Consider the following 57,671-nt stretch of genomic DNA (forward strand, 5'->3'; position numbering starts at 1 on the left):
GTGTCGACGTCCTCGAAGTTCTGGAAAAGAACGGTCGCAGGCGTGACGTGAGGGTCGTTGGGCACAGCAGCGTCAACGACTCGGAAGTCATCGGCGCTGACGACAGCATTCCCGGCGAGCGCCTTCAAGGTAACGGTGGCTGGTCTGCCGTCAGAGTGGAAAGCAACTCGCAGCCGCTGGTGGTAGGTGCCGAAATACTCGTCGGAAGCGGTGGCGTTGATGGCTGTCGTGGACGTGATGACGGATTCCGCGTGGCCCCCGCATCCCTTCTGATGGTCGATGGGAGTGACCCCGGTGCCGTCGACGGCAAGTCCCACTGGACGGGTCTTAGTCGGATCTATCTGGACCCACGCCCACAGGGAGTGGTCACCAGCAGGCAGATTGAGGACTTGGGAGATCTGCGACTGTGCCTTGCCGAACTCGAGGTGGAAGTTGCCACGGTCGTTGTGCTTGACCGAGACGTTTCCTCGGGCATTCCAACCAGCGGTGTCACCGGAGTAGAAGCCCGGATTGACGAAGTGACTTCCCTCTCCCCAGTTCGGGGTTTTTGCAACAGGCACCTTGGACGTCGGGTAGAGGACGTAGGCAGTCTTGGCCTTGGTCGCGGGAATCCTGATGGACCCGTTGGTGACGGGGATCTCGGCAACCTTGACACGGCCGGTGTCGGTAAGCATAAACAGAGTCACCGATTTCTGTGCCGCCCAGGAATTCGTGAGTTTCCAGGTTGCTGAGCCATTGCCCGGATTCCAGTAGTACAGGCGATCGCTGCCACCGTTGGACCAGGGGAGCAGGTAGGACCCGCCTTCCTTGAAGACCGTGGCACCGTCAAAGGTGATGGTCCTTGCGGTGGGAATCTCATGACCCGAGATGGACTTCTTCGACGAGGTTGCCACGGTTCCGTTAGCGAAAGCGATACGGCCGTCTTGCCAAGACATGATGTCCGAACGCTGTAAGAACTTGGTAGGCAGGTTGCGTTGCCACACATTCGCGATGAACGCGTTGTAGTCGTTGTGGCTCGTCCAACCCTCATACTCGACGACATTGGAGTTGCCGAGGATCGGATCAGGATTCCACGTGTCGCGGCGGGAATTGTCGATGAACCGAATGATCCGGGAACTGTATCCCTTGTTGCCGGTTCCGTAGTTCTCGTCATTGGCCCAGTGCGACCACTGGTTATAGCGCGGATAGGTTGACGACCATTCGGAACCGATCCTCCAGCCTTCGGCGTTTAGAGCGTTGGCGATCCGGTCGTTCTGCCAACCAGCAGGGTAGTTGGTGTCGAAGTACAACCAGTCGAGGTTGGACTTGGCTCCCAACTCCTTCCTCAGCTGGTTGAGTCGAGCGAAGAGCTGACCAGACCCAAGGTCCTTGGCGTAGTCCATCCGGTAGGACTGCTCCATCCAGTCCCACGCCTTCTGATGCGGCTTAACGAGGATGTTGTCGCCGAAGTGATTCGCCTCAGGATAGGACTCCACCAGGTTGACGTGAATGCCGAAATCGGTGTTCCACTGCCTGCCCGACTCGGTGAGCTTCTCGAGATCCTTCATCCCGCCGGCACGGTGGGAGACGTTGCCGCCGTAGTCGGGGTGTGCGTAGTCGTGGCCCTCGGCCTGGTAGCCCTTGAGCAGGACCTGCTGGCCGAGCCCGTCGGTCGCCAAAGAGATGCGCTTGACATCGTCCAAGGTACGAAGGAATGGATGAGTCGCCTGGGAGACGATGTTAAACGGAATATGGGTGATGACCTTGTTCGCCACATCCCCCGAGCCGGTCGGCTTCATGGTGACGTCCCGGGTGGCGACGGCTGCGTCCTGCCAGTCAACCTTGCCGTCGGCATTGGCGTCAGCGACGATCTTCACCCGGACGTACGGGGTGTCGGGGTCTGGGCCGATGCCGTCCTTGACAGCGCCACCACCGGGCAGCTGACATACGGCCTTGTTGCCGAACGAGTCGGTGGGGCAGGGGGTAGCGGACCCCTTGCCACGATGGACCCAGGTTGCCGGTTCGATGGCTCCGACCTTAGTTCCCCCAACCTGGGAGATGGAGTGGACGAAACGGGCAACCGTGGCGGCGGAGCCGACTAGGCCGTCCTGGGTCGCGTTGTCCTCGAATCCGGCTGCCAGCGTGGAATCGTTCGCCATGGCGACCCAGGAGGTGTCCTGCGAGACGTCAGCGGTGGCGAGGGGTTGGAAGAGATCGCCGGTCTTGTTGCGATCGACGACGATGTTTGCGCTGCTCAGCTGAGCTTTCGGATCAGTTGAGGTGACCGAGGCAAGGGTGAGGCCGGGCACCGACACGGTGTTGACACGGTGGTCAGGGGTGTCGACGATGTGTGGGATCGACCATGTCATGACACCATCGGAGACCTTGATGTCTGCAGTGAGCTCGACGCCGGGCAGGTCGCGGAAGGTGAGCTTCCAGGACGCGGAGGAGCCAGTCGTCGTGGGCGCGGACACAGTGGCGACGTGGTCGGCGCCGTTGATCCTGACCTTCGTCAACGGGGAGCCGATACGTCCTGCCATGTGTGCGTGGCCGACGGTGTAGTCGATCACTTGCGGGAAGTCACGACGGGCCCTGACCGTCACAGTGCCGTCGGACAGGCTGATGGCGTCTTTCGGGACCTCTGGGGTCGGCGGTTCCGATGGTGTGGGATCCGGAGAAGGGTCCGATCCGTCGACGGTGAAGGCATTGAATTCCGCCATCGAGGAGACTTCCTCGTCCGATCCGTCGCCTCCCCAAGAGGAGTTCACCTTCACTTTGACGCAGGTGGCCTTGGTTGCGGCGAAGGTGATCTTGCGTATCGACGTGTCGGAGGCTCCGTAAGAACCCGTTGCAACCGGCTTCGCTGAGGAGAATGCGGCGTTGTTGCAGGTCTTGGTGTTGGCCGTGTATAGCTCGTAGTCGTGCATGCGACCCGAGCCGTTCGAGCTGGATCTGGGTGTGATTTCCACCTTGCCCAGGTTCACGGCCTCATCACCTAGTTTGAATACGATCCAGTGAGGTAGCGGGTCCTTTCCGTTCTGCCATGTGGTGTGCCAGATCGTGTCGGGATTGCCGTCCAGAGTGTTGGAGATCGGATCGGTGGCGGTGGCTGAATCAGCGGCAACCGCGGTGATTGCTGCCTGGTTAATCTGGCGGTACCGGGTCTCGGCATGTGCAGGGGCCGTCGGCGCGATCAGTGCCAGCATCGTGCCAGCTGACACGGCGAGCGCACCGATGGACCTGCCCCGTGGTGTTCGCGACATCGTTGTCCTTCCTCGGGACTCCTCTTGACTGGAGTCCGTTGTGTACAGGTTGAGGAGAGGCTATTGAGTGTTGCCGGGGCGCTGCAAGAGGATGCGCAGACCTTGTGAACGCTTGATGTAATCGTGTACAGGATGACTCACCACGAGAAAGGGGCCGACCGTCGCTGCGGTCGACCCCTTTTCCCTGGTTCCGGGATGTTTACCGGCTCTGGAACGGATCAGGAGGTTGTGATCCCCTTACTTCTTGCGTTTGGCTGGAGGCTCGCCCAACTCGGCCTCCAAGACCAACTTGTCTCCCCCGGTGAGGAACGTCAAGGACTCGGTTTTGGAGACCTTGGTCAAGTCGGACTCCACGGCCTTGAGGTTCGCGATGACTGAAGCTGGGGCACTGATACGGGCCGAAAGGATCGGGGTGCGCATCGGAACCTTGTGAGTCGACTTCACCCCACGCAACTCGACCAAGGCAGCCGAGATGTCGCTCATGAGGTCGACGTCGCCGGTGGCGGGAACTTCGTCGGCGGTCGGCCAGGAGGAGGTGTGCACTGAGCCGTCCTTCCACCAACTCCAGACCTCCTCGGTGACGAAGGGCAGGAACGGGGCAAATAGCCGGAGCATGACGTCAAGGGCTAGACGCAGCGCAGTCCGGGCGCTCAGCGCACCTGCGTTGTCGGCCCCCTCGGAGTCGTAGGCGCGTTCTTTGATGAGCTCGAGGTAATCGTCGCAGAAGGTCCAGAAGAATTGCTCACAGACCTCCAGGGCAGCGGTGTAGTTGAATTTGTCGAATGCCTCGGTCGCCTCAGCGATGAGCTCGCGCAGTCCGGCTAGCATCGACAGATCGGCCGGGTTGGTGATGTCGCAGACCTGACCGCCTTCGCCAAATCCGAGAACGAACTTTGAGGCGTTGAGGATCTTCATGGCCAGACGGCGTCCGACCTTCATCTGAGCCTTATCGAAAGGGGAATCCATGCCTGGACGGGCCATAGCGGCACGCCAGCGCACCGCGTCGGCACCGAACTGATCAATGATTTCGGTCGGGACGACGGTATTGCCCTTCGACTTTGACATCTTTTTGCGGTCAGGGTCGGTGACGAACCCGGAGATCGCGGCGCGCTTCCACGGCAGCATACCGTTCTCTAGATGCGCCCGCACCACACGGGAGAACACCCAGGTGCGAATGATGTCGTGGGCCTCGGGGGCGAAGTCCATGGGGAAGGTCTTAGCGAACAGATCGGCGTCGCGCTCCCAACCGGTGACAATCTGGGGAGTCAGCGAGGACGTGGCCCAGGTGTCCATGACGTCGGGGTCACCAATGAATCCTCCGGCGACACCGCGTTGAGATTCTTGGTATCCGGATGGTGGCTGGGAAGCCGGATCTACCGGGAGGGCAGATTCGTCAGGCAATAGCGGGTGATCGTAGTCGGGCTCGCCGTCGGTGCCCAGGGGATACCACACCGGGAAGGGGACGCCGAAGAACCGCTGACGGCTAATGAGCCAGTCGCCATTGAGTCCCTCGACCCAGTTCTCATAACGGTGACGCATGTGCTCAGGAACCCACTCAAGTTCCCGGCCGCGCTCCAGCAAGGCGTTGCGCAGATCGTCATCACGCCCACCGTTGCGGATGTACCACTGCCGGGTGCCGATGATCTCCAGCGGCTTGTCGCCCTTCTCGTAGAAGTTGGCTTTGCGCTGGGTGGGCTTGGGCTCACCGTCCATCTCGCCGGACTCCACGAGGGCCTCAACGACGAGCTTACGGGCGGTGAAGGTGGTCTTGCCCGCGATTGCCTCGTACCTTTCGGCGGATCCGGCGTCGATGATCCACTGCGGGGTCTCCGAGAGGATCCGTCCGTCGCGACCGATGATGGTGCGGGTGGGCAGTTGCAATTCCCGCCACCATGCAACGTCGGTGAGGTCACCGAAGGTACAGCACATGGCGATGCCGGCACCCTTGTCCATCTCGGCAGCCGAGTGGGCCAACACCGGCACCTCGACTCCGTACAGCGGAGTGGTGACGGTGGTGCCGAAGAGGTGCTGATAGCGCTCGTCGTCGGGGTGAGCGATGAGGGCGCAGCAAGCGGCCAGCAACTCGGGCCGGGTGGTTTCGATGAAGACGTCTTCACCATTGGGACGGTGGAAGCCGAGGCGGTGGTAAGCACCGGGGTAGTCGCGAGCCTCGAGCTCAGCCTGGGCGACGGCGGTGGAGAAGGTGACGTCCCACAGAGTGGGGGCGTCAGACAAGTACGCCTCGCCACGAGCGTAGTTGCGGAGGAAGGCCAGCTGGGCGATCCGCTGCGACTCTGGCGAGATCGTCGTGTAGAGCTGGTTCCAGTCCACAGACAGGCCGACAGCCCGCCACAAGTCCTGGAAAGTTTTTTCATCGACGGCGGTCAACTCGACGCACAGCTCGACGAAGTTGCGACGGCTAATTGGTACCTGACGCTTGGGGTCGGGTTTGCTCGGTGGGGTGAAGTCGGGGTCGTACGGCAGCGAGGGATCACAGCGTACGCCGTAGTAGTTCTGCACGCGACGCTCAGTCGGAAGACCGTTGTCGTCCCAACCCATCGGGTAAAAAACCTTCTTGCCACGCATCCGCTGATAGCGGGCAACAGTGTCGGTGTGGGTGTAGGAGAAGACGTGACCGGGATGCAGGTGGCCTGAGACAGTGGGAGGCGGGGTATCGATGGCAAACACCTGCTCGCGCGAGTCAACTGTGGTGGCGTCGAAGGCGTAGAGCTGCTCGTCTTCCCAAATTTTGCCCCATTTTACCTCCAGACCTTCGAGGGCCGGTTTATCGGGTACGACACCGCGCGTCGGAGGCGTGGCAGATGAGGTGGTAAAGGTCTGTGAGGTCATATTCCAAATTCTAGTGTTCGACTCGGACAGGTCGCTAGACGAGTGGTATTCGCCAGTCGCCCAGGGTAATAGTGACGAGGAGCCTCGGGCCTGCCTCGGCCCCTTGTCACGATGGATTGTGGAAAATCAATGCCCCTATGTCAGTGGGCCTTCTTAATGGCTTGGAGCAGTTCATCGGCGGAAGGAACGGATTGCATGAAATCCGCCCAACCGTCCCACGACTTTCCGTTGATGAGGAAGGCGGGAGTACCGGTATTACCGGACTTTTGCAATTCCTGCAGCCCCTTGTCGTTGCCGTTCTTGACAAACTGTTCAGTCTGCTTGTTGTCGTAGATGCGCTGGAACTTGGTGAGGTTACTTCCGGTAATGCCGGCTTCGGCGGCGAATTCTTTGCGCAGTTGCTCATCGGTGTAACCCGCGCCCTCGTCCTTAGACTGGTGGCGGTAGACGACGTCGTGGTAGGCCTCGTACTTACCTACGACGTCGGCGGCAGCAGCGGCCATCGCGGCGCGAGTGGAAGAGTCGTTATGCAGATTGCTATCCAAGAAAGTGAGGGTGTGGTATTCCAGCTTGATCTTTCCCTCGGCCGATAGCTCATTGAGAGGCTTGCCGAGCGCATCTTCCGCACCCTTACATGCGGGGCACTGGTAGTCCTGGAACACCGTGACTGTAGGGGCTCCGGCCTTCACCTTGTCAGGATTGAGGGTGTAGACGCCGTCCTTGGTAGCCGAAGGCGGAGTGATCTGGCCAGTGGTCGGCACATCGTCGGACTTGTGGTTCAGCCCGAAGACGACTGCGACGACTACCATCGCGATGATGACAACGCCTGCGGTGACGCCGATGATCCGGCGGCGCTTCTTGGCCGATTCCTGAGCTTCCTGTTGGGCGCGCAGGGCGGCCCGTTTAGAGGTGGTCGCAGTTGCCTTTTTATCAGCCATTGGTTGAAATCCCCTCGTGCCATCGATGATGTGTCGCACATGATGGTAGCCGGTCGGGTAACCGAACTTGCTGCTCACTCATGTCTCAACTAGTAATCCAGTGATCTACGGACAGTGCCGAGCGGGGTCGGATAACTAGCCATACTCCGCACAAGGTGAGGCCGAGATCACGCAGAATGTCCAGGAGATAGGTGCGCTGGGTGAGGTCCCAATTTCGGTCGACAGGCCCGCCGTTGCCGAAGCACCCGCAGTCCAACGAGATGTGGCGCGCCCACACCGAGGAAATCCCGACGATGAAGACGGCCATAGCCAGGGTGCCGAGAAGACCAGACCAGCGCGTCGCGATACCAAAGATGAGCATGAGCCCGACGATGATCTCGAGGATCGGCATCGTCCAGCCGATGACGGGGGCGAGGTCCCACGGCACGATCTGGTAGGTACGCACCGACCAGATCGTGGAGTCTATATCGGTGGCCTTGATGATGCCCGCAACGAGGAGAGTGGCACCGAGGATGATCCGGGCCGCCAGGCCCACCCAGTCGCGCACTGTGGAAGAGCGCGACGATGGTTGAGAGTCCATATCTGACATCCTAGTCGGGTTCACCACAGTAATTGATATGTCACCTACGACGTGGATGACCCGTCTTGATGACTGTGCCGATCAGTTGCCCGGTCGTCCGGCGTTATTAAGCTGACACGATGGCCTTGAGCAGCTCGTCGGGGGTCGCGCTGCCGTCTAGCTGAGTCAGGCCCTGCCACGGTGTGCCGTGAACAGTGTAAGTCGGGGTGGACCAATTCTCCTTAAAGCTTCACAATGTGTCGTCTTTAATGTTAGCTGTCAGCGACAACTCGCCCGGTCGTGTGGTCTGTGAGCCGCTGGACCACGCAGCGGGGCTACGACCGTGGTGACGCCGTAGTTACCGCGGCATCACAGCGAGCAATTGTACCTCGGTAGACCGATCGAGGCGTCATGGTCGACCATCCAACTCGTCTCGATAGTGCCGTTGGCCCAGGTAGCCGGCAAGGACTCGTCTCCAGCAAAAACCTTCTCGACAGCCTCAGCTTTTTCGGGCCCACTGACAAGGAACCAGACTCGTTTCGACCTGTTGATGACAGGCATCGTAACTGAGAGACGATCCGGCGGAGGCTTGGGAGCATCCGTGACGCCAACAGCCAGCGCGGCTGTTGTGGGATTGAAGGAGGGGTGGCCTGGAAACAGGGAAGCAACGTGGCCGTCGGTACCCATCCCCAGCAAACAAATGTCGAAGACGACACCGCCGAGCTCCTGGGCGTAGGAATAGGCGGCCTCGTCGGGATCGGCCTTGCCGTCGGCGGCGGGCATAACGTGGGTCTTTGAAGGGTCCAGACGGATAGCTGACGACAATAGAGACAGGGCTTGCAGGGAATTACGGTCAGGATGACCGGTGGGGACGAATCGGTCATCACCCCACCAGACGTGTAACTGGTCTGGACGAATCTTGGCGCATTCGGGAACGTCTTCCATAGCGGCATAGACGATATTGGCGATCCTCCCGCCGGTGAGACACAGGTCGATACGTTCCTGCGCGGCCTGGATCCTGACGATCGTCTGTACTAGCCGGTGGGCAACCCCCTCGGCCAGCCCCTGGGCGGATTGGTACCGCATGAGGCGTCGGCTTGTCATGACTCATCCCTACCATTCGTCAATGAGATTCGGCCCGCCCCATCGTGAATTTCAGCCATGACAGCGGTGAACACCTTGTCGGGGCCGAGTCGACGAAGCTCCTCACCGATGAGCATCTGTACCTCACGACGGTCCAGGGCTACTCCACGCGCTGGTTCTCCCGGGATCCGGTAGGCGGCGTATCTGCCGCTGCGACGGCGTATCTCGATGTCACCACCTGAGGTCGACATGACGATCGCGGAGATGCCGGGCACGTCGGTTGTCACCCGCTCGACCGGGACGCCGAGACGCAATCCTAGCCAGGCTGCCAGCAGCATCGCCGGCGCATTACCGGCGGCTGACTCTACCCGAGCGAACTTGACGGTCGCTGGATGTTGATCCAAAGCTGCTGCAGCTAGGGCTCTCCAGCTGGTGGTGCGAGCCCAACACAGGTCGGAGTCACCCTCGGTTAGGTGAGCCGCACGGCGTATGAGGGCTTTGCACGGATCTTTGTCAGCTGCCGAGTCGGTGATGCGGCGGTCCGCAAGGGCTCCGATGGGGTCCGAGGCGAGGTTGTCAGGGCCGGAGAAGGGCCACCACGCAATGACGGGGGAGTCCGACAGTAGCAGCGGAAGGATAACTGAGGCAGGACGCTTCGCCATGGCTCCGGAAAACCGCAGCACGATGACATCCCCGGGGGTGCCTTCACCGGCATGCACCTCGGCGTCAAGCTTGTCTTTACGAGAACGCGTCGTCACGACCATGAGGAGGCGTGACGGGTGCTGACGGGCGGCATCCCTGGCCGCCTCGAAGGCGGCATCGAAGTGGGAAGAGTCACAGATGCAAATGAGGGTGTGAACCAACCCAGACCCAGAACCAACGGTACGACGGGCCTCCACGATGGCCCCACCAATCTTCGAGGCGGTGGTGTCGTTGAGCGTGACGATCATGTCTCCTCCTCAAGGCCTGCGCCAGACGAACTCGTCGCGGGCGATCATCTCGTCAGCCTCCGACGGTCCCCAACTACCGGCCGGATATTCGCACGGGGGAGTGTTGGACTCGGCCCAGAAATCCAGCACCGGGTCAAGGATCTTCCAAGCCAATTCGACCTCCTCATGTTGGGGGAACAGTGGCGGATCGCCCAAGAGAACATCAAGAATGAGTCTCTCGTAGGCTTCCGGGCTGGCCTCGGTGAAGGAAGATCCATACGCGAAGTCCATCGTGACATCGCGAAGTTCCATCTGGGTGCCGGGCACTTTGGCGCCGAATTTCAGAGTAACTCCCTCATCAGGCTGAATACGCAGTACGACGGCGTTGGTGCCGAGAGCTGCGGTATCTGAGAAGGGTAGATGCGGGGCGCGTTGCAGATTCAAGGCGACCTCAGTGACTCGTCGAGGCATTCGTTTGGCAGTGCGTAGATAGAACGGAACTCCAGCCCAGCGTCGATTGTCGATGGTCAGCCGCACAGCGGCATAGGTTTCGGTGCGGGAGCGAGGATCGACTCCGTCTTCCTCAAGGTAGCCGCGCACCCTTTCGCCTCCTTGGCGACCAGCCACGTATTGGCCGCGGCAGGTTTGGGCGAACATGTTGTCAGGCGGTTGAATTGCAGCTAAGATCTTAATCTTTTCCGCGCACAATTGCTTGGCGTCGAAACTCGTCGGCTCCTCCATGGCGGTCAGTGCCATGAGTTGCAGTAAGTGGTTCTGGATGACATCGCGGGAGGCTCCGATACCGTCGTAATAACCAGCCCGGCCAGCGATGCCAATGTCCTCTGCCATGGTGATCTGGACGTGCGAAACGTAATGGTTATTCCAAATCGGCTCGAAGATCTGGTTGGCGAACCGAAACGCCATGATGTTCTGGACGGTCTCTTTGCCCAAGTAGTGGTCAATGCGGAATACCGATTCTGGGCTGAAGGCGCTGCTGATGATCTCGTCGAGATCGCGGGCACTTTCCAGATCGTGTCCGAAGGGTTTCTCAATGACGACTCTGCTCCAGTGAGAGGAGTCGTGGCCGGTCATGCCATGACGTTTGAGCTGGCTTATGACCGCTTCAAAAGATCTCGGCGGGATCGACAGGTAGAAGGCGTGATTACCACCAGTGCCTCGTTCCTCATCAAGTTCGCGGATCGTGTTAGCCAATCTCTCGAAGGCGTCGTTATCGTCGAATTCGCCGCGGACAAACCGAATGCCTTCGAGTAGTTGCTCCCACACCTCCTCGCGGAAGGGGGTACGGGCATGCTCGGCCACGGCGTCGTGTACGACCTTGGCGAAGTCCTCGTCCTCCCAATCTCGACGGGCGAAACCCACCAGGCCAAAACCTGGTGGGAGTAGGCCACGGTTCGCCAGATCGTAGACAGCTGGCATGAGTTTCTTGCGTGAAAGGTCACCGGTAACCCCGAACATGACTAGAACGCACGGCCCGGCGACGCGTGGCAGTCTGCGGTCTGAGGGGTCCCGCAATGGGTTGACGCGGTCGCCACGCAGTCCGCTGATCGCTCTGGTGGTGCTTCCTGATGCGTCTCGACCTGCCACCTCACCCGTCCTTCCTGGTGATGTTGTGCGGAACCGTTATTCCACCTGCTCAACGGTAGCTGGTCGAACCACTGGTGATTGTGTTCAGCGACGGGCTGACACCGAGAACCCCATTCGGAAGGTTGGTGATGAGGACATCGGCGGCCAGAAAGCCTAAAATCGTCAAGACGGCTATTCGTGGCACTTCTCACTTCACGGATGTGCCGTGCCCAACAGTGGCCGCAATGCCTTTCTCGATTTCGAAGGACACCGTGAGCAACCAGACGACGCACGTGGCGACGGCGCCAGCCTCTCAGCGTCCCGATCCTGTCGAGACTAAGGTGGAGCAGGAGCAAGGTCGTCCCCGGCTGTCGAGTCGTGACGTAGTGCATGCCTATGTCGCTCTGACAAAGCCACGCATCATCGAGTTGCTCTTGGTAACAACCCTACCGGTGATGTTCCTGGCCTCCCATGGTGTGCCGAAGCTCGGTTTAGTGATCGCGACGATGGTTGGTGGACTTTTCGCTGCTGCCAGTGCCAACGTGTTCAACTGTGTCATTGACGTCGATATTGACCAAAAAATGCGTCGGACTCGGCGCCGTCCTCTCCCGCGTCATCAAGTGCCGCGTCGCAGTGCCCTTATTTATGGAATCATACTGTGGATAATTGCCACCATCATCCTGGGATTCGGCGCGAACTGGTTATCAGCTGCGCTGGCGTTGATTGCCAACCTGTTTTACGTTTTCGTGTATTCTATGCTGCTCAAGCGTCGTACCTGGCAAAACACTATTTGGGGCGGTATTGCCGGATGCTTCCCGCCCCTTATCGGTTGGACCGCTGTCACCGGGAGCGTGGGATGGGAGCCGTTGGTGCTCTTTTTCATCGTTTTCTGGTGGACCCCACCGCATACGTGGGCGCTGTCCTTCCGGTATCGCGAAGACTATGAAGCCGCTGGCGTGCCCATGCTCCCGGTGGTCAGGGATGCCCCCGAAGTGGCCATCCAGATCCTCATCTACACCGTGATGACGGTGGCGATCTCCTTGGTGCTGTGGCCGGTGGCCCATATGGGGTGGATCTACGTCGTCGTCGCAGTGGTGTCAGGCGCGGTATTCATCGTCGAGGCGGCCCAGTTGCTGCGCCGTGCCAATGCTGGCCTGCGTGATGCCTTACTCAAACCGATGGGTCTATTCCATTGGTCGAATACTTATCTGTCATTGCTCTTTTTGGCTATCGCGGTTGATCCGCTCATTCATCTGTGATGACCGTAATGCGGGTGTTATTGGCGGGTTTCCCCGCAGCCCCGTATCGTATCCATTTAGCCTTACCGCAACGGCTAGTAAGGCACGTCAACACCACATGCAAAGGAGCATGGCATGACTTTGACCACGAAACTGAGCGCGTTGGCCATTGCCGGAATCATGGCCGTCATCGGGGCTCCCATGGTGACGCAGTCAGCTATGGCATCAGGCAGGGCTCCGGCCCCAGATGCGGCCACCACCCAGCCGAAGCTCGTCACGGGTGATATCACCAGCACCGATCAGTCGGGCACTCATCTCTTCTTCGGTAAGAATATCGTCCGGAACGCCAAGGGAGCCATTATGAAAGTCGACCGGACATGGCCCGCAGCAGTGCCGGCACCTCTGCCGGATGTTCGTGCTGATTCGAGCACACGGATGCTCCTTGGCCCCGTCGTGGATTTGGCTGTCAATGAGCATCCGGCAGGTGTTTTTTACCGAATCCCAGCCCTTGCGACCGCTTCGAACGGCGATTTGCTGGCCTCCTACGATCTGCGTCCGGGGAGCGCCGCCGATGCGCCTAACCCCAATTCCATCGTGCAGCGCCGCTCTCGCGACAACGGTAGGACGCGGGGTCCGCAAACCGTCATCCATGCCGGGACCCTGGGTCGCAGGAAGGTGGGATACTCCGATCCTTCCTATCTCGTCGATCCAGCCACGGGCCACATCCTCAATTTTCACGTGAAGTCCTACGACAGAGGATTCGCCACATCGGAGGTGGGCACGGACCCGGATGATCGTCATGTTCTGCACGCCGAGGTCTCTACATCGACCGACAATGGACACACTTGGACCTATCGAGACATCACGCGCGAGATCACCCCGGATCCCACCACTCGGACACGATTCGTGGCATCAGGGCAGGGCATAGCGTTGCTCCACGGCCCCCACGCTGGACGTCTCATTGCCCAGATGACGGTGCGCAACAGTGTCGGCCAACAGGCCCAGTCGATCTATTCCGATGATCACGGCATCACCTGGCATGCTGGCAACCCGGTGGGCCGAATGATGGACGAGAACAAGGTGGTGGAACTGTCCGACGGTACCCTCATGCTCAATTCCAGGGACGCAGCCCGTTCCGGTCGGCGCAAAGTGGCCTATTCCCATGACGGTGGCTTGACCTGGGGGCCGGTGAAGCTGGTCGACGACCTCATCGACCCCACCAACAACGCCCAGATCATTCGGGCTTACCCCAATGCCCGGGCCGGGTCGGCGAAAGCCAGGATCCTGTTATTCACGAATGCCCGCAATGCCACGGAACGGGTAAACGGTACCCTCTCGGTCTCCTGCGATGACGGACGGACATGGGTCAGTCATCAGACCTACATGCCCGGGGAAGTCGGATACACCACGGCAGCGGTGCAGTCCGACGGGGCGTTGGGCGTTCTGTGGGAGCGCGACGGTATTCGGTACTCCACCATTCCGATGGGGTGGTTGAATTCCGTGTGCCCGGTGGCTCCTTCCGGGAGGCCGACTTCTGGAGAGCCAACTTCTGGCACATCTCTCCCGCTTACTGCGACCCCCTCCGGTTCTCTTCACGGAGGTGCCTCGTCGCGTCCCACTAGTTTGCCGCACACAGGAGACTGAGCGCTGACCGGGGCCGGAGGGCGGCGGGTATCTGGCGGGTCATCTGCACCGGCTACGACCTACCTAGCCGGTCAGGGGGCCGTCAGTCTTGCAGTTCACGCTGAAGACTGCCGGTTGAGTACCGGCGAGGGCGTAGGACGCACACTGCACCACAGGGCCCCGACTGCCGCTGCTGCTAAGGACACGCCAACCATGTGCCAGATAACTAGCCACGGGTTGAGGTGGGCGAAGTACTGCGAATATCCGACGATCGCCTGATAGATCTCCACCGCCACCAAAATAATGCTCCAGCGACGCATCATGGCTAGATGACGGGCTGTGGCGATGGCCAGGCAGGCGATCGTCAGTGCCACCGTGATCCACACCGAGATGCCGTGCAGCCGCGCGACGGTTTCGATGTTGAACCCGGTGCGCGCTGAGCCCGAGTCACCGGCATTGGGCCCTGACCCCGTCACTACCGTTCCTAGCCACATGACAACGCACATCATTGCCACCGTGGCTCGCACTAGGCCCATCGTGAGTCCGTCAACGGCCTCACAGGAATGGGGACCGACCAGCCAGATCATCTTGACGTTGACAAGGATGATCGCCACCGACATCAGCAGGTGCAGGGCCACCACAAAGGGATTAAGGCCCACCCGCACTGAAACTCCACCGATGACAGCTTGTAGAGCGATTGACACCAGGTTGATCCAGCAAAGAGCCATGAGTTGAGCTGTGATCTTGACCCGGTAACAGCGCACGAGAGCCCCGATAGCGACTGCCACAAGTACAAAGGTGAGGAGCCGGGTGCCGAACTCGACGAAGGAATGAATTCCCATCGCCTCATGTGGGGTGAACGATCCGGCGGTGCAGTGGGGCCAGGTATTGCAGCCCAGGCCCGATCCGGTCAGACGTACCACTGCACCCGTGACGACGATGCCCATATTGGTAACGAGAGCTGCGATACACCAGCCGTACAGAAGACGATCCCGGGCAGTCATGAGATCCACGTGAACACCTTTCGGGCCAACAGTCCGAGCAGAATCCCCCAGCCCGCCAGGCTTGCTAGTGGCCACCACAGAGTTTGTCCAACTCCCCAGGCACGCAGTGACTCTCCGAGGGCAGCAGTAGGCAGGGCAGCGATGACGGGGCGAATGGCCTTCGGATAATCCGCCAGCGGCCACACTACGGCTCCTGCAACCAGACCGACGATGTATACCAAGTTGGCCAGTCCGAGAGTGACTTCAGCTTTGAGAGAGCCGGCCATTGCCAGTGCTGCGAGCCCGAATGTCATCATGGCGAGCACAACGCTCACCAGGGTTGGGAGCCAGGCCAGGCCGGAACCGTGGGGGTGCCAGCTCAGCGCTAAAGAGATGATGACAAGCAGTATCACCTGAGCGAGACTGATAACGGAGTAAGCCATCGCCTTGCCAGCCAGCAGTCCCGACCGACCTAACGGAGTTGCGGACAATCGTTCGAGCACCCCGTAACGGCGTTCAAAACCGGTCATGATCGCTTGGGAAGTGAAACATGTCGACCAGATGGCGAGCGCCAGCACTGAGGGTGCTAAGACGTCCATCGTCAGTCCGACCCGGCTGCCCAGGAAGCGCCCGGCGACGATGATCCCGATGGGAATGACGAGAGCTAGTAGCAGCTGCTCACCGTTGCGCATCACCAGACGCACCTCGGTGAGAGCGTGGTTACGCACGCGTGCAGCAGCCGGTGCGGCCTGAGGTGCGGGGTGGAGATCGAGTGTCGTCATGTCAATTCCTCCCTGCTGCGCGGTCACTAGTGTGAGTGAGGAACACATCTTCCAAACTCGACTCAGCGGTGAGCTCTGGCACAGTTCCATGAGTTGCGACCCTGCCGCGATCGACGATCCAGACGTGATCAGCCAGCCGTTGAGCCTCATCCATGTTGTGGGTAGTGAGCACGACGGAGACACCGTCATGACGCATTTGCTCAACGATATCCCACGTATGATGACGGGCGTGAGGATCCATCCCCGAGGTCGGTTCATCGAGGAATACCAGCTTGGGGCGGCCAACCAGGGCGGCGGCAAGGTTGACGGCCTGCTGTTGGCCGCCGGAGAGGCGTCGATAGGTGGTGTGCGCAAAAGGGGTAATCGCTAGCGCTTCGATGAGGAGGTCCGGGTCGATGGGATTGGCGTGCAGACCCGCCATGTAGTGCAATAGCTCGCCAGCTCGGATGCCGCTCCAGGCACCGGAGCTCTGAGGCATGAGTCCGGTGGCAGCGGCGGCCTCGGGGCTGCCTGGGGCATGGCCAAGTACGTCGATGCGCCCAGAGTCGGGCGAGATGAGAGATGTGCAGCAGCGCATCATCGTCGTCTTACCCGCACCATTGGGGCCTAGCACAGCGGTGATAGCGCCGGTGACAGCGGTCAAACTCAGAGCATCAAGGGCAATAACATGACCGAAGGTGACCCTCACGTCCTCGAGAAGCAGGACTTCTGTTGGAGCGTGAGGGTCCAGAGTCAAAGGGGTTTCCGGCACGACGGCCAGTGTAGAACCCTTCTGCCAATCACGACCCGCTGCCAGCCTCCTTAGCGACGACGCTGAACTCTTCAGGATCCTTCGTCGAGTCAATTCGCATGCCGTAGAAGGAACGGTAGACGAAGACGCAAGCGACGAGGATGAACACCGCGGCAAGGATGTAGGTCAGCAAACCGACACCAATCGACACTGCCAACTCCACAGCTAGCAGGCCGAAGAGAGTCGTAAACTTAATGACCGGGTTAAGGGCCACCGATGAGGTGTCCTTGAATGGGTCGCCAACGGTATCACCAACCACCGAAGCGTCATGCAGCTCAGTGCCTTTGGCATCCAGGTCCACCTCAACGATCTTCTTTGCGTTGTCCCAAGCGCCACCAGCGTTGGCCATGAAGATGGCTTGGTAAAGGCCGAAGATGGCAATCGAGATCAGGTACCCGATGAAGAAGTACGGATCGACGAAAGCGAACCCGAGGGCTGCGAAGAACACACCCAGGAAGATGTTAAGCATGCCCTTCTGGGCATACTCGGTGCAGATCTGGACGACCTTCTTGGAGTCTTTACTGGAGGCCTTGGTGGCGTTCTGATCGAGCTGCATATTGTTCTTGATGAACTCGACGGCCCGGTAAGCGCCGGTCGTGACAGCCTGCATCGAGGCTCCGGAGAACCAGTAGATGACGGCGCCGCCGGTGATGAGGCCGAGCAGGAATGGGGCGTGGGCCAGGCCTAACTTGTTGACCTCAGCAGCGTTCGATAGGCCCTCAGTGAGCATCATGATGATCGAGAAGATCATCGTGGTCGCGCCGACGACGGCAGTACCGATGAGCACCGGTTTGGCAGTGGCTTTGAAGGTGTTACCAGCGCCGTCCTGAGCTTCCAAGATGCGCTTGGCGATGTCCCACCTGGGGGCGAATCCATAGTGCTTCTCGAACTCGTCGGAGACGTTCGGGATATCTTCGATAGTCGACAGCTCGTAGACGCTCTGGGCGTTATCGGTCACCGGACCGTAAGAGTCGACAGCGATCGTCACCGCACCCATGCCGAGGAAGCCAAAGGCGACGAGACCGAAAGCGAAGACTGCCCATTTGACTTCGCTCATAGTTCCCATATCGCCCAGGCCCGAACCGGTGCCCGAGACGAGGAAGGATGCGCCCATGAGGGCGACGATGATGATGCCCAACCAGAATCCGGAGAAGTTACCGGCGACCAGGCCAGATAAGATGTCCAAGGAAGCGCCTCCCTCTCGGGCACTCGTCACGACCTCACGCACGTGACGAGAATTCGTTGAGGTGAAGGCCTTGACGAGCTCCGGAATGAGGGCACCGGCCAAGGTGCCACAGGAGATGATGATGGACAGCTTCCACCACATCGTTCCGTCTCCCATTGAACCGAGCATCCACCGGGTGGTCAGGACAGTTAGCAGGATCGACATCACCGAGGTAATCCACACCAGGGAACTCAGCGGCTTCTCGAAGTCCATCTCCGAGACCGTGCCGTAGCGGGCTTTCGCGACGGCGTTGTTGATGAGGTAAGACACGAAGGACGCGATGAGCATGACCACGCGGACGACGAAGATCCACACCAGCAATTGGACCTGCTCCGTCTGATCCGGAACGGCTCCCAGCACGAAGGTGATGAGGGCTACGCCAGTGACGCCGTAGGTCTCAAATCCATCAGCGGACGGGCCGACTGAGTCGCCGGCATTGTCACCGGTGCAGTCAGCGATGACACCCGGGTTACGGGCGTCATCTTCCTTGATGTGGAAGGCGATCTTCATAAGGTCGGCGCCGACGTCAGCGATCTTGGTGAAGATACCGCCAGCGATACGTAGACAGGCAGCGCCGAGGGACTCGCCGATGGCGAATCCGATGAAGCACGGGCCAGCGAGATCGCCGGGTAACACCAGCATGATGAAGAGCATGAGGGTCAACTCGACGCTGATGAGGACCATGCCGATGCTCATGCCAGAACGCATGGGAATGTCGAAGGTCGCCCATGGGGAACCGCGCAGTGACGCATGGGCGGTACGGGAGTTCGCGAAAGTGTTGACGCGAATGCCATACCAGGCGACTCCGAAAGATCCTGCCATCCCGACAAGGCTAAACAGCAAGATGATGAGCACCTTGGCGCCCATGTGTTCGAGGAGCAGGAAGTACACGACGATAATCGCAGCGATGAAAGCCCACAGCAGCATGAGGAACTTGGCCTGTTGCTTAAGGTAGGTCTTACAGGTTTCGTAGATGAGTTCGGAAACCTCATGCATCGCCTCGTGGACGGGTAACTTTTCCAGCTTGGAATACGTCACCAGACCGAATCCCAAACCGAACAGGCAGATCACCAGTCCGATCCACAGCAGGGCAGTCCCGGAGACGTTTCCGACGTGCTCATTGAGAGGAGGCAGCTTCAGATTGGCCTCACCGCCACCTCCTCCCTTGGTCTGCCTGCCGGAACTGCATCCAGCTAGGGCGAGGGTGGTAAGAAGTATGGGCAGTGCGCAGCCACGTAGGCGCTTCATGGGGAAACCCCCTTGTCAACCGTGTTCACGATGCTGTCTCTCTCCTGAGAGCTCTCGTGCACCTGCATCCGTGCAGGCCTTACTTCTAACCGTATGACGTGATGGTCCCCTTGTCAGCAGTCAGAGTCGCGATGTGCAGAATGTCACCGGGCGAAGCGGGTATCGCTCATAGGCACAGCGCGGCTCGGTATCTGCGGCTCACAGGAGGGATTTACGGTCGGCACTCGGGCCGGTGCCGTCGTACCCCGGATGACGAGCTCGGGTTGCACCAGACGCTCACCGAGGAAGGCGGTGTCGCCGCGAATTGACCCCATGAGGGATTGGATCGCCATCGTGGAAATAAGCTTGACGTCCTGACGAAGACTCGTTAATGGGGGATCGGTGTACCTCATGAGGGCCGAGTCATCGCACCCAATCACTGATACATCATCGGGAACCGATAATCCCTGCGCCCTTGCGGCGCGAATCGCTCCCAAGGCCATCAGGTCAGAGCCGCAGATGATGGCGTTGGCCCCTTGGCCGAGCAAATCAACGGCAGCACGAGCCCCGCCGTCAACAGAGAAGACCGTATTGCTGACGGTGACCCTGCCCCGTCCTTCGAGATGACGATCCACGGCAGCCCGCAAACCCTGTTCCTTACGTTGCACCGGAACGTATCGTCGCGGACCGACGGCTAGACCTAGGTGCTTGTGACCTAACCCAACCAAGTGCGCAACGGCCTGATCCATGGCAGATACATCGTCGTCACTGATCTGGGGAACCGCAATGCTGGGGGAGTAGCCGTTGACAAGAACCAACGGCAGTCCGACGTCAACCAGTTCGTGGTAGGTAGACATGTCTGCCGTGGTGTCGGCGTGAGACCCCGATATGACGATGATCCCGGCGACCTGACGCGACCGCAGGACCCGGATGTAGTCGTCCTCACGCATGCCACCGGGGGGCTTGGGTACACACCGCAGTGGCGTATCCCTCCCTAGAGAGCAAGGTCTCAATGGCTTGGGCGTGATTCGCGAAGACCGGATTAGTGAGTTCAGGAACGATGAGCCCCACCAGGCCGGTAGCGACGGGTTTGAGATGGGTGGGGCGTTGATACCCCAGTACGTCGAGGGCGGTGAGGACACACTGCCGGGTGGGGCTAGATACCCCAGGCTTGTCGTTGAGGACTCGCGAGACGGTCGCCTGGCTTACGCCCGCTTGATAGGCAATGTCAGCCAAAGTTGGTCCGCTCATATTTCCTCCCGGCAACGTGTCAGCATCATTTGACGGCTCCGCCGGTCAGACCGGAGACGATGTACTTCTGTAGCCATAGGAATAACACCATCGGGGGCAGGGCGGCGAGGACAGCGCCGGCCGCGAAGACACCCCAGTTAGAGCTGGTTTCGGTGGACACGTACTGGTACAAGCCGATGGCCAGGGTGGAGGTATGCGGGTCAGCGCCGAGGATCACTGAGGCCACGACATACTCAGTGAAGGAGCCGATAAAGCTCAGTAGTCCGACGACCGCCAGAATGGGGGCTACTAACGGCAGGATGAGGGTAAAGAAAATACGGGCGTGGCCGGCACCGTCTACTCGTGCTGCCTCGTCAAGGGATTGTGGCACGGTGTTGAAGAATCCGTACATGAGGTAGGTATTCGCTCCCAGAGCGCCGCCCAAATAGACCATGATGAGAGCCAATCTTGACCCGATGCCCAACACCGGGTAGACGTCACCGAGCCAGGTAAGCAGTAGGAAGATGGCGACAACCGTCAGCAGCTGCGGGAACATTTGCACCAGCATGAGGGTCAACAGCCCGCCACGGCGTCCTTTGAAGCGCATTCGAGAGAAGCTGTAGGCGGCAAGCGCTCCCAGGAAGAGGGTTAGCACTGCGGTGACAGCGGCGATGATGAGGGTGTTGAGGTACCACTGCCCATAAGGACGCACCGGGTCACTCACGAGTTTGGAGTAATTCGAGAAGTCGATCTGGGAGAACAGCTTGTTCGAACCAGTCAGGGTGCCACCCGGTGCGAGGGAGACCGAGAGGACATAGACCAGGGGGAAGGCCGCGAAGACTACGGCGATGATGCCAAGGAGGTGACGCCACCACTGTGACTTGAACTGCTTGGAAAACGGGGTGTTGCGGTTGGCATCTTTGATTGCAGAAGCCACTGTTGCGGTGCTCATCAGTTGACCTCCTCAAGGGTTTTGGTCTGGCGGAACCCGAGCCAGGAGATCACGCCAACAATGATGAAGATAATGACAGAGAAAGCGCTCGCCAGGCCATAGTCGCGTTGAGCTCCAGAGAAGGCAACCTTGTACACCATCGAGATAAGGATGTCGGTAGCGCCGACGTCGAGGCTGGTGTCGGTGAACCGGGGGCCACCGAGGGTCAGCATGTAGATGAGGACAAAGTTATTGAAGTTAAAGGCGAAAGAGCTGATGAGCAGCGGGGCCAGTGGCACCATGAGCAGTGGAAGCTTGATCTTGGTAAAGGTTCGCCAGGTGCTTGCGCCGTCGATCCGAGAGGCCTCCAGAATGTCGGACGGGATGGACTGCAGGGCGCCCGTCGAGATGATGAACATGTAGGGGAAGCCCAGCCACACGTTGACGATAAGAACGGCTGCCTTAGCAATCCAAGGATTAGTCAGCCATGGGATCGATACTCCGCCTAACAATACTTGGTTGATAAGGCCGAACTCTTGGTTGAACATGCCTGACCACACCAGGGCCGACAAGAAGCCCGGGAAGGCGTAGGGAAGCAGCATGAGTATCCGGTAAGTCTGCTGCCCCTTCATAGATGCGTCATTGAATAACAGGGCCAGGGCGAGACCGAGGGCGAAGGTGGTGAGTACCGACAGCACCGCGAAGGCGAACGTCCACGCTGTTACTCGCAGGAATGGCCTACGTACGTCATGGTCGGTGAGAGCTTTCTTGAAGTTAGAGAACCCGACGGTAACTTTCCAGTCTGGCTCTAGCGCTTTACCAGAAACTGAAACGAAATTGCCACGCCCATTTTCTCTGTAGACGGTGCCCTTTTTATCGGTCATCGTCCCGGCATTCTTGTCGTAGGTTATCGTCGAGATGAATTCGAAGGCTTGCGAGCCGGTGGTGGTGCGGATGAATCTGGCCGAAGAGTTCTTGGAGACGGGAACCTGCAACTGGGAGATCTCGTCACTGCGTTGGGACACCTCGGAGAAAGCGAGGACGCGGTAACCCGGAAGATTCTTGATCTTGCCTAAAGAGTTGAGTTCAGCTCCCTTGACCGGTTCTAGAGGCTGGTCGGGGGTGCCAGCTTGTACCTTTTTGGTGTCGGGGTCAATGACGATCAGGGCCAGCTTGCCGTCCTTTTCGGCGACGCTCGAGTTGTAGGCCGGAGCGTTGGGGACGCGTTCCTGGTGGTTGCGTTGGATGGCGGCGACGGCGTCGTCACGGCTGCCGTTGTGGCCGTCGCCATAATTCGTGGAACCCACATAGATCGTATAGGCCATCACGCCTACCGAGAAGAAAACCATGAAGATGATGCCCGGTGCCAGATACTTGGCGGGCAACATCCGGTTGGGTGGCACGTATATGACGGTGACGATGATGGCGACGGCAGCGATGACGATGGCCATCAGGGGTGAACTGTGAGCAATGGCGGTCATAACGCCGTAGACGGCGATGGCGTCGAGGATGCCGAGCAAGGCGATCTTGGTGATCCAGGCCCACAGCGACCCGGAGTACTTGCCGCTCGCTGCGGCGACACGTTTTTCTCGGGTCTTGCGGTTGATGGTTAACGATGACGACATGATGTGGGGATTCTCCGATTTCACGGGTCATAGGAAACGCCGTCATTGGCGTTGCGAGGGTGGGGCATACTATGCGGTATGCCCCACCAGATAGCTGCGATCAGCCCTTCTTGATCTTTTCGTCGATGGCCTTGACCATTGCGTCCCAGGTGGCCTTCGGGCTAGAGGCCTTGCCGCTGATAATCTCGGCCTGAGCAACGCCCCAGTCGGCCCACACTGAGCCCATGGCCGGGATGTTTGGCATCGGGACGGCCTTTTGGCCGACGGCACCGAATGCGGCGACGTCTTTATCAGTTTTGGCTTCCTCAAAAGCCTGCTTGTTGGCCGGCGGACGGTGTCCAACTTTGAACAGTTCGGCTTGGACGTCGGGGTTTCCTATGTACTCGACGAGGAACTTTTGAGTGGCAACGGCGTTTTTAGTCTTGGCGCTCATCCAGAACCCCTGGACGCCGACGAACGGTGTGGCGGGCCGATCACCTGCTGAGGGGACCTCGCTGATCTCATACTTGATGCCGGCCTTTGTGAAACTGTCGAGGCTCCAGGGGCCGGTGAGGATAAATGCTGTCTGGCCCTTAGCGAACAGATCCTTCGATATGTCTTGAGACACGTTTAGGTTGAAGTTCTTGGTCTTGCCTTGATCGGCTAGCCAGGAGGCAAACTTCTCGCCGTTGGTACCTCCCATGGCGACCTTGCTGGAATCGAATCCTTTGTCCTTGAGCTCAAAGACTGGGGCCCCGAAGGAGGCCTGGAATGGGTACAGGTGGTACGGATCTGACTGCTTGGGATCCAAACCGACGAGGAAGGGGTACTTGGCCCCGGACTTCTTGCCCATCTCGATCATGTCGTCGAAGGTCTTTGGGGCGTCCTTGACGAATTTGGTGTTGCGAACTAGGGCGATGTTCTCGGTGGCGTAGGGGATGCCGTAGATCTTGCCGTTGACGGTAAACGCCTGGATGGCGACGTCCTGATAGGCGGAGGTTTCACCGAGCTCCAAGGGGGCGACAACGCCATTTTGGACCATGCGCCCGGTGGCGTCGTGGGCGGCGATGGCGGCGTCGGGGCCCTTGCTGGTGGGCACCTGGGTGATGAAGTCGTCGGGAATCTTGGCGAAGTCCTTGACGGCTAGTTTGACGGTGACGCCGGTGTCGGATTTGAACTGCTCGGCAACTTTGCGCAAGACGGGCTCACGGTTGGAGTCGGTCCACACCAAGATTGAGCCGGTGGCTCCAGCTGCGGAGGAGCTCTTACCTGATGACGAGGACGCGGATGTGGAGGGGGAGTCGTTGCTACCACATGCGGACAGGACGCCGATGGCAGCAACATTGAGGCTTCCAAGGAGCATTGAGCGACGGGTCATGTCGGACATGGGGTCACACCTTTCGAGGCAGCTCGACCCTCATCGTCGAGCGAGCGTTCTTGCATCAGGAGGACATTTCGTTGTCACTGCCTTGCAAGCTGACGCGATTCTTGCAAAATCTTTCATGGGTGTCCAGAGTGTTTGATGTGAGTTTTCTCTCAACGTGTGTATGCATGTGAGATGCGGTTGGGGGCTGTCGTTCCTGCTCTGTATGTCGGTGCGATGACAGCAGTAATTGTTGGGTTTTCGAAGAGTAGAGAGCTCACAGCTTCGTCTTAGGGCTGACTTACTTGCACCAGTCCTCTTTTAGGCAACAATGGAGTTGTGAAAAATTCGACCGACACCGAGGTGGCCGTCGCAGGTCGCGACATCGTCGGCGAGCACAAGCAGGAGACTGTGGACAGCCCCACGAGAGATCGTGTGATGTCGTCCATCCTGCACAATGGCCCGTCGACGGCCAGCGAACTGGCCGATCGTCTTGGTCTGACAGCGGCGGCGGTACGTCGCCATCTCAGCGCTCTTGTGAGTCAGGGCCTTGTCGATTCCCGTGAGAAGAAGGTCTTTGGAGCTCGCGGAAGGGGCCGACCTTCCCGCGTCTTCTTCCTGACCGATCACGGGCGTGCCGACTATTACACTGCCTACGACGACCTGGCGATATCGGCCCTTCGACAACTTGCCGATGCAGCGGGCCCCTCTGCTCTTGACGCGGTGGCTAAGGCTCGAGTCGATGACATCGAGTCGCGTTACCGAGCGCTGCGTCAGGCGCGCCCCGACGAAGTCCCGGCTCAGCTGCTGGCTGAGGTACTGTCGGCCGACGGCTATGTGGCCACCATCCAACCAGCTGGTGCGGGGCAACAGATCTGCCAACATAATTGCCCCGTAGCGGAGGTGGCTAAGGTCTTCCCGCAGCTGTGCAATGTCGAGACTCAGCTGTTTTCGGAACTCCTTGGGTCTCACGTTCAGCGGTTGGCGACGATCGCGCACGGTGACGGGGTATGCACCACCCACGTTCCCGTCGATGTTGAGATTACTCGTCGGGCACTAGCCGAGCCGTCCAAGAGTCTATCCATCCGAAAGGACCATTCATGACCCAGGTTGACACTCCCGCAAGCCTCCCGGGCGCCGGCGCCAGTCAAGACGAACACCTGGCTGCCCTGAGTGGCTACAAATATGGCTGGCACGACTCTGACGCTTACGCCGCGGCTTCCCGGCACGGACTGTCCGAGGATGTCGTGCGTGGCATATCGGCTATGAAACATGAGCCACAGTGGATGCTCGATATGCGTCTCAAGGCTCTCAAGCTTTTCCAGCGCAAGCCGATGCCGACCTGGGGTGTCGACATCAGCACGATTGACTTTGACCAGATCAAGTACTTCGTGCGTGCTCAGGAGCGTCAGGCAGCGTCCTGGGAGGACCTTCCCGCCGATATTAAGAACACCTACGACCGTCTGGGTATCCCGGAGGCTGAGAAGGATCGTCTGGTTGCCGGCGTTGCCGCCCAGTACGAGTCTGAGGTGGTGTACCACAAGATTAACGAGGAGCTCGGCAAGCAGGGTGTCGTCTTCCTCGACACTGACACTGCGCTCAAGGAGGAGCCTGAGCTCTTCCGCGAGCATTTTGCCAGCGCTGTCCCGCTCGGTGACAACAAGTTCTCCGCCCTCAACTCTGCGGTGTGGTCGGGTGGCACCTTCATCTACGTGCCGAAGGGTGTCCACTGCACCATCCCGCTGCAGGCCTACTTCCGTATGAATACCGAGAATCTCGGACAGTTCGAGCGGACCCTGATTATCGTCGACGAGGGCGCGTACGTTCACTACGTCGAGGGCTGCACTGCCCCGATCTACAAGTCGGATTCCCTGCACGCCGCGGTCGTCGAGATCATCGTTAAAAAGAACGCTCGTTGCCGTTATACGACCATCCAGAACTGGTCGAACAACGTGTACAACCTCGTCACCCAGCGCGCTTACGTCGAAGAGGGCGGCACGATGGAGTGGATCGACGGCAATATCGGTTCCAAAGCCAATATGAAATATCCGGCCTGCTACCTCATGGGCCCCCACGCCAAGGGTGAGGCGCTGTCGGTCGCTTTTGCTGCTGAAGGTCAGCACCAAGACACCGGCGCCAAAATGGTCCATAAGGCCCCCTACACCTCGTCGACGATCGTCTCCAAGTCGATCTCCCAAGGTGGGGGACGCTCCGCATACCGCGGCCTGGTCTCCGTCGGTAAGGACGCCCATCACTCGTCTTCAGCTGTGCGCTGTGACGCTCTGCTCGTTGACGACATCTCGCGATCGGACACCTACCCCTACAACGACATCCGTACTGACGAGGTGTCGATGGCCCACGAGGCTACTGTCTCCAAGGTGAGCGAGGACCAGCTGTTCTACCTCATGCAGCGTGGTCTGACTGAGGAAGAAGCGATGGCCATGATCGTGCGCGGATTTATCGAGCCTATCGCCAAGGAGTTGCCGATGGAGTACGCCCTGGAGCTCAACCGACTCATCGAACTGCAGATGGAGGGTGCGGTCGGCTGATCCGACCCCGGCCCCAACGAACCCCACTTTTTCGAGAAAGAGAGACACCGCGTTGAGCGCACCAGTTGCCGCGCCCGGCAAGGGCCACAACGTCACTATCGAAAACGACGTCGAATCCCATCTGCACCCCACCCCATCATGGGAGATCGCTGACCACCCCATGCCCACCGGGCGCGAGGAGATTTGGCGGTTCACCCCGATTAAGACCTTCACACCGGTTCTGTCCGAGGTCGCCCTCGAGCCACGTCAGGAGGCCAGCGTCATCGACGTCGACGTCAAGGGGGCTGACGGCATCACCGTCACCGACCTGGCCACGAGTGAGCTGAAGGACATGGCCGAGACCCCGCAGGATCGTCTGTCGGCCTTGGCTGCGGCTGACCCGCACGCCGTCAATCGCCGCGTCGTCATCCCAGCCGAGACCTCCCTCAAGGCTCCGGTCGAGGTCACTGTTGCCGGTCACAACGATGACATCGCCTGCCACCACAACGTGGTCGTCGAGATTGGTAATCATGCCGAAGTTACTGTCATTGTGCGCCACCGTGGCGTGGCTAACCTTGGTGAGAACTGGACGTTCCGTATTGGTGATGGTGCACAGGCTACGGTGCTTTTCGTCCAGGAGTGGGATGATGCTGCTATCCACGGGGCTCAGGTCTCTTTTGAGATTGGCCGCGACGCCACCGTCCGCACCGCCCAGGCCAGCTTCGGCGGCAAAGCCGTGCGCATCTGTCAGACGGCCTCCTACAACGGCCCCGGCGGAAATCTGACTCAGCTCGGCGCCTACTTCGCCGATGCCGGTCAGCACATCGAGCACCGTTTGTTTGTCGATCACAACGCCCCTAGCACCGAGTCTCACGTGGACTTCCGCGGCTGTTTACAGGGCAAGGATGCGCACTCAGTGTGGATCGGTGACGTGCTGATCCGCCCGGTGGCAGAGGACATTGACACCTACGAGTCAAATAAGAATCTCGTCCTCACCGAGGGCTGTCGTGCCGACGCGGTACCAAACTTGGAGATCCAGACCGGCAATATTCGCGGCGCCGGACACTCGGCCTCCACTGGCCGTTTCGACGCCGAGCAGCTGTTCTACCTGCAATCGCGGGGTGTCGAGGAGGCTGAGGCCCGCCGCCTTGTCGTGCACGGTTTTTTCACCGACATCGTCCGTAAGATCGGCGTGCCCGAGATCTCTGAAGAGCTTGTGGCCCGCATTGAGGCCGAACTTGTCGAGAGCCTCGGATCCTCCCCCTCGGTGGAGGAGGGCTGATGTCCGTCGCCACTACCCTTTCGGCCCTGAAAGAGAACTCCCCGCAGGAGTTCGAGGTCGACGGCATCGACGTCGTTCTGGTGCGCACCGACGGCGAGGTCTTTGCCGTTGGAGCTACTTGTACTCACGCCGAGGTGCCAATGGTCGATGGAGAGGTCGTCGATTGCGGCTTGGAGTGTTACATGCACGGCTCCTTCTTCGACCTGCGTACAGGGGAGCCACGTAGCCTCCCCGCCACCGAACCACTTCCCGTTTACCCCGTGACTATCGACGGCGACAACGTTCTCGTCGACGTCGCCAATCCCATCATCAAGGAGTCCTGAACCACCATGGCAACCCTGCAGATCAATGACCTTCACGTCGACGTTGAGACCGAGGCCGGTCCCAAGCAGATCCTCAAGGGAGTCGACCTGACTATCAATTCCGGAGAAGTCCACGCCATCATGGGGCCGAACGGTTCGGGCAAGTCGACCCTGGCATATACCCTGGCCGGGCATCCCAAGTACACGGTCACCGGTGGTTCCGTGACCCTCGACGGTGAGGACCTGCTGGCCATGACCGTTGACGAGCGTGCTCGTACCGGCCTGTTTCTGTCGATGCAGTACCCAGTCGAGGTTCCTGGTGTCTCCGTCGCCAACTTTCTACGCACTGCCCGCACCGCTATTGAAGGCCGGGCCCCGAAGCTGCGCACCTGGGTCAAGGAGGTCAACGAGGCCCTGACCCGTCAGGAGCTTGATCCGGACTTCGCTGAGCGTTCCGTCAATGAGGGATTCTCTGGTGGCGAGAAGAAACGCTCCGAGATGGCTCAGTTGGAATTGCTGCACCCGAGGTTCGCCATCCTTGACGAGACCGACTCCGGTCTGGACATCGACGCTCTCAAAGTCGTCGCCAACACGGTTAACCGTTACATGACTGATCCGGAGCACGGTCTGATGCTCATCACCCACTACACCCGCATCCTGCGTTACGTAAAACCCACTCAGGTTCACGTCTACGTCGACGGTCGGGTTGCCGCTACTGGCGGTCCGGAGCTGGGCGAAGAGCTCGAGGCTGAAGGCTACGAGAAGTACCTGTCCGCTGCCAAGGCCAACGCCTAATTATGAGCTACGACGTCGAGAAGATCAGGAAAGACTTTCCCATCCTGTCCACCAGGGTGGGGGATTACCCGTTGACGTACCTCGACTCGGCTAACACTTCCCAAAAACCCCAGGTTGTCATTGACGCTCTGAGCGAGCACTACGCGCGTCACAACGCCAACGTTGCACGGGCCATGCACCAGCTCGGGTTGGAGTCCACCCAGGCTTATGAGGGTGGGCGGGAACGCCTCGCGCGTTTTATCGGGGCGGCGCGCCCTGAGGAAGTGGTGGCTCTGTCGAACGCGTCTGAAGCCCTTAATTTGTGCGCGTACACCCTGGGTGAGCGTCTCGGACCTGATGACGAGGCCGTCATTTCGGTGATGGAGCACCACTCCAACTTGGTTCCGTGGCAGATCGTTTGTCAGCGCACCGGTGCCACCCTGAGGTGGTTCGACATCACTGATGACGGCCGCCTCGACCTCGAGAAGGCTGAGGCGGAGGGGCTCATTAATGAGCGCACCAAGGTCGTCTCGTTGACGTTGGCCTCGAACGTGCTGGGGACGATCAATCCCATCGGGAAGATTGCCGAGCAGGCCCACTCCGTCGGTGCCGTCATGGTCGTCGACGCGTCTCAGGCCGTGCCTCAGATACCTGTCGATATGACGACCTTGGGCGCTGATTTGGTGGCCTTCACCGGTCACAAGATGTGCGGTCCGACGGGTATCGGCATTCTCTGGGGACGCTATGACCTCCTCGCTGAGCTACCGCCCTTCCTCGGAGGCGGCGAGATGATCGAGGTCGTGCGCATGGAGGGATCGACCTACGCCGAGCCTCCACATCGTTTTGAGGCAGGCACCCCGCCGATCGCACAGCTGGCTGCCCTCGGGGTGGCCGCCGACTACCTAGATGGCATCGGGATGCAGGCCATCGCCGAGCACGAACATGAGCTGGCTGCTCGGATGCTCGAAGAGCTCCAGACCGTCAAGGGAGTGCACATCCTCGGACCAAGCGACGCCACCGCTCGTACCGGAACGGTGTCTTTCACCATCGAGGGGGTGCATCCACATGACGCGATGAGCATCATGGATGGTCATGGCGTTGCGGTGCGAGGCGGTCACCACTGCGCCAGGCCGTTGCATGAGAGATTGGGAATACAGTCCTCCCTCCGTGCGTCGTCATACTTGTACTCCACTACCGACGAGGTGAACCGCCTCGTCGAATCTGTCGAGTACGCTCGGAACTTCTTCGCCGGAGGTGTGGCATGAACGTCGAAGAGATGTACCAGCAGATCATCCTGGACCACTACCGGGAGAAGCATCACAGCGGTCTGCGCGAGAACTATGACGCCGAGGTAACGCAGGTCAACCCGTCTTGTGGGGATGAGTTGCTGCTGCGGGTGCATGTAGATGGGGACGTCATTACTGACGTGTCTTATGATGCTGTGGGCTGTTCGATTTCGCAGGCATCGACGTCTGTTATGACGGATCTTGTTATTGGTAAGACTATTGGTGAGGCTCAGGACCTTTATCGGGGCTTTCAGGACATGATGCGCTCGCGTGGCACCGTCGAGCTTGACGAGGATATCTACGAGGATGCCGTGGCTTTCGAGGGAGTTGCCAAGCTCATGGCCCGGGTGAAGTGCGCGATGCTGGGCTGGTCGGCTTTGGAAGATAGTTTGCTTAAGGTGACTGAGGGTTCTGCGGAGAAGGTTGGTGCTGGTATGAGCGAGATGAAGGAAGAGGGTTGATGAGCGAAGAGAATGCGTTGCCTGCTCAAGAGGTGGCATTGACGGCTATGCCGACTGTTGATGATGTCATTGAGGCGTTGAAGGACGTTATTGATCCCGAGCTTATGGTTAATGTTGTTGATCTTGGTCTCGTGTACGGAGTCAATATCGATGATGAGGGTAGTGTCACTATCGATATGACGTTGACGAGCCCTACCTGTCCGTTGACTGATCGTCTGGAATACGACACCCAGACCGCGTTGGAGGGGATTGTGAAGTCCGTGACGATCAATTGGGTATGGTTGCCGCCGTGGGGTCTGGAGCGCATCACCGACGATGGTCGGGCGCAGCTTCAGGCGATTGGTTTCAATGTGTGAACCGACGAATAGTCCGGGTGGTCAGGAAGATCACCCCGGCTCTGATTGCCTCCAACAGATACAGTTTGGATTGGTTAGATTTTGGCTGTGACCTCGTAGGCGTCCCAGATCGCGTACATGATGTTGGCCGGCTTGCGAGCGTCACCGATGACGTTGAACGGTAGCCCAGTCGCCTCGACGGCACTACGAAGATCCTGCTCGGGTAGGTATCCGATAGCGGTGACCACGGATTCGGCTGGTATTTCTTGCTCGTGACCGTTGACTTCGGTCATCAACCCCTTTGGCGTGGTGTGCAGAGCCTTGGCATCTGCCATCACCGTGATGCCGCGGAATGGCACTAAGCGACGCAGCATATCCTCGTTGGCAACACACAGCGGGGCACTACGGGTGAGGATATCGGGTTCGGCTTCGACGATTGTCACCTCGGCATCGGCCTCCCTCATCGCGAGGGCCAGCTCGCAGCCCGTCAATCTGCCACCGATGATGACAATTTTCCTACCCAAGGCGTCGCGGTTGAGTAGGGCGTCGGTGGCGTCGATGACCTTGGCATCATCACCCAGGTTGAGTCGACGCGGCGTCGATCCGGTCGCCAAAATGATGTGATCGGCCCCGAAAGAGGCGATAAAGTCAGCCGTCGCGGGAGTGTTGAGCCGAATCTCCACGCCCAGTTCCTCCAAGGTGGTGCGGTACCACTTGAGTAGAGCTAGATCGTCCTCCTTGAAGGAGGGTTGACCACCTGCGAGGACGACTCCGCCAATGTGGTCGCTAGCCTCGACGATGACGGCCTCGTGTCCGCGCTCACTGAGAACTCGCGCGGCCTCCATGCCGGCCAGCCCAGCTCCGATGACGAGCACCCGCTTGGCATGGTGCGGTAGCACCGGGTGCAGGTGGGTGTTGGCCTCGCGTCCGGCTTCGGGGTTCACCGAGCAGTTGAGGACGGTGTACGTGCCGATACGACCAAGGCAGCCCTCCTGACAAGAGATGCAGGGACGCACCCGCTCTGGGTGGTCGGTCTGCAATTTGACGACGATATCCGGGTCCGCCAGCGTCGGACGGGCGAGAGACACCATGTCGACGATCCCGTCGGAGACAGCATTAGCGGCAAGATCGGGATCGTCCATCCTGCCTGCGACGATGAGCGGAATGCTCGGCAGGGCTTCCTTGAGTTCGCAGACATAGGGCAGGTACAACCCCCTTGGTCTGGTACATCGGTGGATGATTCCAGAACCAGGCGTCATAGCATCCAACATCAATATCAAGCGCCTCGTAGCCGTAAGAGTGCAGCAGGCGGGCCGCCTCAATGCCGTCGGGCATGTCGCGGCCGACCTCCTCAAAGTCTTCGTCGGGGAGCGCGCCGACGTTCCAATCCTTCGTCATAGACTTGGGCGAGAACCTGATCTGTACTGGGAAGTCGTCCCCGACTGTCTCGTGGATGGCTTCGACGATCTCGCGCGGGAATCTCAGCCGGTTTTCGAGGGAACCGCCATACTCGTCGGTGCGATGGTTGAACTTCTCGGTGGCGAATTGGTCTAAAAGGTAGCCCTCGTGACACGCATGCACTTGGATCCCGTCAAACCCGGCCTCATAGGCCACTTTTGCAGCGATGCGGAACTGGGCGACGATCTGGTGGATTTCGTCGGTGGTGATCTCGCGACAAGTGATGTCTGGATTCCACTTATAGGGAATTTCTGACGATGCTGCTGGACGTTCTCCCCGACGCAGTACGACCGGCATAATGACGCGGCCGACCCCGGCGCCAACTTGCAGGACAATGCGGGAATCATGGGCATGGACGCGCTCCGTCATTTCCCGCGATGTTCGCAGGAAAGACGCCGCAGACAGAGTTGGGTTCGGCAAGGTGCCGCTCGGCAGGTGTTCAATGGGGTTCGTCACCTGGCAGACACCGGTGATGATGAGACCAATACCGCCAGCAGCGCGCCGGACGTAATAGTCAATTCCTCGTTGGTTCCAACCGCGCTGTCATCACACACCAACGTATCCACGTCCCAGAGCCAAGTCCCAACCTGCTTGGGGAACCAATAGAACCGAGGTCAATACCTGCGTCGTCTAAATGTCTTTTTCTAGACGGCCAGCCAGAAAAAGATACCGGCGGTGATGAAAACAGCCGGGATGACGATGGCAAGCACGTGCCACCAGCGCTTCTCCAGCCAGATCTGCGTCAAGACCCCGATGATGAGTCCGAGAATGGCCAGAGCGACCACCGAACACCAGTACATAACGGGTTCACCACGCTGACAGACTCCCGCAGCTTGATCGCACAACGACCACCACGCAAGATAGCCGAAAATGCCTAGTCCGAGGACAGCGACGATGACGCCACAAATGACGAGGATGAGGTACCTGCGCCATGAACGGGCGACGTCCGCCAGATCGGTGTCGTCCTCTGGTGCTGCTCGGCGTGGCGTACTCATGTCAGACATTCTGTCAAGATATGGGGCATGATGTCTTGTCCGACGCGGGGAAATGGTGCCGACGCTAGTGGTGCAAGCCTTCACCAGGGTGATGTAGACCTTCATTACGCGCACACCATCGACATGGATGTGACCACTCTCTACGCGTGTTTATGGTTGCGCAGCGCCGTGTTCAATGGGGAGCAACAGTGCACTGAGCCGGACCTAGACGGCCGCGAACTCGAACCCACGACGATCATAGTGTGGGCGTCGGTCGATGGTCGCCCGGTTGGTACGCTACGCATTCTTGATAACAAAGACCACCTCGTCATCGGACGAGTGGCCGTCGATGCTGCTTATCGAGGTCTGCACATAGGCCGCCGGATGGTGAACCTCGCCCTTGAGATTGCTCATGCCGATGGCCGAGACGTTAGCCTGCACGCTCAGTCGTATGTGGAGAACTGGTACCGCGATTGTGGATTTGTCGTCATCGGCCCGCACTTTGAGGAGGCTGGGATCGATCACGTCCCGATGGTTCTGCGTCGCTAAGGCTGCTTGAACCGGTGGCCATTTGTCCCTGGCCGCTGCAACGGGGGAAGATGGCCCGGTGCTGCAGGTCAAGGATGTGGAGGTGCGAGTCGGAGCTAGGCTCCTGCTCAACCCGGTGAGTTTCCAGGTAGCTACTGGAGACAAGATCGGTCTAGTGGGTCGCAATGGCGCCGGCAAGACCACCCTGACGCGTGTCTTGGCCGGTGAAACCCTTCCCGCAGCAGGTTCAGTACGTCGCACCGGCGAGCTTGGCTACCTGCCACAGGATCCCCGCGACCCAGACATGGAAATGATCGCGAGGGCAAGGATCCTGTCAGCGCGTGGCCTGGACCACATACTGGAACGGATGCGCACCCTGGAGTATCAGATGGCGAACGGTTCCGAGGACGACCGTGCCGTTGCGATGGACAAATACGCGAAGGCTGAAGACCGTCTCGTCGCGGCCGGTGGCTATGGCGCCTCTGCAGAGGCAGCCCGAATCGCGTCGAACTTGGGGCTTGACGACCGCGTCCTTTCCCAGCCGTTGAAAAACCTCTCGGGTGGTCAGCGTCGTCGCGTCGAGCTGGCGCGCATCCTCTTTTCCGGAGCGGACACCCTGCTCCTTGACGAGCCTACTAACCACCTGGATGCTGATTCCATTGTGTGGCTGCGCGGCTTCTTACAGTCCTACTCGGGTGGGGTCCTTATGATCTCCCACGACACTGAGCTGGTGGAGGCCACCGTCAACAAGGTCTTCCACCTCGACGCCAATCGGGCCACTCTCGACATTTACTCGATGGGTTGGAAGCTCTATCTCGAGCAGCGAGCCGCTGACGAGAAGCGCCGTCACAAGGAGAGAATCAACGCCGAGCGTAAAGCTGCTGCTCTTCGGGCCCAGGCCGACAAGCTACACGCGAAGGCGACTAAGGCCGTCGCGGCACAGCAGATGGCTCGGCGCGCGGAGAAGTTGCTCGCGGGGGTCGAGGTGGAGAGGGCCGTCGACAAGGTGGCCGCCATCCGCTTCCCCGATCCGGCCCCGTGCGGCAAGACCCCGCTCACAGCACGGAACCTCACCAAGACCTACGGCTCCTTGGAGGTGTTTACCGGGGTAGACCTCAATATTGACCGTGGATCCCAGGTCGTCGTCCTCGGGCTTAATGGTGCTGGCAAGACGACTCTGCTGCGGATCTTGGCAGGTAAGGAGTCCCCTGATACTGGAGAGGTGATCGCTGGGCACGGGCTCAAGCTCGGATACTTTGCCCAGGAGCACGATCTACTCGAGATGGACCGCACTGTGCTGGAGAACATGGCCAGTTCCGCGACCGACCTCAATGAGACCGAGATGCGCAAAGTACTCGGGTCCTTCCTGTTCACCGGCGACGATGTGCATAAACCGGCCCGGGTGCTTTCGGGCGGCGAGAAGACACGTCTGGCCTTAGCGACTCTGGTCGTCTCTTCAGCCAATGTGCTGCTCCTCGATGAGCCAACGAATAACCTCGATCCGGCTAGTCGAGCACAGGTTCTCGACGCCATCAGAAACTTCGGTGGCGCTATTGTCCTCGTCACCCACGACGAGGGGGCGGTCCATGCGCTGGATCCTGATCGCGTGCTGGTCCTGCCCGATGGCACCGAAGATATGTGGAGTGCTGATTACGCCGAGCTGATCAGTCTGGCCTGATATCACGGTCTGCGCGGCCTCGCCATGTCGTAGCATGAAGACGCGAACGCCGGCGTCGAGGAGGGGTGATGGTCGAACGTACGCCCAGACTGGTCGGTGAGGCCAGACAAGCGATGGCCGCGGAGTTGGCGGGTCGCTACCACGACGGCGCGTCCATCCGGTCCCTTGCACGCGAGTCCGGCCGGTCCTACGGCCTAGTACAAAAATTGCTGCGGGAGGCCGGCGTTGAATTTCGTCCCCGCGGAGGCGCTGACCCGGCGTCCCCGGAGACGAAGGCTGGACGCGAGACCGTTGAGACGTCACAGGAGGCCGACCACAACGACTCGTCGAACACGGATGAAGTCGATGGTTCCTCTGGGAACCCTGAGCCGTCTGGCACAGACGTTGATGCTTTGAAACTGGCTGTTGAGGCGGCCGTAGCCCGGGCTGAAAAAGCCGACCGCAAAGCACGCAAGGCGGAGAAGGCCCTGCATAAACTGCGTCGCACCGGGGCAGGGAAGTCTCGTCGCAAGAAGGCTAAGGCGACTCTTAATAAGCGTCGCGCTAAGGCCGAAAAAGCTGATCGTAAGGTGCGCAAGGCGCGTCGTCGGCTTAACAAGGCTAAGCACAGCGCCGATAACCCCCAGTTTTGAAGGTAATTCTTTCCCGCCTAAGGACCGCTCAGCGAGGCGCCAGAACCGTCACTTCCACAGCTGACGTGACGGACATAGCCTCGACATGAACTTCGCGGACGTGATGGGCGCTAGGTCCCATCGCCACAGCGTCAGAGGCCGCAGCTTCGTCGAGGGAAACATCCGCTCGCACCTCCTCATAGCTGACAACGGTAAACCGTGATGCCAAAGCTGCCATGAGCTCGTCATGTTTGTGGGGCTGGATGCCGATCATTCCGGTGCGTGCCCGCAGCTGTTGCAAGTGGTCGGGTAGTGGGGTGACGACCACGAGGATCCCGTCAGGATTCATGATGCGCGCGAACTCATCACGGTTACGAGGTGCAAAGATGCACAACTCGGCGTCGATACAGCCAGTGCGGATGGGCAGCCCAGCCCAGGTGTCGGCAACCACTGCCGCCATGCGGGGATGAGCTTTCGCCGCCCGCCGGATAGCTGCCCTCGAGACATCAGACGCCAGGCCGCGGGAGTCGGGATGGGCGTCCAGGACCTGTGCCAGGTGATGGCCGGTTCCAGCGCCTACTTCGACGATGCGATCACGGTCGGTGAGAACCTCGGCTAGCCGAGCATCAAGGTCACGGAACAGCCCGGCGCCCAACACTCTCTGACGGGCGGCGATCATCTCGGCGGTGTCCGCATTCGCCCCCGGCCGGGGTATGTGTCATGGTGACGTAGCCCTGCTTCGCGATGTCGAGGCTGTGGTGTTGTGGGCACCGAAGAGACCTCCCGTCAAGAGCTAATGGGTTTTCGCGACCGCGCCGTTGACAGGTGGGGCAGATCAGCCACGGTAGGGCTAAAGACAGCGTCGGCGTCACGTGTGATCCCCCGGCGTCCTCGTGCCATGGTCTGGTGGCACGTCAGAGTGTCGATTCGACCTATCGCCACTGACAGGCCGCTGAGCTGCACGAGCCGCTTTGGCTTGGCGTTTGCGTCGGTCCTTGACATCGCCTCGAATGAGGACGAACAGCCCAATGACCGCGATAGCCGTGAAACAGAACCACTGGATGGCATAAGATAGATGGGGACCATCATCGAGTTTCGGAAGCTCTTTAGCAACCAGCCCACTTTGTGCTGGCGCCATCGACGTTGCTGAGATGTATCCACTGACGTACGCGATGCCTTGCGCCTTACCAATGGCGTCGGAGTTAATGAGACGAACCTTGCCTCCCACGGGGTCGGTGGCGGTGGGTTTTCCGTGCTCATTGCCTTTGACAAGGCCAGTCACCATCACGGTCCCGCTGGGGGCCGGAGGCAGGGCCTGCGTGTCGCCCTCATGTGAGGAACGTTTGAGGAAACCACGATCAATGAGGACATGGCGACCACCCTTCGTGACGACGGGCGTGACGACTTCTGACCCGTCATCGTCGCCGTTACTGCGGTAACGCACTTGAAGTTCATGCGCGGTATCGAAAGTGCCAGTGATGATGACGGGGCGCCACTGTTGTTGTGACGTCACCTCATGGTCGCCCATGAGGGTCGACCACTCGACCGGCGGTTTACTGTGGTTGGTACGGATGATGTTGTTGGCCTCGCGACGTCCCGACAGCCGGTGCAGCTGCCACTGGCCCAGCCGGATCATGACCAGGCCCAGGACAATGACGAGGAGGACTAGCGCCACCCATCGCACCCACAGCTTCTTCACGTTCTTGAGCCTAGTTGGTCGGTTCCCAGTAGTGCTTCATGACCGGGCTTTGTTTCCTGCGGTGTCTGCGGGACCGGACCAGTCCTCGTCGACTTCGCCGTGAATAGTCATAGCCGGGCCGAGCTCGCCATGAGGTTCTTCGTCTTGGCGAGATGGCAAGGTATCAGTGGTGCGTCGGTCGGCGGCATTGCCGAGTACGACGGCGATGGCAGGGATGACGGCTGCTCCCAATAGGAAGCTCCAACGCCATGGGTTTGGGGTGATGACGAGCCCGATAAAGCACACCGTTCGCACGAGCATCGACCATAAGTAGCGCCGTTGGCGCATCTCGAGGTCTTCGCTTGCTGATTTCTTGGCAGACGTGATCGAATGTCGGTCGTCATGGTGCCTCCGACGCCACCGAACCCGTGCTGCGTCACTCACTGCTCCAGCCTAGGTCGGTCGCGTCGATCAGGTCGAACCTTCCCAGTTCTTGGTGGTGGCGTGCGATAGGTTCGTTTTATGAGTTCAGACACCCCGGGGCGCGTCGCCCTCGTCACCGGCGGATCTCGCGGTATTGGTGCCGCGATCGCCGCAGATTTGTACGCACAGGGATACCGAGTAGCTGCAACAAGTCGCTCGGCCACCGCACCCGAGGGAGTGCTGCCGATTGCTTGCGATGTCACCGACGTCGACTCGGTTGACGCGGCTTTCAGCCAGGTCGAGCAGGAATTTGGCCCGGTCGAGGTACTGATTGCTAATGCCGGTATTACCCGGGATGGACTGCTCGCCCGCATGAAAGAGGAGGATTTCACCGAGGTCCTCGACACTAATCTCACCGGTGCCTACCGCGTTATCCACCGCGCGGCCAGGGCGATGACCCGGGCCCGTTTTGGCCGTATCGTCTTGACGTCATCAGTGGTGGGTCTACTCGGTTCCCCCGGGCAGGTCAATTATGCGGCGTCGAAGGCCGGAATGCTTGGGATGGCCCGCTCTATAACCCGTGAGCTAGGGTCCCGCGGCATTACCTGCAACCTTGTCGCTCCCGGTTTCATTTCGACTGACATGACCGAAGAACTGCCTGAGAAGGTCGTTGAGGGGTACCTCGAGCGCATCCCCGCCAAGCGGTTGGGGTCCGTCGACGATGTTGTTGCTGCTGTCCGATTTCTCGTCTCCGATTCCGCCGGTTACGTTTCTGGCGCTGTGGTTCCTGTCGACGGCGGGCTCGGCATGGGTCACTGACACGATCACATCCACCCACATCGATCTGGAAGGACATCACCATGGGACTTCTTGAAGGAAGCACCATCCTCGTCACAGGCGTGACGATGCACACCTCCATCGCTTTTAAGGCGGCTCAGATTTCTCAGAATGAGGGCGCCCGGGTTATCGTTTCGAACCTGCCGCGTGCCGTCGGCGTCACCCGTCGAGCTGTTCGCAGGCTTGACCCAGTGCCAGAGGTACTCGAACTCGATGTCACCGACACTGACCAGCTCGCTGCTTTGCCTCAGCAGCTGCGCGATCTCGGAGTGGAAAAGCTGGACGGTGTTGTCCACGCCATCGCTTTCGCTAACCCCAAGACGGCCCTGGGCGGCAAGTTTCTCGAGACTGAATGGGACGATGTCTCGGTCGCTGTCCATACCTCCACGTACTCGTACGTCTCTTTGATTACCGCCCTCGACAGTATGCTCGCTGAGCATGCCGCAGTCGTCGGCCTGACTTTTGACGCCACTGTGTCTTGGCCTTTCTACGACTGGATGGGTGTGGCCAAGGCAGGACTGGAATCGGCCAACCGCTACCTGGCTCGATACCTGGGCCCCAAGGGTGTGCGCTGCAACCTCGTGTCGGCTGGACCGCTGGACACCATGGCTAAAACGGCCATTCCGGGCGCTGATGCGTTCAATGATCTGTGGGGAGAGCGTGCTCCGCTTGGCTGGGACACCAAGGACACCACGCCAGCGGCCAAGGGAATTGTCGCTCTCTTGTCCGACTGGTTCCCAGCCACCACCGGCGAGATGATCCACGTCGATGGCGGCATGGGCTCGACTGGGGCCTGATCCGTTTAGACCAGCGGCCACGAGGTGGCTGCGGTAACAGCTTGGGAAGCGGCGTTGCGTAATTGACGCAGCGCCGTTTCTCGTGTTTGCGCTCCGTAGGCGGTGATCGTGGTTGGTTCCTGCCCGGCATCGCAGGCCATCATCACGGTCCATGCTGAGTCGAGGAGACGTTGATCGGCTGGACGATGACCGGTAAGGTGCGGCGTCACGACGTCTGGACGATTCCCTGCCACGATGCTCAGATCGGTGAGCTGAGCAGCCGTCGCGGAAATGGCCGATCTCAGCAGGGGAGCAGTGTCGGCGGGGGTAGGAGGCGGTAGAGGAGCGGCAGCTCGGACGACCGTCCATTGCATGGCCGAGCCCACCGGATGAGGAATCCACGCGATCCCGGCGGGCATGGTGGTAGAGCCTTGATGACAGATGACGATTGCACCGGCGTCGAGGGCGGCTCGATTGACCTGAGCCGGACCGCGCAGGCCGGCAAGCTGGCCGGGGACAGGCAGTAGTAGGCCCCACAACACGGGAGTGTCGTGGGGGTTGTGGGAGATCCGGGCTAGGGCCATCCGGATGGGGAGCGACGACAACGGATCGTGCTCGGATAGGCCGAGTACCTCGTCGGGATCATGAACATGGTGGGCCATTGCCATTCTCAGCAGTTCCGCCTCGGCGTGGGGAGCGGTGGTGCGATCGGCGCACAGGTCGTTGAGCAGGCAAGTGAGACGGCAGCAGATCTCGAGCACTCGCCTAGACTAGACGTCTTCTCTTCGTGCCGGGACTGGGCGGCCCCTGGCACTGCCGAGTCGTCCTCCGGCCCGTGTATGTCGTTGGCACAAGGTAAGTTTTTATCCATGAGTGCAGTGGCGCAGTTGGCAGGCGTGGGAGTTCGACGCGGGGATCGTTGGATCCTCGACAATGTCGACCTCGACGTCTCGGACGGTCAACGCTGGGTGCTGGTCGGGCCTAATGGAGCAGGTAAGACGACCCTTCTGCAGGTCCTGGGAGCTCAGCTTCATCCCACTGTGGGGCTGGTGGAGATTCTCGATGAGATCCTCGGTGCAGTTGATGTATTTGAACTGCGGCCGCGGATCGGTATGGCGTCTTCGGCCCTAGCCCACCGCATTCCGGAATCGGAAAAGGTCGGCAACATTGTGGTCTCGGCGGCCTGGGCCGTCGTGGGCCGTTGGCGTGAGGCCTATGACGAACAGGATGTGGCCCGTGCCGGCTCTCTGCTGGAGCGGATGGGACTCGTCGGGATGGTCGATCGTACGTGGGGTACCCTGAGCGAGGGGGAGTGCAAACGGGTCGAAATCGCCCGCGCTCTCATGACTGATCCGGAGCTGTTGCTATTGGACGAGCCGGCTGCTGGTCTTGACCTGGCTGGCCGCGAGCAGCTTGTTGAAGTGCTGTCGGCTATTTTTACTGATCCCGATGCTCCGGCCTCGGTTCTTGTCACGCACCATCTTGAGGAGATTCCGGCCGGGGTCACCCACGCCTTGGTGATGGCGGAAGGACGCATCGTGGCTGCCGGTCCGGTGGAGACGACTCTGACCTCGGAGGTCCTTTCTGGTGCCTTCGGTATGCCTCTGACGGTCAGTCACGTTGACGGGCGCTGGAACGCTCGCGCTGCTCACTGACACACCCCATTGACGACGGGAGAGCGCCATGCTGGAACCCTTCCAGGAACATCGCTGGTTGTTGTGGACGGTGGCGTCCGCTGTGCTGGCATGCGCGGAGATGCTAGGCGGAGATTTCACCCTACTTATGCTTGCCGCCGGTGCGGGAGCAGGAGCTGTTACTGCAGCGATCGTTCCGGGGCTGTGGTTGCTGCAGGTTATCGTCGCTGTTGCCGTGGCAGCTTTACTGCTCGCAGTACTGCGCCCGACTTTGCTGCGTCGGATACGTGAGGCTCCGGGATACCGGTCATCTTTGGACAAACTAGTTGGTTCTGAGGGCGTTGCCACGAGCGAGATCACAGATGGTCACGGTCAGGTCAAGGTTGACGGTGAGGAGTGGTCGGCGCGCGCCCTGGAACCGGGGTCGACGATCGCTGTCGGGGAGAGGATTGAGGTGTACGAGGTCGACGGAGCGACGCTCGTCGTATATCCAGTCTTCGGAATTCTGGGTTCCTGATCTAGACGTGTGGCTGTGATCTGGGATGATGTAGGGGATGCCGGAACCTGACTGGCACCTTAAGTATCGCAGGAGTATCCATGTCCCAGTCCATCATCAGTCTGGTGATTATTGTCTTGCTCGTCGTCGTGTTGGCTTCGAGCATCAAAATCATTCATCAGCAGAAGATCGGTCTCGTTGAACGGCTCGGAAAATTTAATCGGCGCCTTAACCCTGGTCCCCATCTGCTCATCCCGATCATTGATCGGGTGCAGTACAACCTTGACATGCGTGAGCAGGTTGTTCCTTTCCCGCCGCAGGGGGTTATCACCGAGGACAACCTCATGGTCAACATCGACTCGGTGATTTATTTTCAGATCGTTGATCCGGAACGTGCCGCCTACGAGGCGCAGTCTTACAAGACCGCCATCGAGCAGCTGACGATGACCACCCTACGCAACATCATCGGTGGCATGGATATGGAAGCGGCCCTGACTAGCCGTGAGGAGATCAACCAGAAGCTCCGGTCGGTTCTTGACGAAGCCACCGGCAAGTGGGGTATCAAAGTCAACCGGGTCGAGTTGCGGGCCATTGAACCGCCGCCCACGATTCGTGATGCGATGGAGAAGGGCGCACGAGCTGAGCGCGACAAGCGGGCCGCGATTCTGTTGGCAGAAGGTCAGCGTCAGTCCCAGATTCTGTCGGCCGGCGGCGACCGCGAGTCGGCGATCCTGCGAGCCCAAGGCGATCGTGAGGCTGCGGTACTGCGTGCCCAGGCCGATCGTCAGGCCCAGATGCTGCGCGCCGAGGGTGAAGCCCAGGCCATCACGACCGTGTTCAATGCCATCCATGCTGGTCAGCCCGACCAAGGTTTGCTGGCCTACCAATACATGCAGATGTTGCCAACCCTTGCCCGTGGCGACTCCAACAAGGTGTGGGTGGTCCCCTCTGAGCTGAACGACGCTCTCAAGGGTCTTGGCTCCCTGACGGGTAAGGACGGACACGAGCCAAGTAGTGGCGGTTTCGCTGTAGCTGATCCGGCCCGATTTGCCGCACCGGAGAAGGTCGATGTCTTCGCCGAGATCGAGGCTCAGAAGGTTCAGGAGAAGGAGGCTTCCGAGGCGACTGTCCAGCAGGCGATCCAAGAGGCTGCCAAGCTAGAGAATCCGGGGCTGTCAGGTAAACGCAGCAGGGACGATGGCCAGATCACCCAGGCTCCGGCGGAGCAGCAGACCATCCCGGAACAGGGGAGCGGCCCAGTCGAGTGACCGGCGGGTGCCGAAGCACCCATGCGGGACTCGGAACGGGACAACTCGTTTCGTTGGCACCGTGCATGATTTCTTGCACGATCATCATGCAAGAAATCATGCACGTTCGGGGTCTCGAGAGCCGTTGTTCAGCTGGTCGCCGATGAGGCCTCATGGCGATGGACCTTCGGTTGCAGCGCCGAGGTCACGAACGGTCAGTCACTGCTAGGCCTCCCATTGTCGCGCATAGCGGCCAGCCAGCATTCCGCAGGCGATGAGCTGAGCTAGGTGGAAGATCATGAGGGGTAGCACGATGAGGCCGACCGGCTGACCAGCGAAGAGCACCGTCGCCATAGGCAGACCGGTCGCCAGCGATTTTTGGTGCCGCAGAACTGGATGGCAATACGGTCGTCGCGGTTAAAGCCGAGCCATCCGGACCCTGTCCAGGTCAACCACAGCATGAAGAACAACAGAGTCAGACAGATGAGGGTCAGGACGACCATCGAGGCCGGTGACACGAGGGACCACATATGTTCCCGCATACCCTCTGAAAATGCCGAATAGACGACGAGGATGATCGATCCCTGGTCGACATATTTGAGTGGTTTGCGATGTTCAGTGACGAAATCTGCGGTCCACCGACGTGACAGCTGGCCCAGCACGAAAGGTAACAGCAGCTGGACGATCACATCAAGGAAGCTAGACGGTTGAATCGTGAGCCCGCCGCTAGTCGACATCAAGAGGAGGGCTAGGAGGGGCGTGAGGAAGGTCCCTAAGAGATTCGACGTAGTGGCTGCGACGATAGCTCCGGCGACGTTGCCGTGGGCAATCGAGGTGAAATTGATCGACGACTGTACCGTCGACGGTACGAGGCAAATCCACAACATCCCAACGTAAAGGGTGCCGGGCAGCGCCCAGGGCACCAGAGCGCGCATCGCCAACCCGATGAGCGGAAAGATGACGAAGGTGGAGGCCAGAATCGCTCCCTGCAATTTCCAGTTCTTGAGGCCGTCGAGGGTTTCGCGGGGCTCCAATCGGGCACCGTAAAGGAAGAACAGGATGAAGATGAGGACGGTGACACCATGCTTGACGACGGGTACTGCAGACCCAGTGGCAGGAAGCATCGATCCAATGATCGCCGTCACCACGATGGCGAGGACGAACCCGTCAATAGGTAGCGTGCGGCGCGGGTTGGCGGAACTCATCTGTCCACGATAGTTACCGGTAGGTTGGAGAGGTGGCAACGTTCATCGATATCGACGATCCCGCTGACCCACGACTGGCTGACTACGTGAGCCTGCGTGACGTCAACCTGCGCAAGTCTTTGGAGGCTGAGCATGGGCTGTTTATCGCAGAGGGCGCCAAGGTCATCCGGCGCGCTTGCGAAGCTGGCTACCCGCCGCGGTCCTTCTTGCTGGCTCCTCGCTGGATTGACGGTTTGCGAGATCTCTTCGACGGCCTCGACGTCGAGGTATTTGTCGTCTCCGAGACCCTGGCCGAGCAGGTGACTGGGTTCCAGGTCCACCGCGGCGCCCTGGCATCAATGTGCCGTCAGACTCGTTGGAGCGCCGCTGATCTTATGGCGGCGCGACGTCTAGTGGTGTGCGAGGACATTGTCGATCACACCAACGTCGGAGCCATCATCCGATGTGCGGCCGGAATCGGGTGGGATGGCGTCTTACTGGCCCCTCGCGCGGCTGACCCGCTCTATCGTCGGGCTATCAAGACCTCGATGGGTACGGTTTTTCAGTTGCCCTGGGCCCGTCTTGAGGACTGGGCGGGAGGTCTTGATGAGCTGCGCGACCATGGATTCACCGTGGCAGCGATGGCACTGAGCGGCGACTCACTCAGCCTCGATGAGTTCTCCGCTGATCTGAGGCAGAACCCGCGCAAAGTTGCTCTGCTCATGGGTACCGAGGGGACGGGCCTGTCGGCCCACTGGATCAGTCAAGCCGACGTCGTGGTGCGCATCCCGATGGCAGGCGGCGTGGACTCTCTCAACGTTGCGGCGGCAGCTGCGGTCGCCTGCTACGAGTTGCGGGAGGTAACCCGGGTCAGCCTTTCGGAGTGAGGGGCCAGTCGTCGGGGTACAGGTGCGCCACGCTGTCGTGTTGCTCGTCGAGTTTGCGGCGGGCACGCTTGGAGAGTCGGTCCCCGAAGACGATGCCGTTGCAGTGGTCGGTCTCGTGCTGCAGACACCGGGCGAAGAACCCGGTTCCGGTGACGGTGATGTCGTTGCCCCACGGATCCTGACCAGTGCAGGTGGCCAGATCAGGGCGAGCCATGGACTGGAAACCGCCGGGCCATGACAAGCAACCCTCATCGGCGGCTTCCAAGTGACGATCGTGTCCCTCTGGCAGGGTGACAACTGGGTTGCAGAATGCTCCGTGGTGGACGACATTGTTAGCGTCAGGGCAGATGTAGACGAACAAGGACAAGTCAACCCCGACTTGGGTGGCGGCCAGCCCGACACCGTCGGCGGCGTTCATCGTGGCGAACATGTCGCGGACGAGGGTCGTCAGGTCCTCATCGAACTCTGTGACTGGACGGGTCTGCGCATGCAGGACGGATTCTCCCCATCGTGTCACCCGACGCAGAGACCCACCTTTGAACAGATCCTCCCAGCGGGGGTTGTCATTGGGGGTGTGCTTGCGCATGGCTGATCTCCTGGGGTTGATAAATGTCCGTAGCTGATTGTGTCACGAGTAGACGACGGCCCGTGATCATCCGGTAGTCGGGCCCACGATGACCCGCATGGCGCCGGGCTGGTCGATAGTTGTCTCGACCTGCCAGCCGCCAGTGTCCTCGTCGCGTAGATGGATTGCGATCTGACCTTCCTCCGGTAATGCGACCCACACGCGGGTGCCATTCTGAGTGGTAACGGTGATGTCGCGCGGGTTCGCTCCGGTGGTATCAAATTCGTCAATCAGATTGAGCCGTCCAAACCGTCCTCCCAGTATCCCAATGCTGCCGACCGACCTATTGGCGACGAAATGCCGGCCGTCAGGGGTAGTGACGATTGCTGATGGGGAAGCTGGCGCACAAGCGGAGCGACGCTCTTGCGAGCCGGTACGTGACCAGCGCGACGACGCCGTTTCTTGGACGAAACGCCACTCGCGAGCCCACATGTCATGACCGGTAGGACGTGACCACGTGCTCACAGTGCCTGACAACGCTCCGCCGACAGTCAAGACCTGCTTGTGCCCATCTTCGGTGAGGGTGAGGTGACGCGGGCCACATCCCGCAGGGGTCTTGAGGGATCCGATGATCTCGGGGCCGGCCTCGCTCCAGCGCACGACGTTGATGCGGTCAGCTCCTAGATCCGTGACCGCAAGATGCGCGCGATCCAACCACGTCACCTGGTGAGCATGGGGACCTTCTTGACGATCTGCCACCGGTCCAGGGAAAACACAGCCCTGACCGAGATCGAGGACGCTTCGGACGGTTGGTCGGGTGGGATCTGATAGGTCGACGAATTCGACCTGGCCTGAGGCGTAATCCGCGACGGCCATGAGACGCCCAGTGGGATCGACGGCACCGTGGCAAGGCCATTGGCCTTCGAGCTGAACGGTCCCGACGACCTGGAACTCGCGTCCGGGGTGGACAACGACAAGGGTGCCATCACGCTCACACAGCACGACGACGAGGTGGTATAGCGGGGTGACCCAGGACGCATCGCCTAAGGGGCAACTACCCACAACGTTGGTGTGAGGCCCGTCAGGTCCTGTCGTCACCTGCCACGCGGTCATGCCTCCGATTGCGGCATCGCAAGTGCGGTAACAGGCAAGAACTGGGGTGACGGCCATGGATGGGAGCCTACTCGGGATCGGGGGCTCACCAGGCTAATGAAGGTCAGGTGGTTGTCCACAGGGGGCGAGGTCCGATGTTGTCGAGTTATCCACAGGTGGAAAATAAGTTGGCGAAGATCGCGATCTGTCACGATAACTGAAGGCATGAGGAGATCTGTCTGCATCAGCCTACTAATCATCATGGTGGGGATTTGCTTGCTGGCCTTACCAGCCCCCAGCCGCAGCGTTGCTGCCCTTCCCGCGCGAAGTGTGGCGAATCGTTCGACCCCGCCGGTGCTAGGCCCCGTCATCAAAGGGTTTGCGCCACCTGCCGAAAGATGGCTGCCTGGTAGTAGGGGAGTGGAATTTGCGGCCTCCGTGGGAGAACCCGTGACGACCGTGACGGCTGGGGTGGTCGTTTTTGCTGGCCAGGTCGCGGGGGCTGGGGTGGTGAGCATCCTGCTTGCTGACGGTCGTCGAACAACCCACATGCCGGTTGTGCCTAGCGTTGCTGTCGGCCAGGTAGTGGTTCCTGGCCAGCAGATCGGAGTTGTCGGGATGGGGCCACCATGCACCCGCACTTGTTTGCACTGGGGGTTGAAGAAGGGAGATGTTTATCAAAACCCCATGACATTGTTGCAACTTCAGGTGCGGTTGCTGCCCCTGGACAGTCGGCCTCATTCAGCGTCGGGGCACGGATGGCCTGTGCGGCCCCTGAGCCTGCCAGGGGGCAGCAGGAAGAAAGCTGCCTCAAGCGGTGCCCTCATGCCTCCGTGGCGTGGGGCTGGGCGGGACGCCGCGTTAGGTATTGATATGACGGTGACCGAAGCTACCCGAGGTGGTCAGGCGCGGGGATGAGCCTGGCGAAACGCAGTGCGCAATCTTTCGGTGGAAACGTGGGTGTAGATCTGCGTGGTGGCGAGGGATTTGTGGCCCAACATGTCCTGGACGGTGCGCAGATCTGCTCCGCCTTCCAAAAGATGAGTCGCCATAGCGTGACGCAACCCGTGAGGCCCAAGGTCGGGGGAGTCTGGTTCGGCACGCAAGTGGGTGTGAACGACTCGTCGAACGACGCGCTGATCGATGCGACGACCACGCTCTCCCAAAAAGAGGGCCTGCCCGGAGTGTGGCCCAACCCATTCCTCACGGCGAGGTAACCACGTGTCGATGGCACGCAGCGCAGGTGCCCCCATGGGCACGGTGCGTTCTTTGTCACCCTTGCCTGTGACTTTCACAGTGTGGCGAGATCGATCGACGTCACCCAGATCAAGACCGCACAGCTCGCCGACGCGTAGTCCTCCGCCATAGAGGACCTCAAGGATGGCGGCGTCACGTGCGCCGTGGGGAGATTCATCGTGACGAGCCTGTGCCACGGCTTCGTCGAGGATGTGACGAGCCTGATCGACGCCCAGAGTGGCCGGCAGGCGTTTCGGTACTTTGACCGAATTCAGAGTTGCCGTCGGATCGGCGGAAACGAGCCCTTCGTTGGCCGCCCAGCGGAAAAATACTCGTGCAGCCGACCAGCGGCGCTGCATGGTAGCGGCCGAGGCGCCAGCCACACGGGTATCAGCTAACCATGCTCGCACTTGCGATATGCCGATCCTGCCCAAGATGTTGTCGCCGTGGGAGTAGGCGTGGCTCATGAGATCGATGAGGTCGGCTCGGTAACCGCGGATTGTGTTGGGCGAGCGTCGGAGAGCCAAGAGGTGGTCACAGAAATCCTCGACGGGCACCGTCAGGGACATAGGCAGCTGTCCGGCGCCACCGCGCGTCGGGGATGGGTTCTTCATCACATCTACTGTGGCCTGTGATTGCCGTCATGGTAGGCGGACACGCGGAAGCGGCCAGGGTCAGGGGAAGGTTAGCTTGATTGCCTCTTGGTGTCGTAAACTAATCGCGCAGTCCGGATCACTTCGGACTGACTTCGCATGCATCGACGTCACCGACGACCGGACGTCCACGGTCCTGCCACGCAGGCGGACGAACGGTGATGCATCAGGAGGTGGCGCAATCCCGCGTCACCGTTCAACCGTTTGGCATATCTGTGTGATGTGCCCAGAGAGGGAAGGGCACGGCATGGCCGTCGTCACCACTCGCCAGCTCCTCGAGAGCGGCGTCCACTTCGGACATCAGACGCGTCGCTGGAACCCGAAGATGAAGCGTTTCATCTTCACCGAGCGTAACGGCATCTACATCATTGACCTGCACCAGTCGCTGACCTACATTGACAAGGCATATGCCTTCGTCAAGGAGACTGTCGCCAAGGGTGGCCAGATTCTTTTCGTCGGCACGAAGAAGCAGGCCCAGGAGTCCATCGTTGAGCAGGCCACTCGCGTTGGCATGCCCTATGTCAACCAGCGTTGGCTTGGGGGAATGCTCACTAATTTCCAGACCATCTCGAAGCGCATCGCCCGGCTCAAGGAGCTCGAGGCCATGGACTTTGACAAGGTTTCCGGCTCCGGTCTCACCAAGAAGGAGCTGCTTATGCTCTCTCGTGAGAAGGACAAGCTGGAGAAGGACCTCGGCGGTATCCGCGATATGCCGAAGGTTCCGCAAGCTGTCTGGGTCGTTGATACTAAGAAAGAGCACCTCGCCATCGACGAGGCTCGCAAGCTCAAGATTCCGGTCGTCGCCATCCTCGACACCAACTGTGACCCCGACGAGGTGGATTACGCCATCCCGGGTAACGATGATGCCATTCGTTCGGTGTCCCTACTGACCCGCATCATCGCCGACGCCGCCGCTGAGGGCCTCATGGCTCGCTCGGCTGGTAAGTCTGGTGAGCAGCCTGCTGAGGCCGAGCCCATGCCCGACTGGGAGCGCGAGCTCCTGGAGGGGGACGGCGCTAAGCCTGAGGACAAGACCGAGGCCAAGGCTGAAGAGCCGAAGGCTGAGGCTAAGAAGGCTGACGAGGCCCCCGAGGCCGAGAAGTCCAACTGAAGTTCGCCCACGTCTAGACAGGACTGAGATATCTATGGCTATCACTGCTGCTGAGGTCAAGAAGCTGCGCGACGCTACCGGCGCCGGCATGATGGACGCCAAGAAGGCCCTCACTGAGGCCGACGGCGACTTCGATAAGGCCGTTGACATCCTGCGTGTTTCTGGAGCTGCTAAGGCTGCGAAGCGTTCCGACCGTGAGGCCAGCAACGGCCTGGTTGCTGCCGCTGGCTCCTCCCTGGTGCATATCGGCTCTGAGACCGACTTCGTCGCCAAGAACGAGGAGTTCATCGCCGCTGCCCACGAGATCGCCGAGGCTGTCGACAAGGCCGGGGCTGACTCTAAGGATGCTGCTAACGCCGCAGCTTTGGCTGATGGCACCACCGTTGGTGACAAGCTTGGTGAGCTCGCCGCCAAAATCGGTGAGAAGATTGAGTTCGCTAACGCCGCTCACTTCGATGGCAACGCCCACGTGTACCTCCACCGTCGTTCCCAGGACTTGCCCCCGCAGGTCGGCGTCATGGTCGAGTACGAGGGCGACAACATCGAGGCTGTCCACGGCGTTTGCCTGCAGATCGCGGCTATGAGCCCGCGCTGGCTGTCTCGTGACGAGGTCCCTGCCGACGTCGTCGAGCACGAGCGCACCGTTGCCGCTGATATTGCCCGCGAAGAGGGTAAGCCCGAAAAGATCATCGACCGCATCGTCGAGGGTCGCCTAGGCGGCTTCTTCAAGGAGAACTGCCTGCTCGATCAGCCGGCTATCTCCGATGATAAGAAAACCGTCGCCCAGACCCTTGAGGCCGCTGGTGTCACCCTCAAGCGTTTCGTTCGCTTTTCCGCTGGAGAGTGATCTCGTCCCTACGCGGGGATGATAACGAGATCGTGACCACGAACGGTCCCACCGTACGAGGTGGGGCCGTTCGTCGTTTCCCAGTGAATGACGGTCGCGGCCAGGGCGAACTGCGGTGGTAGCCGTCGTCGGGCTAAGCTGGGGTGACGCATCCCGCGTCAATGTCCGCTGACCAGGAGAGATGATGCCAGAGCGCTACAACCGAGTCCTTCTCAAGCTGTCCGGAGAGGTTTTCGGAGGGGGAGGAATCGGTGTCGACGCCGATGTCGTGTCCGCCAAGGCCCGCGAGATCGCTGAGATCGCTAATAGCGGCGTTCAGGTGGCCGTCGTCGTCGGTGGGGGGAACTTCTTCCGCGGGGCTGAACTTCAGCAGCACGGCATGCAGCGTGATCGCGCCGACTATATGGGAATGCTCGGCACAGTCATGAACTGCCTTGCCTTGCAGGATTTCTGTGAGAAGGCTGGTGTCGATACCCGCGTTCAGACAGCCATCACGATGGGCCAGGTTGCTGAGCCTTACATCCCGCGCAAGGCTGAGCGCCATATGGAGAAGGGACGAGTCGTCATTTTTGGTGCCGGGTCCGGAATGCCGTATTTCTCGACCGACACCGTCGCTGCTCAGCGAGCCTTAGAGATCGGAGCCGACGCGCTCCTCATGGGTAAGCAGGGGGTTGACGGCGTTTACGACAGTGATCCCAAGACGAACCCGAACGCCCACAAGTTTGACGAACTGACCTACGATGAGTTCCTGTCGCGTGATCTTAAGGTCGCCGACGCGACTGCCGTCGCCATGGCCAGGGATAATGACCTGACGATGGTCTTCTTCAACCTCGAGATGCCAGGCAATATTGGCCGCGTCATCAATGGTGAGGACATCGGCACCACCGTCCATCGCTGAACCATCGAGACATACCCAAGGAAGGACAACACAGTGAGCGACATCATTAAGGACGCCGAGAAAAAGATGGGGTCAGCGGTCGACCATGCCCGCGAGGAGTTCGCGGCTATTCGCACCGGGCGTGCTAACCCCGCCATGTTTAACAAACTCATGGTCGAGTACTACGGCACCCCCACCCCGCTACAGCAGCTCGCCAGTTTCCAGGTTCCGGAGGCTCGCACTGTCCTTATTGCGCCATTCGATAAGAGTTGTGTCAATGACGTCGAGAAGGCTATTAGGGATTCCGATCTAGGAGTCAACCCCTCCAACGATGGCAACGTGGTGCGTTGCGTCCTTCCAGCTTTGACGGAGGAGCGCCGCAAGGAGTACATCAAGATGGCGAAGACTAAGGCTGAGGAGGGGCGTATCGCGGTCCGCAACGTCCGTCGTGCGAGCAACGATGTCGTCAAAAAGCAGGAGAAGGACAAGGATATCTCTGAGGACGAGATGACTCGTCTGGAGAAGGAGCTTGACCAGGTCACCCGCAAGTACGTTGAGCAGATTGACGAATTGCTGAAATCCAAGGAGAGCGAACTCCTCGAGATCTGATCAGATTCGAGGTGGGCGAGCCTGAGAAGAAGACCACGGCCGCACGGACTCCACGTGCCGGCCGTGATCTTCCTGCTGCTATCACTACGGGCGTAGTGCTGTGCGGCGCCGTCATCGGCACCGTTGGGTGGTGGCATTGGGGTTTCGTGTTGTTGATGACCTTGGCCCTTATAGCCGGGGCCATTGAGCTTCATCGAGCAATGGTTCGTTTGGGAATGGACTCCGCGGTAGTTCCGATATGCGTCGGCACCGCAGTTATGGTTATTGGGGCATATGCGGCCTCGACCCTGAAGCTTCACATCCTGCCCAATACCTTCCTAGTGGTGACGTTAGGTGCGACGACAGTTGCCGCAATGGCGTGGCGACTGCCACGCGGTTCGCATGGCTTCGTCAAGGACACTGCTGCCAGCCTTTTCACTATCGCCTACTTGCCATTGCTTGGCTGCTTCGTTCCCCTCATGATGGGCGATGACGGTGGTAGCCGCCGCATCGCTACCTGGATCCTCAGCGTCGTGGCTTCTGACACCGGTGGTTACGCCGTAGGGGTGCTATGTGGCAAACACAAGTTGGCCCCGCGTATTAGCCCGAAAAAGAGCTGGGAGGGTTTTGCCGGGTCCGTTATAACCGCAGCTCTCGTTGGATGGGCCTGTTTGGGAGGACTGCTGTCGGCGCCATGGTGGGCTGGGATTGTTCTTGGCGTTGTCCTAGCCTTGACCGGCACTGCGGGAGACCTTGTCGAGTCGATGATTAAACGTGACGGTGGTATCAAGGACATGTCGAACTTCTTGCCCGGTCATGGCGGGGTCATGGACCGGCTCGACTCGGTGCTGTTTTCGGCGCCCTTCGCCTGGCTCGTCATGTCCCTTGTGCTGTGACCGTAGTCGCGGGGCCACTCCACTATGAGCTTGGCCAAGCTCCGATGATATACTATCTCCTAAGTAATAGCTATTAGGTATAGATGGGGGCGAAGATGGACATTATTATCATGGTCCTCATCGCCGCGTTGGTGTTGACAATGATACTGCGCGGCGTCAGGAAATCGATATTCATTGTATCCGTCATGATTATCGCAGCGCTTTGCGTGATTCTGTTGTCGCTACATGCGACGAGTGATCTGGGGCTGTCATGGTGAGGAACTACGACATCGAAGTCGAAAATCTGTCAGATGCGGAACGAACCCCGACTAGAGCAGGACGGGTGTTTCCTATCGTGGGCTTCTGGGGAGCGAACCTCTTCGTGCTGGCCTACATTGGGGTTCTAGCGGGTGGATTCATCGTGCAATTCGGGTTGCATGAATTCCCATGTCCACTGTGCATGCTTCAGAGGTACTCGATGATGCTTGCCTCTTTGGGGCCTCTTTACATCATTGTTCGTACCCGGCGCGGGTCCGTGACCATGGCGGATTTTTGCCTGGGCTATGGCGTATCGATCCTCTCGGCGGTCCTTGGCGCAGCGGAATCGGCACGTCACATCCTGTTGCATATTCAACCTGGGGACCCCGGATATGGTTCTAAGGCTTTCGGGTTAAGCACCTACACCTGGGCCTTCATCACCTTTACCATCGTCATAGCATTCTGTGGCGTCATGATGACCTTTGCTCCGTGGCTTACCCCCCGTGATGTTAAGGCCCACGCCATATCCACTGTCATCATGTGGCTATTTGCCCTCATCGTCGTGGCGAATCTCGTCATGATCGTCTTTCTTGAGGGATTCCATTTCCTCCTGCCCGGTGATCCAGCCTGTTACGAGCTAGTGCAGAACTGTTCGCCGAGGTGACGCCGCGACCCGTACTTAGCAGGCACCGACTCGTGTGGTCGGGTGGTGGGAGTTGGGGATAATGGGGGCGTGATGTCATCGACTGGAAGTTCCGTCAGCACGTCAGGTCTTGTTCTGCCCTCCACGCCGCTCGCCGAGCCGGGCAAGGAAGTGCCACTCGTGGTGAATACCCCGAGTCGTGCCAAGCCTCCTCATCACTGGATCGATCTGAGCATCGAAGAAAGGGTGCAGGCCGTCAAGGATCTCGGTGTGCCGGCTTTCCGTGCTCGGCAGATTTCCGCTCACGTCTTTGAGCGGTGGGAGGTCGACCCGACTCAGTGGACTGACTTGCCTAAGGCGGCCCGTCAGGAGATCGCCGACGCCTGGTTTCCGGTCTTGTTGACCAAGGTCTCTCAGCAGTCGTGCGATCGCGGCACAACCGTCAAGACCCTGTGGCGGCTGCATGGTGGAGCTCTGGTTGAGTCGGTACTCATGTACTATCCAGCCACCCGTCACTCTGCGGCTCGCACCACCTTGTGTCTGTCTTCGCAGGCCGGTTGCGGTATGGCCTGTCCGTTTTGTGCCACCGGTCAGGGTGGTATTCAGCGCAATATGTCCACCGCCGAAATCGTCAGCCAGGTTTTGGCGGCGAATCGTCTCATAGCGGCAGGCGAGGTTCCTGGGGCGTCCGGACGCGTCCACAACATTGTCTTTATGGGTATGGGTGAGCCGATGGCCAATTACCGTTCGGTGCTTACTGCCATCCGGACCCTGACCGCCGACGGTCCCGACGGGGTCGGGATGAGCGCCCGGGCCCTCACCCTCTCGACAGTCGGCCTGGTGCCACGTATCAAGGCCTTGACGCAGGAGGGGATCCCGGTAACCCTCGCCGTCTCATTACACGCCCCTGACGACGAGCTGCGTGATGAGCTCATCCCGGTTAACCGGCGTTGGAAAGTCGACGAGTTGCTCGACGCCGCCTGGCACTACGCCGAAAAGACTAAGCGTCGCGTCTCCATCGAGTACGCCCTCATGAAGGACATCAACGACCAGGCCGACCGTGCCGCGGTGCTGGCCCGTCAGATCCGTCGTCGGGGCGATTGGACCTGGGCTCACGTCAACCTCATCCCTCTCAATCCGACGCCCGGTTCCCGCTGGACGGCTTCGCGCCCCGCGGACCAGGATGCCTTCGTCGAGACACTTGAGCGCTGGAAGATCCCGGTGACAGTTCGCGATACCCGAGGCTCTGAGATCGACGGTGCTTGTGGCCAGTTGGCAGCTGTGGGACGGTCGGAAGGACTAGGCAGCTAACGGTTTGCGGCGGCCCCGGTGACAGTCCCGGTGTGCCCCGAGTGTCACAATCGTCCACACAGAAATACAGAAGGGATTCACCGTATGGATAGGCAACTCGAAAACGCGTACGAATCGGTGTTGCGTCGCAACCCAGGGGAGGCCGAGTTCCACCAGGCTGTGCGGGAGATCTTTGAATCTCTCGGCCCGGTGCTCGACAAGAATCCGCAGTACGTGGAGGCAGCCGTGTTGTCGCGCATCTGCGAACCGGAACGCCAGATCATTTTCCGGGTGCCGTGGGTTGACGACGAGGGCAAGATCCGTATCAACCGTGGCTTCCGCGTTGAATATTCGTCGGTACTGGGGCCGTATAAGGGTGGATTGCGATTCCACCCCTCGGTGTACTTAGGAACGATTAAGTTCCTTGGTTTTGAGCAGATCTTCAAAAATGCTCTGACTGGCATGCCGATCGGTGGCGCGAAGGGTGGGTCGGACTTTGATCCCCATGACGCGTCCGAGGATGAGGTCATGCGATTCTGCCAGTCCTTCATGACCGAGCTCTACCGTCACCTTGGTGAACACACCGACGTGCCAGCTGGTGATATCGGCGTTGGCAGCCGTGAGATCGGATTCCTCTTCGGCCAATACAAGCGCATTACTAACCGTCATGAGTCCGGCGTGCTCACCGGTAAAGGACTCACCTGGGGTGGATCCTTGGTGCGCACTGAAGCTACCGGATACGGCACAGTCTTCTTCGTCCAACGAATGCTGGCGACCAACGGCAAGTCTTTAGACGGCCTGCGAGTTACCGTCTCCGGGTCGGGCAACGTCGCGATCTACGCCATCGAGAAGGCTCAGGATCTCGGAGCCACCGTGGTCACGTGCTCAGATTCCAGCGGTTACGTCGTTGACGAGAAAGGTATCGACGTCGCCCTGCTTAAGCAGATCAAGGAGGTGGAACGGGCCCGCATCTGCGAGTATGCCGCTCGACGCGACTCGGCTACTTTCCACTCCGACAGATCGATCTGGGATGTGCCGGTCGACGTCGCCTTGCCCTGTGCCACTCAGAACGAGCTCAATGGTCAGGCCGCCGCCACCCTCATCCGCAACGGAGTGGTCGCTGTCGCTGAAGGTGCCAACATGCCCTGCACTCCCGAGGCGGTGCATTCCTTCCAGGACGCCGGCGTCATTTTCGCCCCGGGTAAGGCATCTAATGCGGGTGGCGTCGCTACTTCGGCCCTCGAGATGCAACAGAATGCCGCGCGCGACTCCTGGGATTTCGACGCGACCGAAGCTAGATTGCAGCAGATTATGGCCGACATCCACGATCGTTGCATCGAGACCGCCGACGAGTATGGCCACCCGGGGGATTACGTTATGGGTGCCAACATCGCCGGGTTTACCAAGGTGGCCGACGCCGTTATCGCGATGGGTGTCGTCTGAGTGCCGCTACTGCCTCGTCGACGGTGTCGACGAGGCGAATGCGGTGAGGGTGGTCCCGTGACATGCTGTGCAGCAGCGGCCAGGCCGGTAGGGTCTGGCTCCAGTAGCGGTTGCCAAGCATGATGAGCGGGGTCATCTCGTCTTCGCTGGCGGCGTAGTAGTTACCAGTGAGAGCTTGGAAGATTTCCTGGACAGTGCCCGCTTGGCCGGGTAGGTAAATGATCCCGCCTCGGCAACGGTTGAGGAGAATATCTTCGCGCAGCGCATTCGAGAAGTACTTGATGATGCTGGTCGCAAAGACATTCGGTGGTTCGTGACCGTAGAACCACGTCGGGATGCCGATAGTGCGGTGGCCCGCGCCTTGCGGCCACGAAGAAACTACGTCAAGGCCCGCCTGCACCCATGCGGTGACGTCGGCAGTCCCGGCGACCTTCCTCAGCCGGTCGAGGGACTCGTCGAGCAGGTCGGGTGGGCAGGCAGCTCCCAGGTTGGTCGCCTCCATCGCTCCCGGGCCGCCCCCGGTTGTGACGAGATGGCCGGTACCAGCCAGGGCGGCACCAAGGTCGGCTGCCAGCCGATAGTCGTCGGAATCGCGGGTGACAGAGTGGCCACCCATCACACCCACTGTCATGG

The 57,671-nt window shown here is 59.9% G+C and carries 52 protein-coding genes and 4 pseudogenes (2 of these 56 cut by a window edge); 30 read left to right on the forward strand and 26 right to left on the reverse strand.

The genetic code is table 11. The features are described 5' to 3' along the window. The 7 genes from LRP59_RS10475 to zwf all read right to left on the reverse strand — a co-directional run. Positions 1 to 3,185, reverse strand: the 5' portion of a protein-coding gene (locus tag LRP59_RS10475) for an endo-alpha-N-acetylgalactosaminidase family protein (protein ID WP_002547146.1). Its footprint begins 724 nt before the window's first position; 3,185 of the gene's 3,909 nt are visible here — the first part of the coding sequence; its start codon is at positions 3,183 to 3,185; the stop codon falls past the left edge of the window. A 294-nt stretch (positions 3,186 to 3,479) separates the two neighbouring features. Then, positions 3,480 to 6,092, reverse strand: coding sequence for a valine--tRNA ligase (gene valS, locus LRP59_RS10480; protein ID WP_002514383.1), 2,613 nt, complete (start codon positions 6,090 to 6,092; stop codon positions 3,480 to 3,482). A 140-nt stretch (positions 6,093 to 6,232) separates the two neighbouring features. Then, on the reverse strand, positions 6,233 to 7,030 hold the full coding sequence (locus tag LRP59_RS10485) for a thioredoxin domain-containing protein (RefSeq protein WP_002521399.1): 798 nt from the start codon (positions 7,028 to 7,030) through the stop codon (positions 6,233 to 6,235). Between the two features lie 85 nt (positions 7,031 to 7,115). Further along, the gene (locus LRP59_RS10490; protein ID WP_009640237.1) at positions 7,116 to 7,619 is read right to left on the reverse strand and encodes a DoxX family protein; all 504 of its coding nucleotides are present in this window, start codon (positions 7,617 to 7,619) and stop codon (positions 7,116 to 7,118) included. Between the two features lie 339 nt (positions 7,620 to 7,958). Then, positions 7,959 to 8,693, reverse strand: a complete 735-nt coding sequence (pgl, locus tag LRP59_RS10495) for a 6-phosphogluconolactonase (protein WP_002521397.1) — start codon at positions 8,691 to 8,693, stop codon at positions 7,959 to 7,961. Continuing rightward, positions 8,690 to 9,622, reverse strand: coding sequence for a glucose-6-phosphate dehydrogenase assembly protein OpcA (locus tag LRP59_RS10500; protein ID WP_002514379.1), 933 nt, complete (start codon positions 9,620 to 9,622; stop codon positions 8,690 to 8,692). Before LRP59_RS10500 ends, pgl begins: the two co-directional genes overlap by 4 nt. Positions 9,623 to 9,631: 9 nt before the next feature. Further along, complete coding sequence (gene zwf / locus LRP59_RS10505; RefSeq protein WP_002514378.1) at positions 9,632 to 11,206, reverse strand: glucose-6-phosphate dehydrogenase; 1,575 nt, start codon at positions 11,204 to 11,206, stop codon at positions 9,632 to 9,634. Between the two features lie 25 nt (positions 11,207 to 11,231). Between zwf and LRP59_RS12170 the strand changes: the two genes are divergently transcribed. From LRP59_RS12170 to LRP59_RS10520, 3 genes are all read left to right on the forward strand, one after another. Then, the gene (locus LRP59_RS12170; protein WP_002517005.1) at positions 11,232 to 11,363 is read left to right on the forward strand and encodes a hypothetical protein; all 132 of its coding nucleotides are present in this window, start codon (positions 11,232 to 11,234) and stop codon (positions 11,361 to 11,363) included. 67 nt (positions 11,364 to 11,430) lie between these two features. Then, positions 11,431 to 12,444: a heme o synthase gene (locus tag LRP59_RS10515; protein ID WP_002521394.1), complete on the forward strand. Its 1,014-nt coding sequence runs from the start codon at positions 11,431 to 11,433 to the stop codon at positions 12,442 to 12,444. 114 nt (positions 12,445 to 12,558) lie between these two features. Beyond that, positions 12,559 to 14,067: an exo-alpha-sialidase gene (locus LRP59_RS10520; protein WP_002514375.1), complete on the forward strand. Its 1,509-nt coding sequence runs from the start codon at positions 12,559 to 12,561 to the stop codon at positions 14,065 to 14,067. Between the two features lie 95 nt (positions 14,068 to 14,162). Here LRP59_RS10520 and LRP59_RS10525 read toward each other — a convergent pair whose 3' ends face one another. From LRP59_RS10525 to LRP59_RS10560, 8 genes and pseudogenes are all read right to left on the reverse strand, one after another. Next, on the reverse strand, positions 14,163 to 15,050 hold the full coding sequence (locus tag LRP59_RS10525; RefSeq protein WP_032504795.1) for a heme A synthase: 888 nt from the start codon (positions 15,048 to 15,050) through the stop codon (positions 14,163 to 14,165). Continuing rightward, positions 15,047 to 15,838, reverse strand: a complete 792-nt coding sequence (locus LRP59_RS10530) for an ABC transporter permease (RefSeq protein WP_002521392.1) — start codon at positions 15,836 to 15,838, stop codon at positions 15,047 to 15,049. The genes LRP59_RS10525 and LRP59_RS10530 overlap by 4 nt, the downstream gene beginning before the upstream one ends. Beyond that, positions 15,813 to 16,547 carry an ABC transporter ATP-binding protein gene (locus tag LRP59_RS10535; protein WP_002521391.1) on the reverse strand — a complete coding sequence of 245 codons (735 nt, stop codon included), beginning with the start codon at positions 16,545 to 16,547 and terminating at the stop codon, positions 15,813 to 15,815. Before LRP59_RS10535 ends, LRP59_RS10530 begins: the two co-directional genes overlap by 26 nt. A 43-nt stretch (positions 16,548 to 16,590) precedes the next feature. Further along, positions 16,591 to 19,074: a sodium-translocating pyrophosphatase gene (locus tag LRP59_RS10540; protein ID WP_002514371.1), complete on the reverse strand. Its 2,484-nt coding sequence runs from the start codon at positions 19,072 to 19,074 to the stop codon at positions 16,591 to 16,593. 166 nt (positions 19,075 to 19,240) lie between these two features. Beyond that, a pseudogene (locus tag LRP59_RS10545) lies at positions 19,241 to 20,304 on the reverse strand (LacI family DNA-binding transcriptional regulator). A 25-nt stretch (positions 20,305 to 20,329) separates the two neighbouring features. Next, complete coding sequence (locus tag LRP59_RS10550; RefSeq protein ID WP_002514368.1) at positions 20,330 to 21,235, reverse strand: sugar ABC transporter permease; 906 nt, start codon at positions 21,233 to 21,235, stop codon at positions 20,330 to 20,332. Next, entirely contained in the window at positions 21,235 to 22,839 is a 1,605-nt protein-coding gene (locus LRP59_RS10555) for an ABC transporter permease subunit (RefSeq protein ID WP_002514367.1), read from the reverse strand. Before LRP59_RS10555 ends, LRP59_RS10550 begins: the two co-directional genes overlap by 1 nt. 100 nt (positions 22,840 to 22,939) lie before the next feature. After that, positions 22,940 to 24,046, reverse strand: coding sequence for an extracellular solute-binding protein (locus LRP59_RS10560; protein WP_002521387.1), 1,107 nt, complete (start codon positions 24,044 to 24,046; stop codon positions 22,940 to 22,942). On the opposite strand from LRP59_RS10560, the gene LRP59_RS10565 reads away from it, so the two are divergent. The 9 genes from LRP59_RS10565 to LRP59_RS10605 all read left to right on the forward strand — a co-directional run bounded on the left by LRP59_RS10565 (position 24,030) and on the right by LRP59_RS10605 (position 31,170). Next, a complete protein-coding gene (locus tag LRP59_RS10565; RefSeq protein ID WP_002531083.1) occupies positions 24,030 to 24,341 on the forward strand; it encodes a hypothetical protein in 312 nt (103 codons plus the stop codon). The genes LRP59_RS10560 and LRP59_RS10565 overlap by 17 nt on opposite strands. Before the next feature lie 179 nt (positions 24,342 to 24,520). Beyond that, positions 24,521 to 25,285, forward strand: a complete 765-nt coding sequence (locus LRP59_RS10570; RefSeq protein ID WP_002514365.1) for a metalloregulator ArsR/SmtB family transcription factor — start codon at positions 24,521 to 24,523, stop codon at positions 25,283 to 25,285. Beyond that, complete coding sequence (sufB, locus tag LRP59_RS10575) at positions 25,282 to 26,730, forward strand: Fe-S cluster assembly protein SufB (RefSeq protein ID WP_148378660.1); 1,449 nt, start codon at positions 25,282 to 25,284, stop codon at positions 26,728 to 26,730. The genes LRP59_RS10570 and sufB overlap by 4 nt, the downstream gene beginning before the upstream one ends. 160 nt (positions 26,731 to 26,890) lie before the next feature. Beyond that, positions 26,891 to 27,991 (forward strand): Fe-S cluster assembly protein SufD, encoded by a 1,101-nt coding sequence (sufD, locus tag LRP59_RS10580; protein WP_002531084.1) that lies wholly within the window; start codon positions 26,891 to 26,893, stop codon positions 27,989 to 27,991. Next, on the forward strand, positions 27,991 to 28,314 hold the full coding sequence (locus LRP59_RS10585; RefSeq protein ID WP_002514362.1) for a non-heme iron oxygenase ferredoxin subunit: 324 nt from the start codon (positions 27,991 to 27,993) through the stop codon (positions 28,312 to 28,314). Before sufD ends, LRP59_RS10585 begins: the two co-directional genes overlap by 1 nt. A gap of 6 nt (positions 28,315 to 28,320) precedes the next feature. Next, positions 28,321 to 29,088: a Fe-S cluster assembly ATPase SufC gene (gene sufC / locus LRP59_RS10590; protein WP_002514361.1), complete on the forward strand. Its 768-nt coding sequence runs from the start codon at positions 28,321 to 28,323 to the stop codon at positions 29,086 to 29,088. Positions 29,089 to 29,090: 2 nt separating this feature from the next. Next, complete coding sequence (locus tag LRP59_RS10595; protein WP_002514360.1) at positions 29,091 to 30,332, forward strand: aminotransferase class V-fold PLP-dependent enzyme; 1,242 nt, start codon at positions 29,091 to 29,093, stop codon at positions 30,330 to 30,332. Continuing rightward, positions 30,329 to 30,814, forward strand: coding sequence for a Fe-S cluster assembly sulfur transfer protein SufU (gene sufU, locus LRP59_RS10600; RefSeq protein WP_002514359.1), 486 nt, complete (start codon positions 30,329 to 30,331; stop codon positions 30,812 to 30,814). Before LRP59_RS10595 ends, sufU begins: the two co-directional genes overlap by 4 nt. Then, entirely contained in the window at positions 30,814 to 31,170 is a 357-nt protein-coding gene (locus LRP59_RS10605) for a metal-sulfur cluster assembly factor (protein WP_002514358.1), read from the forward strand. The genes sufU and LRP59_RS10605 overlap by 1 nt, the downstream gene beginning before the upstream one ends. Before the next feature lie 74 nt (positions 31,171 to 31,244). On the opposite strand, the pseudogene LRP59_RS10610 reads toward LRP59_RS10605, so the two are convergent. Continuing rightward, positions 31,245 to 33,144: pseudogene (locus LRP59_RS10610) on the reverse strand (FAD-dependent oxidoreductase); the annotation flags it as partial. 107 nt (positions 33,145 to 33,251) lie between these two features. Next, positions 33,252 to 33,611: a hypothetical protein gene (locus LRP59_RS10615; protein ID WP_002521379.1), complete on the reverse strand. Its 360-nt coding sequence runs from the start codon at positions 33,609 to 33,611 to the stop codon at positions 33,252 to 33,254. Between the two features lie 18 nt (positions 33,612 to 33,629). Between LRP59_RS10615 and LRP59_RS10620 the strand changes: the two genes are divergently transcribed. The 3 genes from LRP59_RS10620 (at position 33,630) to LRP59_RS10630 (ending at position 36,419) form a co-directional block, all read left to right on the forward strand. Continuing rightward, positions 33,630 to 34,130, forward strand: coding sequence for a GNAT family N-acetyltransferase (locus LRP59_RS10620; RefSeq protein ID WP_002514354.1), 501 nt, complete (start codon positions 33,630 to 33,632; stop codon positions 34,128 to 34,130). Positions 34,131 to 34,188: 58 nt separating this feature from the next. Further along, positions 34,189 to 35,787: an ABC-F family ATP-binding cassette domain-containing protein gene (locus LRP59_RS10625; protein ID WP_002514353.1), complete on the forward strand. Its 1,599-nt coding sequence runs from the start codon at positions 34,189 to 34,191 to the stop codon at positions 35,785 to 35,787. A 68-nt stretch (positions 35,788 to 35,855) separates the two neighbouring features. Next, positions 35,856 to 36,419, forward strand: a complete 564-nt coding sequence (locus LRP59_RS10630; protein ID WP_002514352.1) for a helix-turn-helix domain-containing protein — start codon at positions 35,856 to 35,858, stop codon at positions 36,417 to 36,419. A 28-nt stretch (positions 36,420 to 36,447) separates the two neighbouring features. On the opposite strand, the pseudogene LRP59_RS10635 reads toward LRP59_RS10630, so the two are convergent. The 3 genes and pseudogenes from LRP59_RS10635 to LRP59_RS10645 all read right to left on the reverse strand — a co-directional run bounded on the left by LRP59_RS10635 (position 36,448) and on the right by LRP59_RS10645 (position 38,463). Further along, positions 36,448 to 37,270 (reverse strand): annotated as a pseudogene (locus LRP59_RS10635) (putative RNA methyltransferase). Continuing rightward, positions 37,267 to 38,097, reverse strand: coding sequence for an SURF1 family protein (locus LRP59_RS10640; RefSeq protein WP_002514350.1), 831 nt, complete (start codon positions 38,095 to 38,097; stop codon positions 37,267 to 37,269). The pseudogene LRP59_RS10635 and the gene LRP59_RS10640 overlap by 4 nt, the downstream one beginning before the upstream one ends. A 36-nt stretch (positions 38,098 to 38,133) precedes the next feature. Continuing rightward, positions 38,134 to 38,463 (reverse strand): DUF3099 domain-containing protein, encoded by a 330-nt coding sequence (locus LRP59_RS10645; protein WP_306403187.1) that lies wholly within the window; start codon positions 38,461 to 38,463, stop codon positions 38,134 to 38,136. 135 nt (positions 38,464 to 38,598) lie between these two features. Between LRP59_RS10645 and fabG the strand changes: the two genes are divergently transcribed. Continuing rightward, the gene (gene fabG / locus LRP59_RS10650) at positions 38,599 to 39,318 is read left to right on the forward strand and encodes a 3-oxoacyl-ACP reductase FabG (RefSeq protein WP_002514347.1); all 720 of its coding nucleotides are present in this window, start codon (positions 38,599 to 38,601) and stop codon (positions 39,316 to 39,318) included. A gap of 41 nt (positions 39,319 to 39,359) precedes the next feature. Further along, positions 39,360 to 40,133, forward strand: a complete 774-nt coding sequence (gene fabI, locus LRP59_RS10655) for an enoyl-ACP reductase FabI (protein ID WP_002521374.1) — start codon at positions 39,360 to 39,362, stop codon at positions 40,131 to 40,133. Positions 40,134 to 40,138: 5 nt separating this feature from the next. Here fabI and LRP59_RS10660 read toward each other — a convergent pair whose 3' ends face one another. After that, entirely contained in the window at positions 40,139 to 40,873 is a 735-nt protein-coding gene (locus LRP59_RS10660; protein ID WP_002514345.1) for a hypothetical protein, read from the reverse strand. Positions 40,874 to 40,981: 108 nt separating this feature from the next. Between LRP59_RS10660 and LRP59_RS10665 the strand changes: the two genes are divergently transcribed. The 3 genes from LRP59_RS10665 to LRP59_RS10675 all read left to right on the forward strand — a co-directional run bounded on the left by LRP59_RS10665 (position 40,982) and on the right by LRP59_RS10675 (position 43,510). After that, entirely contained in the window at positions 40,982 to 41,767 is a 786-nt protein-coding gene (locus tag LRP59_RS10665) for an ABC transporter ATP-binding protein (protein WP_002514344.1), read from the forward strand. Positions 41,768 to 41,795: 28 nt separating this feature from the next. Continuing rightward, complete coding sequence (locus LRP59_RS10670; RefSeq protein ID WP_002514343.1) at positions 41,796 to 42,263, forward strand: NfeD family protein; 468 nt, start codon at positions 41,796 to 41,798, stop codon at positions 42,261 to 42,263. Between the two features lie 80 nt (positions 42,264 to 42,343). Next, positions 42,344 to 43,510, forward strand: coding sequence for an SPFH domain-containing protein (locus LRP59_RS10675; RefSeq protein WP_002514342.1), 1,167 nt, complete (start codon positions 42,344 to 42,346; stop codon positions 43,508 to 43,510). A gap of 204 nt (positions 43,511 to 43,714) precedes the next feature. On the opposite strand, the pseudogene LRP59_RS10680 reads toward LRP59_RS10675, so the two are convergent. After that, positions 43,715 to 44,694 (reverse strand): annotated as a pseudogene (locus LRP59_RS10680) (bile acid:sodium symporter family protein). Positions 44,695 to 44,726: 32 nt separating this feature from the next. Between LRP59_RS10680 and LRP59_RS10685 the strand changes: the two are divergent. After that, positions 44,727 to 45,560, forward strand: a complete 834-nt coding sequence (locus tag LRP59_RS10685) for an RNA methyltransferase (RefSeq protein WP_002514340.1) — start codon at positions 44,727 to 44,729, stop codon at positions 45,558 to 45,560. Here LRP59_RS10685 and def read toward each other — a convergent pair. Both def and LRP59_RS10695 read right to left on the reverse strand, forming a co-directional pair. Continuing rightward, the gene (gene def, locus LRP59_RS10690) at positions 45,544 to 46,146 is read right to left on the reverse strand and encodes a peptide deformylase (RefSeq protein WP_002514339.1); all 603 of its coding nucleotides are present in this window, start codon (positions 46,144 to 46,146) and stop codon (positions 45,544 to 45,546) included. The two genes, LRP59_RS10685 and def, sit on opposite strands and share 17 nt — an antisense overlap. Positions 46,147 to 46,212: 66 nt before the next feature. Beyond that, positions 46,213 to 47,295 (reverse strand): beta-propeller fold lactonase family protein, encoded by a 1,083-nt coding sequence (locus LRP59_RS10695; protein WP_014604156.1) that lies wholly within the window; start codon positions 47,293 to 47,295, stop codon positions 46,213 to 46,215. 147 nt (positions 47,296 to 47,442) lie between these two features. On the opposite strand from LRP59_RS10695, the gene LRP59_RS10700 reads away from it, so the two are divergent. Continuing rightward, positions 47,443 to 48,135, forward strand: a complete 693-nt coding sequence (locus LRP59_RS10700) for a M23 family metallopeptidase (protein ID WP_230616306.1) — start codon at positions 47,443 to 47,445, stop codon at positions 48,133 to 48,135. Here LRP59_RS10700 and LRP59_RS10705 read toward each other — a convergent pair. After that, the gene (locus tag LRP59_RS10705) at positions 48,120 to 49,067 is read right to left on the reverse strand and encodes a tyrosine recombinase XerC (protein WP_023269418.1); all 948 of its coding nucleotides are present in this window, start codon (positions 49,065 to 49,067) and stop codon (positions 48,120 to 48,122) included. The two genes, LRP59_RS10700 and LRP59_RS10705, sit on opposite strands and share 16 nt — an antisense overlap. Positions 49,068 to 49,353: 286 nt before the next feature. On the opposite strand from LRP59_RS10705, the gene rpsB reads away from it, so the two are divergent. The 8 genes from rpsB (at position 49,354) to gdhA (ending at position 57,038) form a co-directional block, all read left to right on the forward strand. Further along, positions 49,354 to 50,217, forward strand: a complete 864-nt coding sequence (gene rpsB, locus LRP59_RS10710) for a 30S ribosomal protein S2 (RefSeq protein ID WP_002514334.1) — start codon at positions 49,354 to 49,356, stop codon at positions 50,215 to 50,217. A 34-nt stretch (positions 50,218 to 50,251) separates the two neighbouring features. Further along, entirely contained in the window at positions 50,252 to 51,064 is an 813-nt protein-coding gene (tsf, locus tag LRP59_RS10715; RefSeq protein WP_002514333.1) for a translation elongation factor Ts, read from the forward strand. Between the two features lie 181 nt (positions 51,065 to 51,245). Then, the gene (pyrH, locus tag LRP59_RS10720) at positions 51,246 to 51,962 is read left to right on the forward strand and encodes a UMP kinase (RefSeq protein ID WP_002521367.1); all 717 of its coding nucleotides are present in this window, start codon (positions 51,246 to 51,248) and stop codon (positions 51,960 to 51,962) included. A 33-nt stretch (positions 51,963 to 51,995) separates the two neighbouring features. Further along, the gene (frr, locus tag LRP59_RS10725; RefSeq protein ID WP_002514331.1) at positions 51,996 to 52,550 is read left to right on the forward strand and encodes a ribosome recycling factor; all 555 of its coding nucleotides are present in this window, start codon (positions 51,996 to 51,998) and stop codon (positions 52,548 to 52,550) included. 11 nt (positions 52,551 to 52,561) lie between these two features. Then, positions 52,562 to 53,425, forward strand: a complete 864-nt coding sequence (locus LRP59_RS10730) for a phosphatidate cytidylyltransferase (RefSeq protein WP_002514330.1) — start codon at positions 52,562 to 52,564, stop codon at positions 53,423 to 53,425. Between the two features lie 250 nt (positions 53,426 to 53,675). Continuing rightward, positions 53,676 to 54,326, forward strand: a complete 651-nt coding sequence (locus LRP59_RS10735) for a disulfide bond formation protein B (protein WP_002514328.1) — start codon at positions 53,676 to 53,678, stop codon at positions 54,324 to 54,326. Between the two features lie 72 nt (positions 54,327 to 54,398). Beyond that, positions 54,399 to 55,616, forward strand: a complete 1,218-nt coding sequence (rlmN, locus tag LRP59_RS10740) for a 23S rRNA (adenine(2503)-C(2))-methyltransferase RlmN (RefSeq protein ID WP_002521366.1) — start codon at positions 54,399 to 54,401, stop codon at positions 55,614 to 55,616. Positions 55,617 to 55,700: 84 nt separating this feature from the next. Then, positions 55,701 to 57,038 carry an NADP-specific glutamate dehydrogenase gene (gdhA, locus tag LRP59_RS10745; RefSeq protein WP_002514325.1) on the forward strand — a complete coding sequence of 446 codons (1,338 nt, stop codon included), beginning with the start codon at positions 55,701 to 55,703 and terminating at the stop codon, positions 57,036 to 57,038. Here the strand turns inward: gdhA and LRP59_RS10750 are convergent. Then, positions 57,016 to 57,671, reverse strand: the 3' portion of a protein-coding gene (locus tag LRP59_RS10750) for an LOG family protein (protein WP_002514324.1). 436 nt of this gene lie beyond the right edge of the window; the window shows 656 of its 1,092 coding nt (coding positions 437-1,092); the start codon falls outside the window, past its right edge — the gene reads right to left on this strand; it ends in the stop codon at positions 57,016 to 57,018. The two genes, gdhA and LRP59_RS10750, sit on opposite strands and share 23 nt — an antisense overlap.

Source organism: Cutibacterium sp. 37298 (genome assembly GCF_023838685.1).
GTDB lineage: Bacteria > Actinomycetota > Actinomycetes > Propionibacteriales > Propionibacteriaceae > Cutibacterium > Cutibacterium acnes.

Coding starts and splice junctions, on each gene's coding strand:
- sufU (WP_002514359.1), top strand. CDS start 30,329: ATGAACGTCGAAGAGATGTACCAGCAGATCATCCTGGACCACTACCGG.
- LRP59_RS10540 (WP_002514371.1), bottom strand. CDS start 19,074: ATGAAGCGCCTACGTGGCTGCGCACTGCCCATACTTCTTACCACCCTC.
- LRP59_RS10520 (WP_002514375.1), top strand. CDS start 12,559: ATGACTTTGACCACGAAACTGAGCGCGTTGGCCATTGCCGGAATCATG.
- fabG (WP_002514347.1), top strand. CDS start 38,599: ATGAGTTCAGACACCCCGGGGCGCGTCGCCCTCGTCACCGGCGGATCT.
- LRP59_RS10695 (WP_014604156.1), bottom strand. CDS start 47,295: ATGGCCGTCACCCCAGTTCTTGCCTGTTACCGCACTTGCGATGCCGCA.
- LRP59_RS10630 (WP_002514352.1), top strand. CDS start 35,856: ATGGTCGAACGTACGCCCAGACTGGTCGGTGAGGCCAGACAAGCGATG.
- def (WP_002514339.1), bottom strand. CDS start 46,146: ATGCGCAAGCACACCCCCAATGACAACCCCCGCTGGGAGGATCTGTTC.
- LRP59_RS10595 (WP_002514360.1), top strand. CDS start 29,091: ATGAGCTACGACGTCGAGAAGATCAGGAAAGACTTTCCCATCCTGTCC.
- sufC (WP_002514361.1), top strand. CDS start 28,321: ATGGCAACCCTGCAGATCAATGACCTTCACGTCGACGTTGAGACCGAG.
- LRP59_RS10700 (WP_230616306.1), top strand. CDS start 47,443: ATGAGGAGATCTGTCTGCATCAGCCTACTAATCATCATGGTGGGGATT.
- LRP59_RS10490 (WP_009640237.1), bottom strand. CDS start 7,619: ATGTCAGATATGGACTCTCAACCATCGTCGCGCTCTTCCACAGTGCGC.
- sufD (WP_002531084.1), top strand. CDS start 26,891: ATGCCCACCGGGCGCGAGGAGATTTGGCGGTTCACCCCGATTAAGACC.
- LRP59_RS10605 (WP_002514358.1), top strand. CDS start 30,814: ATGAGCGAAGAGAATGCGTTGCCTGCTCAAGAGGTGGCATTGACGGCT.
- LRP59_RS10665 (WP_002514344.1), top strand. CDS start 40,982: ATGAGTGCAGTGGCGCAGTTGGCAGGCGTGGGAGTTCGACGCGGGGAT.
- tsf (WP_002514333.1), top strand. CDS start 50,252: ATGGCTATCACTGCTGCTGAGGTCAAGAAGCTGCGCGACGCTACCGGC.
- rlmN (WP_002521366.1), top strand. CDS start 54,399: ATGTCATCGACTGGAAGTTCCGTCAGCACGTCAGGTCTTGTTCTGCCC.
- pgl (WP_002521397.1), bottom strand. CDS start 8,693: ATGACAAGCCGACGCCTCATGCGGTACCAATCCGCCCAGGGGCTGGCC.
- LRP59_RS10675 (WP_002514342.1), top strand. CDS start 42,344: ATGTCCCAGTCCATCATCAGTCTGGTGATTATTGTCTTGCTCGTCGTC.
- LRP59_RS10585 (WP_002514362.1), top strand. CDS start 27,991: ATGTCCGTCGCCACTACCCTTTCGGCCCTGAAAGAGAACTCCCCGCAG.
- sufB (WP_148378660.1), top strand. CDS start 25,282: ATGACCCAGGTTGACACTCCCGCAAGCCTCCCGGGCGCCGGCGCCAGT.
- LRP59_RS10550 (WP_002514368.1), bottom strand. CDS start 21,235: ATGAGCACCGCAACAGTGGCTTCTGCAATCAAAGATGCCAACCGCAAC.
- pyrH (WP_002521367.1), top strand. CDS start 51,246: ATGATGCCAGAGCGCTACAACCGAGTCCTTCTCAAGCTGTCCGGAGAG.
- LRP59_RS10705 (WP_023269418.1), bottom strand. CDS start 49,067: ATGAAGAACCCATCCCCGACGCGCGGTGGCGCCGGACAGCTGCCTATG.
- LRP59_RS10500 (WP_002514379.1), bottom strand. CDS start 9,622: ATGATCGTCACGCTCAACGACACCACCGCCTCGAAGATTGGTGGGGCC.
- LRP59_RS10555 (WP_002514367.1), bottom strand. CDS start 22,839: ATGTCGTCATCGTTAACCATCAACCGCAAGACCCGAGAAAAACGTGTC.
- LRP59_RS10525 (WP_032504795.1), bottom strand. CDS start 15,050: ATGACTGCCCGGGATCGTCTTCTGTACGGCTGGTGTATCGCAGCTCTC.
- LRP59_RS10620 (WP_002514354.1), top strand. CDS start 33,630: ATGATGTCTTGTCCGACGCGGGGAAATGGTGCCGACGCTAGTGGTGCA.
- gdhA (WP_002514325.1), top strand. CDS start 55,701: ATGGATAGGCAACTCGAAAACGCGTACGAATCGGTGTTGCGTCGCAAC.
- fabI (WP_002521374.1), top strand. CDS start 39,360: ATGGGACTTCTTGAAGGAAGCACCATCCTCGTCACAGGCGTGACGATG.
- rpsB (WP_002514334.1), top strand. CDS start 49,354: ATGGCCGTCGTCACCACTCGCCAGCTCCTCGAGAGCGGCGTCCACTTC.
- LRP59_RS10615 (WP_002521379.1), bottom strand. CDS start 33,611: ATGTCTGACATGAGTACGCCACGCCGAGCAGCACCAGAGGACGACACC.
- LRP59_RS10670 (WP_002514343.1), top strand. CDS start 41,796: ATGCTGGAACCCTTCCAGGAACATCGCTGGTTGTTGTGGACGGTGGCG.
- LRP59_RS10485 (WP_002521399.1), bottom strand. CDS start 7,030: ATGGCTGATAAAAAGGCAACTGCGACCACCTCTAAACGGGCCGCCCTG.
- valS (WP_002514383.1), bottom strand. CDS start 6,092: ATGACCTCACAGACCTTTACCACCTCATCTGCCACGCCTCCGACGCGC.
- LRP59_RS10515 (WP_002521394.1), top strand. CDS start 11,431: ATGCCTTTCTCGATTTCGAAGGACACCGTGAGCAACCAGACGACGCAC.
- LRP59_RS10735 (WP_002514328.1), top strand. CDS start 53,676: ATGGTGAGGAACTACGACATCGAAGTCGAAAATCTGTCAGATGCGGAA.